This window comes from Fictibacillus nanhaiensis, from assembly GCF_019801215.1.
Classification (GTDB): domain Bacteria; phylum Bacillota; class Bacilli; order Bacillales; family Fictibacillaceae; genus Fictibacillus; species Fictibacillus nanhaiensis_C.
Genome location: NZ_JAHVJO010000001.1, coordinates 1551663 through 1609333, shown reverse-complemented (window position 1 = coordinate 1609333; position 57671 = coordinate 1551663). Strand labels below are relative to the sequence as shown.

At 36.9% G+C, this 57671-nt stretch carries 50 protein-coding genes and 1 pseudogene (2 of these 51 cut by a window edge); 37 read left to right on the top strand and 14 right to left on the bottom strand.

Annotated elements, in window-relative coordinates; translation table 11 throughout:
• The 3 genes from pelG to KUV80_RS08315 all read left to right on the top strand — a co-directional run.
• Window positions 1-845: the 3' portion of an exopolysaccharide Pel transporter PelG gene (gene pelG / locus KUV80_RS08325; protein WP_222462175.1), read on the top strand. Its footprint begins 607 nt before the window's first position; only the last 845 of its 1452 coding nucleotides appear in the window; its start codon lies beyond the left edge, outside the window; its stop codon occupies window positions 843-845.
• A 109-nt stretch (window positions 846-954) separates the two neighbouring features.
• A complete protein-coding gene (locus tag KUV80_RS08320) occupies window positions 955-1458 on the top strand; it encodes a hypothetical protein (RefSeq protein WP_222462298.1) in 504 nt (167 codons plus the stop codon).
• 402 nt (window positions 1459-1860) lie between these two features.
• Window positions 1861-2199 (top strand): hypothetical protein, encoded by a 339-nt coding sequence (locus KUV80_RS08315; protein ID WP_222462174.1) that lies wholly within the window; start codon window positions 1861-1863, stop codon window positions 2197-2199.
• Between the two features lie 10 nt (window positions 2200-2209).
• Here KUV80_RS08315 and KUV80_RS08310 read toward each other — a convergent pair whose 3' ends face one another.
• Window positions 2210-3196 (bottom strand): Gfo/Idh/MocA family protein, encoded by a 987-nt coding sequence (locus tag KUV80_RS08310; protein ID WP_222462173.1) that lies wholly within the window; start codon window positions 3194-3196, stop codon window positions 2210-2212.
• Between the two features lie 185 nt (window positions 3197-3381).
• Between KUV80_RS08310 and KUV80_RS08305 the strand changes: the two genes are divergently transcribed.
• Window positions 3382-3525 carry a hypothetical protein gene (locus KUV80_RS08305; protein ID WP_222462172.1) on the top strand — a complete coding sequence of 48 codons (144 nt, stop codon included), beginning with the start codon at window positions 3382-3384 and terminating at the stop codon, window positions 3523-3525.
• Between the two features lie 56 nt (window positions 3526-3581).
• Here the strand turns inward: KUV80_RS08305 and KUV80_RS08300 are convergent, their stop codons facing one another.
• Window positions 3582-3791, bottom strand: a complete 210-nt coding sequence (locus tag KUV80_RS08300) for a hypothetical protein (RefSeq protein WP_222462171.1) — start codon at window positions 3789-3791, stop codon at window positions 3582-3584.
• Between the two features lie 105 nt (window positions 3792-3896).
• Here KUV80_RS08300 and KUV80_RS18605 point away from each other — a divergent pair.
• From KUV80_RS18605 to dptH, 4 genes and pseudogenes are all read left to right on the top strand, one after another.
• Window positions 3897-3998: pseudogene (locus tag KUV80_RS18605) on the top strand (alpha/beta fold hydrolase); the annotation flags it as partial.
• A 159-nt stretch (window positions 3999-4157) separates the two neighbouring features.
• Window positions 4158-6422: a DNA phosphorothioation-dependent restriction protein DptF gene (gene dptF, locus KUV80_RS08295; protein WP_222462170.1), complete on the top strand. Its 2265-nt coding sequence runs from the start codon at window positions 4158-4160 to the stop codon at window positions 6420-6422.
• Between the two features lie 3 nt (window positions 6423-6425).
• Window positions 6426-7826 carry a DNA phosphorothioation-dependent restriction protein DptG gene (dptG, locus tag KUV80_RS08290; RefSeq protein WP_222462169.1) on the top strand — a complete coding sequence of 467 codons (1401 nt, stop codon included), beginning with the start codon at window positions 6426-6428 and terminating at the stop codon, window positions 7824-7826.
• A complete protein-coding gene (gene dptH, locus KUV80_RS18600) occupies window positions 7807-13224 on the top strand; it encodes a DNA phosphorothioation-dependent restriction protein DptH (RefSeq protein WP_246625052.1) in 5418 nt (1805 codons plus the stop codon). Before dptG ends, dptH begins: the two co-directional genes overlap by 20 nt.
• 21 nt (window positions 13225-13245) lie before the next feature.
• Here the strand turns inward: dptH and KUV80_RS08280 are convergent, their stop codons facing one another.
• Genes KUV80_RS08280 through KUV80_RS08270 form a run of 3 tightly spaced genes read right to left on the bottom strand, consistent with a single transcriptional unit; the run spans window position 13246 to window position 15855 of the window.
• Window positions 13246-13641 carry a hypothetical protein gene (locus tag KUV80_RS08280; RefSeq protein ID WP_222462168.1) on the bottom strand — a complete coding sequence of 132 codons (396 nt, stop codon included), beginning with the start codon at window positions 13639-13641 and terminating at the stop codon, window positions 13246-13248.
• A gap of 4 nt (window positions 13642-13645) precedes the next feature.
• Complete coding sequence (gene dndD / locus KUV80_RS08275) at window positions 13646-15658, bottom strand: DNA sulfur modification protein DndD (RefSeq protein WP_222462167.1); 2013 nt, start codon at window positions 15656-15658, stop codon at window positions 13646-13648.
• Between the two features lie 2 nt (window positions 15659-15660).
• Window positions 15661-15855 (bottom strand): DNA modification system-associated small protein, encoded by a 195-nt coding sequence (locus tag KUV80_RS08270; protein ID WP_222462166.1) that lies wholly within the window; start codon window positions 15853-15855, stop codon window positions 15661-15663.
• A 273-nt stretch (window positions 15856-16128) separates the two neighbouring features.
• Between KUV80_RS08270 and KUV80_RS08265 the strand changes: the two genes are divergently transcribed.
• Complete coding sequence (locus KUV80_RS08265; RefSeq protein WP_222462165.1) at window positions 16129-17982, top strand: AIPR family protein; 1854 nt, start codon at window positions 16129-16131, stop codon at window positions 17980-17982.
• Between the two features lie 38 nt (window positions 17983-18020).
• On the opposite strand, the gene KUV80_RS08260 is transcribed toward KUV80_RS08265, so the two are convergent.
• From KUV80_RS08260 to dndB, 5 genes are read right to left on the bottom strand one after another with little or no spacing between them, the layout of a single operon-like run.
• Window positions 18021-19142, bottom strand: a complete 1122-nt coding sequence (locus KUV80_RS08260) for a cysteine desulfurase family protein (RefSeq protein ID WP_222462164.1) — start codon at window positions 19140-19142, stop codon at window positions 18021-18023.
• Window positions 19143-19158: 16 nt separating this feature from the next.
• Window positions 19159-19527 carry a DNA sulfur modification protein DndE gene (gene dndE / locus KUV80_RS08255; protein WP_222462163.1) on the bottom strand — a complete coding sequence of 123 codons (369 nt, stop codon included), beginning with the start codon at window positions 19525-19527 and terminating at the stop codon, window positions 19159-19161.
• Complete coding sequence (gene dndD / locus KUV80_RS08250; RefSeq protein ID WP_222462162.1) at window positions 19524-21521, bottom strand: DNA sulfur modification protein DndD; 1998 nt, start codon at window positions 21519-21521, stop codon at window positions 19524-19526. The genes dndE and dndD (KUV80_RS08250) overlap by 4 nt, the downstream gene beginning before the upstream one ends.
• 14 nt (window positions 21522-21535) lie before the next feature.
• Window positions 21536-23095 carry a DNA phosphorothioation system sulfurtransferase DndC gene (gene dndC, locus KUV80_RS08245; RefSeq protein WP_222462161.1) on the bottom strand — a complete coding sequence of 520 codons (1560 nt, stop codon included), beginning with the start codon at window positions 23093-23095 and terminating at the stop codon, window positions 21536-21538.
• Window positions 23092-24192 carry a DNA sulfur modification protein DndB gene (dndB, locus tag KUV80_RS08240; RefSeq protein ID WP_222462160.1) on the bottom strand — a complete coding sequence of 367 codons (1101 nt, stop codon included), beginning with the start codon at window positions 24190-24192 and terminating at the stop codon, window positions 23092-23094. The genes dndC and dndB overlap by 4 nt, the downstream gene beginning before the upstream one ends.
• Window positions 24193-24386: 194 nt before the next feature.
• Here dndB and KUV80_RS08235 point away from each other — a divergent pair, with 194 nt between their 5' ends.
• From KUV80_RS08235 to KUV80_RS08180, 12 genes are all read left to right on the top strand, one after another.
• Window positions 24387-25220, top strand: coding sequence for an aminoglycoside adenylyltransferase domain-containing protein (locus KUV80_RS08235; protein WP_222462159.1), 834 nt, complete (start codon window positions 24387-24389; stop codon window positions 25218-25220).
• A 128-nt stretch (window positions 25221-25348) separates the two neighbouring features.
• Window positions 25349-26857 carry a glycine betaine uptake BCCT transporter gene (locus tag KUV80_RS08230; protein ID WP_425308491.1) on the top strand — a complete coding sequence of 503 codons (1509 nt, stop codon included), beginning with the start codon at window positions 25349-25351 and terminating at the stop codon, window positions 26855-26857.
• 170 nt (window positions 26858-27027) lie between these two features.
• A complete protein-coding gene (locus KUV80_RS08225; RefSeq protein WP_222462157.1) occupies window positions 27028-28224 on the top strand; it encodes a metallophosphoesterase in 1197 nt (398 codons plus the stop codon).
• Window positions 28225-28408: 184 nt separating this feature from the next.
• On the top strand, window positions 28409-38941 hold the full coding sequence (locus KUV80_RS08220) for a carboxypeptidase regulatory-like domain-containing protein (protein ID WP_222462156.1): 10533 nt from the start codon (window positions 28409-28411) through the stop codon (window positions 38939-38941).
• A gap of 236 nt (window positions 38942-39177) precedes the next feature.
• Window positions 39178-39702, top strand: a complete 525-nt coding sequence (locus KUV80_RS08215) for a competence protein ComK (protein WP_222462155.1) — start codon at window positions 39178-39180, stop codon at window positions 39700-39702.
• A 122-nt stretch (window positions 39703-39824) separates the two neighbouring features.
• On the top strand, window positions 39825-40610 hold the full coding sequence (locus KUV80_RS08210) for a class I SAM-dependent methyltransferase (RefSeq protein WP_222462154.1): 786 nt from the start codon (window positions 39825-39827) through the stop codon (window positions 40608-40610).
• 5 nt (window positions 40611-40615) lie between these two features.
• A complete protein-coding gene (locus KUV80_RS08205) occupies window positions 40616-41548 on the top strand; it encodes an alpha/beta fold hydrolase (RefSeq protein WP_222462153.1) in 933 nt (310 codons plus the stop codon).
• 304 nt (window positions 41549-41852) lie between these two features.
• Complete coding sequence (locus KUV80_RS08200) at window positions 41853-42266, top strand: MarR family winged helix-turn-helix transcriptional regulator (protein WP_222462152.1); 414 nt, start codon at window positions 41853-41855, stop codon at window positions 42264-42266.
• Window positions 42257-42610: a DUF3147 family protein gene (locus KUV80_RS08195; protein ID WP_222462151.1), complete on the top strand. Its 354-nt coding sequence runs from the start codon at window positions 42257-42259 to the stop codon at window positions 42608-42610. Before KUV80_RS08200 ends, KUV80_RS08195 begins: the two co-directional genes overlap by 10 nt.
• A 19-nt stretch (window positions 42611-42629) precedes the next feature.
• A complete protein-coding gene (locus tag KUV80_RS08190) occupies window positions 42630-43193 on the top strand; it encodes a DUF402 domain-containing protein (RefSeq protein ID WP_246625051.1) in 564 nt (187 codons plus the stop codon).
• A 16-nt stretch (window positions 43194-43209) separates the two neighbouring features.
• The gene (locus KUV80_RS08185; RefSeq protein ID WP_222462150.1) at window positions 43210-44139 is read left to right on the top strand and encodes a GNAT family N-acetyltransferase; all 930 of its coding nucleotides are present in this window, start codon (window positions 43210-43212) and stop codon (window positions 44137-44139) included.
• A 26-nt stretch (window positions 44140-44165) separates the two neighbouring features.
• The gene (locus tag KUV80_RS08180) at window positions 44166-44726 is read left to right on the top strand and encodes an AAA family ATPase (RefSeq protein WP_222462149.1); all 561 of its coding nucleotides are present in this window, start codon (window positions 44166-44168) and stop codon (window positions 44724-44726) included.
• Window positions 44727-44767: 41 nt separating this feature from the next.
• Here KUV80_RS08180 and KUV80_RS08175 read toward each other — a convergent pair whose 3' ends face one another.
• Entirely contained in the window at window positions 44768-45694 is a 927-nt protein-coding gene (locus KUV80_RS08175) for an RNA polymerase sigma factor (RefSeq protein WP_246625050.1), read from the bottom strand.
• A 137-nt stretch (window positions 45695-45831) separates the two neighbouring features.
• Between KUV80_RS08175 and KUV80_RS08170 the strand changes: the two genes are divergently transcribed.
• Both KUV80_RS08170 and KUV80_RS08165 read left to right on the top strand, forming a co-directional pair.
• Window positions 45832-46164, top strand: a complete 333-nt coding sequence (locus KUV80_RS08170; protein WP_222462147.1) for an ArsR/SmtB family transcription factor — start codon at window positions 45832-45834, stop codon at window positions 46162-46164.
• Window positions 46165-46252: 88 nt separating this feature from the next.
• Window positions 46253-46759: an SRPBCC domain-containing protein gene (locus KUV80_RS08165; protein WP_222462146.1), complete on the top strand. Its 507-nt coding sequence runs from the start codon at window positions 46253-46255 to the stop codon at window positions 46757-46759.
• Between the two features lie 54 nt (window positions 46760-46813).
• On the opposite strand, the gene KUV80_RS08160 is transcribed toward KUV80_RS08165, so the two are convergent.
• Window positions 46814-47488, bottom strand: a complete 675-nt coding sequence (locus KUV80_RS08160; RefSeq protein ID WP_222462145.1) for a DUF421 domain-containing protein — start codon at window positions 47486-47488, stop codon at window positions 46814-46816.
• A gap of 188 nt (window positions 47489-47676) precedes the next feature.
• Between KUV80_RS08160 and KUV80_RS08155 the strand changes: the two genes are divergently transcribed.
• Window positions 47677-48954, top strand: coding sequence for a beta-propeller fold lactonase family protein (locus KUV80_RS08155; protein WP_222462144.1), 1278 nt, complete (start codon window positions 47677-47679; stop codon window positions 48952-48954).
• Window positions 48955-49004: 50 nt separating this feature from the next.
• On the opposite strand, the gene KUV80_RS08150 is transcribed toward KUV80_RS08155, so the two are convergent.
• Window positions 49005-49322 carry a hypothetical protein gene (locus KUV80_RS08150; RefSeq protein ID WP_222462143.1) on the bottom strand — a complete coding sequence of 106 codons (318 nt, stop codon included), beginning with the start codon at window positions 49320-49322 and terminating at the stop codon, window positions 49005-49007.
• A 333-nt stretch (window positions 49323-49655) separates the two neighbouring features.
• Here KUV80_RS08150 and KUV80_RS18735 point away from each other — a divergent pair, with 333 nt between their 5' ends.
• The 3 genes from KUV80_RS18735 to KUV80_RS08140 are packed head-to-tail and all read left to right on the top strand — an operon-like array spanning window position 49656 to window position 51096.
• Window positions 49656-49781 carry a hypothetical protein gene (locus tag KUV80_RS18735; protein ID WP_276516608.1) on the top strand — a complete coding sequence of 42 codons (126 nt, stop codon included), beginning with the start codon at window positions 49656-49658 and terminating at the stop codon, window positions 49779-49781.
• Between the two features lie 15 nt (window positions 49782-49796).
• Window positions 49797-50432, top strand: a complete 636-nt coding sequence (locus KUV80_RS08145) for a pyridoxamine 5'-phosphate oxidase family protein (protein ID WP_222462142.1) — start codon at window positions 49797-49799, stop codon at window positions 50430-50432.
• 46 nt (window positions 50433-50478) lie between these two features.
• Complete coding sequence (locus KUV80_RS08140; RefSeq protein WP_222462141.1) at window positions 50479-51096, top strand: zinc dependent phospholipase C family protein; 618 nt, start codon at window positions 50479-50481, stop codon at window positions 51094-51096.
• Window positions 51097-51525: 429 nt separating this feature from the next.
• Here the strand turns inward: KUV80_RS08140 and KUV80_RS08135 are convergent, their stop codons facing one another.
• The gene (locus KUV80_RS08135) at window positions 51526-52149 is read right to left on the bottom strand and encodes a DUF421 domain-containing protein (protein ID WP_246625049.1); all 624 of its coding nucleotides are present in this window, start codon (window positions 52147-52149) and stop codon (window positions 51526-51528) included.
• A gap of 162 nt (window positions 52150-52311) precedes the next feature.
• On the opposite strand from KUV80_RS08135, the gene KUV80_RS08130 reads away from it, so the two are divergent.
• The 10 genes from KUV80_RS08130 to KUV80_RS08085 form a co-directional block, all read left to right on the top strand.
• Entirely contained in the window at window positions 52312-52662 is a 351-nt protein-coding gene (locus KUV80_RS08130; protein ID WP_222462140.1) for a hypothetical protein, read from the top strand.
• 121 nt (window positions 52663-52783) lie between these two features.
• Window positions 52784-53149 (top strand): ArsR/SmtB family transcription factor, encoded by a 366-nt coding sequence (locus KUV80_RS08125; protein WP_222462139.1) that lies wholly within the window; start codon window positions 52784-52786, stop codon window positions 53147-53149.
• Window positions 53133-53585: an SRPBCC family protein gene (locus KUV80_RS08120; protein ID WP_222462138.1), complete on the top strand. Its 453-nt coding sequence runs from the start codon at window positions 53133-53135 to the stop codon at window positions 53583-53585. Before KUV80_RS08125 ends, KUV80_RS08120 begins: the two co-directional genes overlap by 17 nt.
• Before the next feature lie 37 nt (window positions 53586-53622).
• A complete protein-coding gene (locus KUV80_RS08115; protein ID WP_222462137.1) occupies window positions 53623-54111 on the top strand; it encodes a DinB family protein in 489 nt (162 codons plus the stop codon).
• A 20-nt stretch (window positions 54112-54131) separates the two neighbouring features.
• The gene (locus KUV80_RS08110) at window positions 54132-54434 is read left to right on the top strand and encodes a TfoX/Sxy family protein (protein ID WP_222462136.1); all 303 of its coding nucleotides are present in this window, start codon (window positions 54132-54134) and stop codon (window positions 54432-54434) included.
• A gap of 39 nt (window positions 54435-54473) precedes the next feature.
• Window positions 54474-54965, top strand: coding sequence for a DinB family protein (locus KUV80_RS08105; RefSeq protein WP_222462135.1), 492 nt, complete (start codon window positions 54474-54476; stop codon window positions 54963-54965).
• Window positions 54966-55020: 55 nt separating this feature from the next.
• Window positions 55021-55518: an SRPBCC family protein gene (locus tag KUV80_RS08100; protein ID WP_222462134.1), complete on the top strand. Its 498-nt coding sequence runs from the start codon at window positions 55021-55023 to the stop codon at window positions 55516-55518.
• A gap of 463 nt (window positions 55519-55981) precedes the next feature.
• Window positions 55982-56575 (top strand): GNAT family N-acetyltransferase, encoded by a 594-nt coding sequence (locus tag KUV80_RS08095; RefSeq protein ID WP_222462133.1) that lies wholly within the window; start codon window positions 55982-55984, stop codon window positions 56573-56575.
• 81 nt (window positions 56576-56656) lie between these two features.
• The gene (locus KUV80_RS08090) at window positions 56657-57319 is read left to right on the top strand and encodes an HAD family hydrolase (protein WP_222462132.1); all 663 of its coding nucleotides are present in this window, start codon (window positions 56657-56659) and stop codon (window positions 57317-57319) included.
• 66 nt (window positions 57320-57385) lie between these two features.
• A protein-coding gene (locus KUV80_RS08085) for a flavoprotein (protein WP_222462131.1) crosses the window boundary here: on the top strand, window positions 57386-57671 show its 5' portion. The gene runs 152 nt beyond the window's last position; only the first 286 of its 438 coding nucleotides appear in the window; the start codon lies at window positions 57386-57388; the stop codon falls past the right edge of the window.

Sequence of the window (57671 nt, the reverse complement as noted above, 5' to 3'; positions counted from 1 at the left end):
TCGGATTTGCAGTTACTTTGTTATGGTTGTCTCATGCGGTATTCGCCACATATCCAGCATCGGATGAAGGCGGGGAGTTCGAATACCTTCGTTACTTTGATTATTATCCGTCCTTGTTTATTACGGGAACTCTATACAATATTGGATTATGGACAGGAAATGGCGTTATCTGGCTGTTAGGAGAAAGCGAGCAGCGATTCGGTTTCTTTTTATTCATGCCGCAGTATGACTCAGCGCTCTTCTATGCGTATTTATCGATCCTGCCGACGTATGTGCTCTTCGTCGTCTCAGTCGAAACGAGATTTTACGAGAGATACCGTACGTATTATGAGTTCGTGAACAAAGGCGGAAACTTAAAGCAGATCCATAAAGCGAAAGACAAGATGATTCTCGTCTTGAAACAAGAGATTGAACGATTGTTTCGAACACAAGGATTGTTCTCTGCCGGACTGATTGGACTAACGTTCTTGCTTGTTCCGATCGTGCTTGCTAACGATCTGTTCGTTCACATTCTGCGCTATGCGATTATTGGTGCCTTTTGTAACGGTCTAACCTTGGTTATGATTCTCCTTCTTCTGTATTTTGATGATCGAAAAGGTGCCGCTTGGTCTGCTTACAGCTTCTTTATGGGCGTCTTGCTGTTTTCACTCGTCCTTCTGCCATTCGGGCCAACATATTATGGAATGGGATTCGTTATCGGCAGCCTGATCAGTATGATTATCTCTTTTGTCAGACTGTTCTCCTATGTTGAAAAAATAGACTATTATACGTTTTGCCACACAGAATATAAAAGGGAAGATGGCGCCATGACGAAGCTGTCCATTCTCTTAAACCGAATAGCTTAGGAAAACAGACGAAACGTTAGGAACATGAGGATTCCTGGCGTTTTTTTTATCCATGTTACAGGTATTTAATGCCATTTTATTGAATATAGGGAAGACAGGGGGGATAAAGATGAAAAAGATCATAGCAGCAGCGTTCCTGGTTTTCTTAACGGCGTGCAGTGGAAACGGTGTCGTTGAACAATTGAAAGAAGACTATCCAGAAGTGAAAAAGGTGGCCGAACAATTGCCGGAAACGGTGCAGGAACGTTTAGCGGCACCTGAGGAACTTCCATTTGAACCGAAGAATGTTGAGTTGATGTATGCGGGAGATCTACCTGGAGATCCAAAAGGGGATATTGTTCATACGGAGTTTGTTTATGGAGATGGAGAAGCAACCGTGCTTCATGTGACGACGTTTCAGAATAAGAACTCTAGCTTTTCTGGGGATGGGGCGTTTAAGACAACAAAGCTAAAAGACGGCACAGAGGTTGTGATTGAAACGGATACTCCCAATGCGAAGAGCATCCGCTGGAAGAAAGACGATTTGTACTATGGCATAAGCGTCGTTACAGATAGTGAAAAAGAAATTACGATTAAGGATCTTGTAAAGGCAGCAAATTCGATGGAGTATTAGACAAAAAATAAGAACGCTTAGATAGGAATCATCTGATGTTTTGAGAGTTGATTTCCGTTTCAGGATGCTCGCTTTCCGCGGGGCGTACGGTGAGCCTCCTTGGTGCAAGCACCATTAGGAGTCTCACCTGTCCCGCTGATCCCGCAGGAGTCTCGCACCTTGCACTCTAATCAACTGGTCAATGAAGAGAATAACGAACGTTTGCAACTATCTATAGAAAAGAGTCTTTGAGAGTAGTTGATTTCCGCCGCTTTCGCTTTTCCGACTGTCCCACTAATCCTAGCCGTAGTCTCGCACCTTGCACTCCAAACAACTGGTCAATGAAGAAAAAGAAAAGACCATTAGCAAATATCTTTTAGAGCATAGCCTCTAAAAGATCGATAAGTATCAAAGGGGTCTCAAATGAAACGAATACAAATTATGATTACCTTGTGGGCTACTGTTTTATTAGTATCATGCAGTTCTGATTCACCATATTCTAATGATATAAAACGAGCTTATAATTATTTGGATGCTTCTTCTCAACAAAGCATCAAGGACTGGGAAGATGCCCAAGTGGAAGAGTTTATCTCGACGGAAACCGTTGAAGTGGAAAACCATGAAAACAAATGGGTTAACATTGAAAATCTCCCAACATTAAAAGTTACATTTAAAACAACAAACGACGGAGATCTTGGACCCCTTATTGTTTATTTGGATAAAGAAACGAAAAAAGCGTTAGGTGTTGGTCTTCGAAAATAAAACGCTAATTCTATGAACGATTGTCCGCTGGGTAGACTAACCCCATCTGCTTTCTCGCTTCATCCATGATCTTCATAACAGCAAGGGAGTTGGCGTGTGAGTTCACGTTAGACTCCAGTTCACCACGCTCAATCAATTCAATAAATTCCTTCGCTTCATAATACATCTTCGGCTTGTCTTGCTTCACCGTAATATCTTCAGTCGTTCCATCTTTATACCGGATTTCCACCTTCGTCATGTCTTGAATATGGTCGATTAAGATGCTTCCGTTCTCGCCTTGAATTTCAGACGGGACGTACGAGTTTGAGATCTTCGAATACATCACGACCGCATCTTTGTCTCCATAGTTTAAGAGGATGCTGCCTTCACCATCTACTCCGGAATCTAATAGAAGTCCGTTTGCCTTTACCGAATCAGGACTTCCAAAAAGAACGACCATCGGGTACAGACAATAGATGCCGATGTCCATGAGAGAACCATTGGAGAATGTGGGATTAAACGCGTTGAGCACCGTTCCTTCTTTATATGTGTCGTAGCGGGAAGAGTACTGACACGAGCTCGCAAAGTACCGGCGAACGGGTCCGATCTTATGTAAGTTGTCCATTACGCTCTTAAAATTTGGTGTCACAGTTGAGCGCATCGCTTCCATTAAAAGAACGTTGTTTTCTTTTGCCGTTTGGATCATTTGCTCGAGTTCGTGTGCATTCGACGCAACCGGCTTCTCACAGATCACGTGCTTGCCATGATTCATGAACGTTATTGCTTGCTCCGCATGAAACGAGTTTGGGCTTGCGATATAGACCGCATCAATTGCGGAGCTCGCAGCCATTTCCTCAAGATCCGTAAACGTATATTCAGCACCGTTTTTTTCTGCAAATTCCTTCGCCTTTTCCTCTGTACGTGAATAAACTGCTGATAATGTAAAACTCTCGACAGCACTAGCCGCTGCAATAAAGCTTTCTGTTATCCAGTTCGTTCCGATTACACCAAATCTCATATGTATGCATTCCCTTCATAAATGGGGTAGACAAAAGCCTTACCGTTTTCCTAGTATGTATTCTACTCCTATAGTCACGTTGCTGACAAATCATGAGGACTGTTGCACTATTTTTGTCGGAAAAAGTTTCTTGCGATAACATTTTGGGTAAATAGAGATTAAAACCTGGTAAGGAGGGATGAGTTATGCTTACAATCACAAACCACGAACAGCTAACTGCAAAGCCTTTGGATCTGCCAGTACCACGATACGTACTCATTGAAAAGCCAATAACCGAACAAGACAAGCAACAGCCAGAATTCGAACTGACGTCGTTGAATCCGAAATGATAGAAGTTATTTAAAAGAAGCGAAGATCTTAGGGGATCTTCGCTTCTTTTTGTTTATCAAGTTTTTGCGTTCCTCTTTTCCTTTTTTCTCTTTGTTACCATAATTGTTTTATAAAAATACCACGCACCCCAGCTGCCAGCTACACTTATCGGGAATAAAAACATAATGGCATTTGAATGTTTGTGCCACCCTACCATAAAGAGGGCACCATAACCAATGACCATCGTCATAATACCAAACAATAATCGAATTAAATAAGCTTTCAAAAGATACACTCCTATCTTTTTCTATGTTTTTCATTCTAACATAAGCTCCAAATAAAGGATTCATCATGTTTATTGCCGAACGAGTAACCGAAGCTAAAATGCAAAGTGGACAAAGCGAATATCTATTATGAAGAAATCGGATATGGTACACCAATCCTCATGATCCATGGATTCTCACCAATTCATCGTTTGATGAAAGGGAGCATGTAACCAATCTTTCAAGATAGGTATGGATACAGGGGTGCATAGGTATAAGTTTTACCAATTAAATTTAATAATGGATAGGATTTACCATTTCAATGTTGCGATATGCTAAAATAATGATGTAATGTAAATATTTTATATAACCTGGGGTTGATTCAATTTATGGAGAAAGATTATCTTCTTAAATTTTTAGAAACGAGTAATAAGATAGGTGCGCTTAACGCTGAAAAAATGGAGCATTTAATATATGAAGATCCTAGCAGTGCATTAGTAAAAGCGAGATTATTTGCTGAAGAGATATTATCATCTGTATTAAAAACGGATGGGATTTCAGATGTATACCTTTCAACCATGCACGATAAAGTATCTTACTTATCTAAAGAAGGTTACATCAAAAAGGATATTCATCAAGCTTTTGATACAATTCGACATGCGGGTAATAAAGCAGCACATGATGGATCATTTTATGACATCGCAGAAGCACTAAAAGTACATAAGGTCATGTATACAATAGGAGTATGGTTTTGTGAGGTGTACTCCAACGAGTTAGTAACGATTCCGCCATATAAACAACCAAAACCAAATTCTAAATCAAACATAAATATCGATCAGTTAAAGAAAGAAATTATGGATGCTTTAACTAAAGAAGACAAGGAAAACAATAAACTTGTTAATTCTAATGTAGAGAAAAATACTAATGCAAATGAGATATTTAAAAAAGATCTAGGAGATAATCAAAGTTATTTAAATAGAGAATTAAAAAGGCTACAAGAATCTGCTCAAGAAGCCGTAGAAAATGTGAACTCATTTAGTACATTTAAGAACTATATGCATGTAGAAAGAAAACTTCAAAAAGATTTTGAAGGGATATTAGAAAAAGCAGCTCATAAATCAGGGCGTCAATTAGTGCTCCTTTGTGGAAGTGTTGGGGATGGAAAGTCACACTTACTTGCTTATTTAAAGAGTAACCGTAATGATCTGTTATCACAATTTACTATATATAATGATGCTACTGAGAGTTTCTCTCCAAATAAAAATGCAATGGAAACTCTAGAAGAAATACTTCAGCCTTTTGCAGATCAAAATCATGAACATTCAAATGAAAAAATCATTCTAGCGATTAACTTAGGTGTTTTACACAATTTTATTTATTATAAGCACTTAGCTTCAACATTTGAAACACTAATATCTTTCGTAAATGAAAGTGGCCTTTTCTCACAGGATACAACAACTGTTTATTCAAATGAAGATTTTAATTTACTCAGCTTTAATGACTATCATCCATACGAGTTAACAGAGCATGGCGCTCAATCATCTTTTTATAGTGCTATCCTTAACAAGATATTCAATCAGAATGAAGAGAACCCATTCTATTTAGCGTATTTAGAAGATAAAAAAAGTGGAATAAGGTCGGAAGTCCATCAGAATTTTGAATTTTTGATGGACGAGTTTGTTCAACATCAAATTGTTCAAGTTATTATTCAAGCAATTATTCAATATAAAATAGTAATTTCTGCAAGATCTTTTATGAACTTTATTGCTGATATCATTGTGCCAGAAGATGGACTTTTAAATGGAACGCCTACAGAATTTGAGAAATTAAATTTTTCGGTGCCTAATTTACTTTTTAATAGGAGAGATCGTTCAGAGATACTAAGATACATAAGCTTATTAGATCCAATCCATTATAGATCCCACTCCATAGATATTGTAATTCTACAGTTAAATACATTAACTGATTGGGCAACATTAATTGAGGAATATATACTAACTAAATCTGGTAGAAATTATTTAGATTCATTTAAAGAAATGACTGATTTAGAAGGGGATTCATTCCAACAATTTTGTGAGATGTTTATTCGATTATCTTATTTAACAAATAAATCTTTTGTGAAGTCTATTGAGAATAGTAGTTTTAAAGATTATTTGAAAAATTTATATTATTTTAATAGTGGAATAAATAACGAGATAGAAAAGTTCTATTACCAAATAAAAAGTGCCATATTTAAATGGAAAAGTAGCCCTAAAAAGGATTACTTATATATAAATAAGCCCAACGAAAAAATAAGATTAGCACAGTATTTAACTCTTAGACCTGTTATAGATCATTTAAAGCCAAATCGGGAACAGGTGTTATATTCCTTTAAACCAATTATTACTATTGGATATAGAAATAACAATAATTCAAATGAACGTGCATATTTAGATATAGATTTTGTACTTTATAGCTTACTCTTAAAAGTTATTGAAGGATATTGTCCAAATAAGAAAGATGAAGAGGACGCTATTAAATTCGGAGAGTTCTTAGAAAGATTGATGAAATTTGGGAATAAAAAGGAAGAATTATTAGTTCATTTTCCTAATGATCAAAAATTGTATGCTTTAAAGAAAAATGACTTTGGTTCGTTTGTTTTTGAAAAGGAGTAAACCATGGATCAGATATTATTAAAAAATGAACTTGAAAACAATATTAAGAAAAAAACAAAAGGTACAGGGGTAATTCATGAAAGAGGGAATGTAAAAGATATTTTACCTTTTAATTCTTCAAAAAAAACAAAATTAATGAAAGATAATTATTTATCTATGATGGGAGCCTTCGTAAGAGAGATTTGTGATGTTAAACTAGAAAATAATAAAAAACCACATGATATTTTTGAAGAAGATAATGTTCTAATAGCAAACTTACTTTCACAAGTCCGGTGTAATGACGATGATATTACTTTTGATTTAAAACGTTTTTTAAATCAATACCTATTTAACGAAGAACAAATTAAACCGATTCATCCTTATTTATATAACCATATACCTCACCAGTCAAAAGCTGAAGAAGAAAAATTTGCTATGTTCATGTATGATATTTTAATTAAAGATGATAATGCTCTCAAAAAAATCTTTAATAAAGAAAACGCAGAAGATATTTTAACTGATTTAATCCTCGGGAATTTATCGGGAATTCAACCCGTAGACCATCAGAAAAAGAACAAATATCAAGTCCTATCTAAGAGAGTTTCTAATTTATTTAATGAAGATGTATTGTATTTATCTAAACATAAAGATTACTTTTTAGAGCACTTCCCTTTACTTGTACATTTTTATTTCTTTATGTATGTATGTCAAATTACTATTAAACTTGATCAATTTGAAACTGCGGACATGGAAGAAATTGAGTCATTATATTTTGCTTTGGAATGGGAATCCATTAATAAGAGAAGAAAATCAGCAGATGAATTAGAGGGATATAAAAGGGTGAAGAATCGTGCTCATCACTTGTTTGTTCACATTCATACTTTATCTCAGCTGAGCCACCTAAACTTTAATAACGGAGATGAAAAAGAGTTTTTGACATATCAACAAATAATTGAAAAAGTAGAACTTCAAGGAGCTGACCAAAAGGAAACTTTTTTAGTTGAATTAACAGATTGGATTAACTATTACACAACACAAGCAAATATAAAGTTTGATAAACGACCAGATTCTATTGAAGAAGCCTTTAGAATATTATTTGATGTCTTAAAACAAGGCATGAGTACACAAGTTTGTATTAAATATGGAAGTAATATTGAGGACATTGGTGGCAATCAATTTTTGAAACACAGAGGTAGTCTGGGGAAAGTATTTAATATTTCACATGATCTATTTTTATTACTAGCTTCAATTTGTATTAAAGAGGAAAGAATTCCATTAAATCAATTATTTAGTGAGTTGGAAACCAGAGGAGTTTCTTTAGACCGTCATTCAAAAAAAGCAGCTATTGAACTCCTAGATAGCCTTAACATAATAGACAAAAAGAGTGATAGTGGTGATGCCCAATATGTCAAACCAATTTTATAATTACTTAGCTGATCATATATTTAAGTTCTTTGAACAAACAAAAATTAAAAGTGGAGATCGGTTTTATTTACAGCTGGATTCCGTAAATGAATTGAACTCTCTATTAACTGCTATTAGAGAAGTAATGGATACTAACCCATTTGTTTATCAACATGATTTAGGTGATGAATACCGTACAGTATCTGTACCAGTTAACAATATTAATTTAGTTATATCTAATACAGAAGAAGCAGTAAAGCCCGACTTTTTGGTAACTTTACGAAACCAAGTAGGGGAACAAAATGGGATTTGGAAAAATACTGCATTATTAAGTATTGTTACTGAACAGTTAGACTCTATTCAAGGTGGTAGTAGTGATCTTCAAAAAGAAGGAATGCCTCTTCATCCTAATTTTCTTTACAAAAAATTAAAAGCTGATATTGAAAATAGAGTGGATAATAAAATTGAACAGGTTATCTTGTTGGATAATTTAACTTCTCTAATAAATGACCAAATGTTTCAACAAATATCCTTTTTCGATTTTGAAAATATTTTTGCAGTTATCACAAAGGGAAAACTAGAAGAACAGGATTATATTAATTTTGGTCTTTTCAGAGATTTAAATTTAGGAACTATATCTGGAAACAAACTTAAGGAACGATTATCAATAAACCGTGAACTTTTTGATTATGTTAAAAAGGTGCATGATTTTGGATTAGGAGAAAATGAACTAGATAAAAGATTTACTCCAGATGGTGTAGGTAAACTAAAAGGTGAAAACTGGAATGAACAACCATTTAATGAAATCCATAAATCTTATGAAGATAAAAAGAAATTGGATAAATCCACAAAATTTGAATTATTAGAGTGGAAGCTAAAAGATGGTTTAAAAGCATGGGACAAAAACACAAGCGACACAGCAGCTGGAAAACGAAAACGTAATTTTGTAATATTTAATCCAAACCATTTAGATCAAGTAGAATTAAATTTATCATTTGGAATTTCAGGTAGTCTCCAAAAATCTTTATCACCAGCATTTATCAAAGTACCTAGTAAACAAAATATAGAATATGAATTAGGTAGAACAAACTTAAAATTAAAAATCTCTTGTAATAAAAATAAGTCAACATTTACAAAAATATCTTATAAGCATGAAAATAGAGCATCCCTTGGAGTAGAGCTTAATATAGCTGTATTACCTGTTGAACCGCTATTGTTTGATAACTATAAAACTGCCTTTTTAGTAGATATAAGAAACCATGCATTAGAGCTCCAGTATGAAGGAGATACCTTAGTTTTTGGTGATGGGATTAATTTAATAGAACAAGAAATAACTACAAATGAACAAAGTATTATATTTACAGAAGATGATAAGTTAAAACTAACTCCACAACTTGAAGCATTAAGCGAAGAAGAACAGGTTACGATTAATCTGTATCATAACAATAATCATATACCTATTGTCTTGAAGAATGAGTTACCTGAATCAACTCCAATAACAGGCATAAGAATATGGAAATTGAAACGAGAAAAGAGTCTAGATTTTGAGTGGAACAACAACAAGTTAATCCAAGGAAATCAAGAATATTATCTTCATGCTGAATATAAACAATTCTTTGAATGGGAAAGAGAATGGGTGAAAAATGGCTTCTCCAGTGCAACTGTTGATTCGGGAGAATTACTTTCTGTATCATTAACTCTTCCTGAAGATCTAAGGGAGTCTTACAGCAGATTTGTAAATTCTTTTAGAACAAAGAACAGTATTCCAAGCCTCTGTCATTATAATCCTGAATTAACTCAGCGTGCTAAAGAATATGTAAGTGAGTATATTCGACAAATACAATTATTTGATGAAGGAACAGAAGCAGGAGAAAAAGGTCGAGATATTTTTAAATTAGGGACAATTACCACTTTAGGAGAGGTGTTTTTCACACCGTTCCATCCTATTATGGTTGCATTTCAATTAAAAGTTAATGAACTAATTGCATCAGAAGAATTAGAGTCAAGTATCCTAAATAGATTAAAACCCGAGGCATTAGTTCCATATATTTATCAAGGTAAAGAAAATTTATTTAAACCGGATAGTCAGAATGCAGCTCCAGAATGGATGATTTTTAAACCAGTTAATCAAGTATCAATTGCAGATGCGAATCAATACTTAGCCAAAGTAATTGAAGATAAAACATCACAATTTATGGAACATTTTAGCTATCTTTTTATTGAGAATTCCAAAGCTCCGTTGAAATTAAATATTATCAATATTTCAAACGACCGTGAAGTTTTAAGAGGAATTTTGCAATGGATGATTAGTAAAATTAAAAAACAAGGTCCAGAACATCTGGTTCCTGTTGAGATAAATATCTATCAACAACAAAAAGTGAATTCAAGTACATTTGATCAGTTTTCTAGGATGGAATCAATTGTTGATATTCAACAAACATATGATATTAAATTAAAGACTAATGAATATGACGAGCAAGATGTAATCCGCTTTATTAGAGATAAACTTTTTTATTATAAACATTCATTAGACAATGAAATAAAATATGCTCATATCTCATTTTATAAGATGGAAGCACAAGAAAATTATGCATTGCAACCAATGGAAGAGATGGTATCAGGGCTTGCAGTACAGGGCTTATATTCTTCTGTACCTTCTATGAAAGGAAAAGAGAATTACAGAAGTGGTTTTGGCATTAAAGCATACGGTAATAATCATGATAATCTACTAATAGATACTGCTTATTATGTTAATGAATTAGCAGCTAATTTAAGAAATGATGGAAGCGATTCTTATCATAAAGGCGAAGCAATATTTTCTAGAACAACAACTGCAGACGAGGATACGTTAGATAAAATCTTTAAATCCTCTTTTTGGGTAACCTTCGTTGATCCAACTGCAGATTTAGAGTTTTTTAATAATTATGGTAAGAATTTAGTTGTAATTCATTATAGTGATCAGTATTCTTCATCCAGTCGTTATGATGCAATAACTGTTACGGATAAATCAAATCAATACCATGCTGTAATTAAAGAGTTTATACAATCAAAAGAAGTGAAAATCGATGAGGACAGTGTCAATGAAATTATTCTTGCATTTAATACTTTTAATGGTGAGTGGCTCTTAAGAATTATTGGGAGTAAAGGCCATTACTCGCGAGAAAAATTAAGTATTATTTCTGCGATAAAGTATTCTTTATCCTATTTTGATCATCCAAATATTACTTGGGTCCCAATTTCTTTAGAAGAAATACTAAGAGTTGCAGGGGCTGTAAGTTTAAATAAAACTGATGGGTTATTTACAGCGAAAAATCTAGGTGTTAAAGGCAAGCATAGTGATGACTTATTACTAATAGGATTAGAACAAAATGCAGGGTTATTAAAACTTCACTTTTTACCGATTGAAGTTAAAATTGGTATTAATTCAAATTCAACGATTGAAAAAGCAAAAGAGCAATTAAGGAATACGAAACGCTTGATCCATAATGCATTGACTAGCGATAACAAAAACTTTTCTAGTATGTTTTATCGTAACTTCTTTGTACAGTTGTTCATTTCAAATGCTAAAAAAATTGCGCAGAGTAAATTGTGGAATGATAAAAATTATCATTTAACTGAGGAAGTACTAAAAAAGCTTTTAAAAGATCAATATGTTATTTCAAACGAATTAGAAAAACATATTGGATCAGGTGCTATTCTTTCATTCCAAAAAGATATATATGTAAGAGGGGCGAGTTTAGAAGAGGAAGCTATTCTTATCAGTTTAACGGAGCATGATGGATATTCGGCTCTAATTAAGCCCATAAATGAATTATGTGAATGGGTGCAAAAAGGGAAATCAGATTTTATTAAAGAGGGATTACTCTCATATAACTATATTTCTACCGTAATAGAAAATGAACCGTCAATAGATCAAAATTCTGAGTTAGATCAAAATGTATTAACTTCTAAAGAACAATATCACCAAACACATGACAATATTGATAATTCTCAAGAAGAAAATCAAAGTAATTCATTTAATGAACAATCGAAGTTACCAGATCAACTAGAGAAAGAAGAACATCAAGAGCAGGAAGAACAACAAGAGCAAGAAGAACATCAAGAGCTGGAAGAGCAACAAGAGGAAGAAGAACATCAAGAGCAAGAAGAGCAACAAGAGCAACAAGAGCAAGAAGAACATCAAGAGCAGGAAGAACAACAAGAGCAAGAAGAACACCAAGAGCAGGAAGAGCAACAAGAACGAGAAGAACCAGAAGAACCAGAAGAACCAGAAGGGCTTGTTATCCCAACTTTCAAGGTTGAAGATTCGAGAATTCTCATCGGTAAAGCTTCAAATTCAAACAAAGAAATTTACTGGGAATATGGGAATAAAGGTTTAGCAAATCGTCACTTGCTTATCTCTGGGAAATCTGGACAGGGTAAAACTTATTTTATGCAATGCTTACTGTTAGAGAAATCTAAACAAGGCATTCCAAGTATTGTTATTGATTACACTGAAGGGTTTCTTCCTAATCAACTGGAGCAAGAGTTTGTTGAACATCTCGGTGAAAAGTTTAAACAAACAGTAGTATATATTGAAAAGTTCCCAATTAATCCATTTAAGAAAAATGTGAGAGAAATCAGTGGATTGATTTTGCCAGAATCAGAAACAGATGTTGCAGAAAGAATAAAAAGTGTATTTGCTGCTGTTTATAAAAGTTTAGGAATTCAGCAATTAAATGCCATTTATGAAGCTACTTTAAGAGGATTAAGTAAGCATGGTGATTCCATGGACTTAACGAAGCTTAAAGAAGTGTTAGAAGAAGATGGCTCTAATTACGCAAGAACTGCTTTGTCTCAAATTCGTCCGTTAATTGATAGAAACCCATTTAGTAACGATGCTGCAATTAATTGGAATGAAGTAGTGGACAGCAATGGGGAAGTTTATATTATTCAACTAACAGGATATCCGAGAGACGTTCAGTTAATGATTACTGAGTTTATATTATGGGATCTGTGGAATTACTCAGTTAGACATGGTAATAAAAATAAACCTATGCCAGTAGTTATGGATGAAGCACAGAACTTGGATCATACTGAAAAGTCACCTTCTGCAAGAATTTTAACAGAAGGAAGAAAGTTTGGCTGGTCAGGGTGGTATGCAACCCAGTTTTTAAAGTCACAGTTGGATGCTGGGGAGCTTGCTCGTTTACAAAATGCTTCCCAACAGATTTACTTTGCCCCACCTGAACAAGAGATCTCAACAATTGCTTCTACACTTGCACAAGATGCCAGTGAGAAAAAACAATGGGAAGCTAAATTATCAGGGTTAAAAAAGGGTCAATGTATTGTATATGGTCCTATTGTGTTAGAGAATGGTGAACTATCTAAACCAACTGCATTAATAGTGGATATTACATCCTTAGATAAACGCATATAGAAAAGAAGCCCAAGGATAACATTAAATCCTTTGGGCTTCTTTTTGTGCAGTATCTAAAATTGTGATTCTATAATCTTGTAGAGAAGATATTTCGCTTAGTTCCTGTTTAATCACTAATAAACCTTTCTCAATAAATAACCCAAGAAATTTATTAGTTTCATCTTCATCCAACATTTTATTCAACTCATTTATCATTAAGTGTTTATAAAGGATAAATTCATTCCCTCTAATTATTCCATCAGGAACAGCCCACTTACCTGAACCATTATGCGAAAGAATTTGCATTTTATCATAACTAGCAATTCCTTTTGCTAAGGCTATTTTAATAGCTAATGGTCTTTCAACTTCTAACATGCCGCATAGGTTTTCTAAGATCTCCTTGGAGTCCATGGAGATAGATACTTTTCTATTTGCCATTAAATCACACCTTCACAAAATTAAAGTAACCATCTCGAATGATTGTATACTTCTTTTTCTCATCATAGTCGAGCATGTATTGCTTATAAGAGTTATTCTTCATTAACTTAACATATTCATCAGTAATTTCAGTATCTGTAGATAGTATAATTACTTGTTCACTTAATTCTTTATAATAATGATTAATTAAATGATTTCTGTGGTGACTGTCCAGTCTCCCTAATGGAGTATCAATGACCATTGGTAACGATAAGTCAGATGCTTTAGTTAACGCCCATATTAATGCAGAAGAAATCATTTGCATCTCACCAGCAGAACGATCCTGAATACTTACTTGTTGACCTCTATCATTAAATAATTTTATCGTGTACGAGTTTATATCGAAGTCTATATTACTAAATTCCTCTTGTTTTCTAAATAGTTTTGATAACATATTAGAAAACTCTTCTCGAATATAATTTGCTTTTAATAGTGTAGATTGTTTTACAAATTGTTCTACAACAATAACTAGTCGTTTAGTATATTCAAGTTTGCTTGCCACTTGATCGGTGTCATCTTCAGCTGATGTATGCCTTGTTACCTGATTAAGTAAATTAGCTTTCTGTTCATTCAAAGTATTAAATTTTTGCATAACTGATTTTAATTTGAGTTCAAGTTTACCAAATTCTCTAGTATATATTTCAATCATATTACTTTCAGAACTATAATCAGCTGCCTCAGGAGCATTTCTAATTTCTGTTTCTAAATGATTTATATCATTTTTCTTTTTTTCAATACTGTTAATGAGTTGAGTAACAACATGTTTATCTCTAATTGGTGTATTAACTATTAAACTATAATCATTTGGTGCTATATCATGAATGACTTCAATTATAATATCTTTTTTATTTACTTTGTTTTCTTTTACCCAAATTTCTTCACCTAGTTTTTTTATCTGTTCTAATTGATTAGATGTAAGTGGGGGATTAACACTTTTATTTAAGAGTTGATTGATAAAACTATGGTAAGGCTTAAGAGATGCTTCATTAATAATCTGTTGTTGTTTTGTATCATTTTCTACTTTCAAACGTTTTTTTAAATTAGAAATTTTATCTTTAAGTATGATATTGGTTACATGTTCGTTAAAATGATTTGCAAATTCTTTTTCCTGAATTTCAAGTTCAGTATTAATTTTGGTTTGTTTTTTTACAACTTCTTCCCGAGACTTTGAATTAGCTGAGATTTTTTTATTTCGAAGTACCTTTAAATCGTCAAGTCTAGTTTTTAATTTGTTTTTTTCAGTTAATAATACTTTTTTACGATTTTCTACTTTTTCAATATCTCCATAAACAGTTTCTAATTCTTTTTTGATATTAAGTAATTTAGCACTACTAACTGACTTAGTAAGCTTATTCTCTAAATCTTTCTGAACAGAATAGAGATCAATTAAAAGCTGCTTATAGGCATCCATACCGCTGATTTTTTGAATTGCATTTTTCATTTCTTCACTGTTTTGACGAAGAATAATATCTTTTATTTCTTCTCCATCAAAGATAAAGAATGGAGCAGCATGATAGGGAATAATACGATCAATTATCCTATTAAATGCCTCAATGTTTCCAACTTGCGCATGTTTTCCATGTCTAGCACCAGGTTTACGAACGACAATATCTCGATTTTCATTTATTAATATCTTGTTTTGATTAAAACTCCAGGTAACTTTTAATTCCCATTCTTCAAGATTATCATTTTCAAGAATAAGAGTAGCAGAGCAATCTCGGCCACCTTCTTCATAAAATGTATTATTAATAACATTAGAAAATAAACGTTTATGTTCTGTTTCCGTAATTCCACGTTTTCCAAATAAAATATAATGAATGGCTTTTAAAATTGTAGTTTTTCCAGCACCATTTAGTCCACCAAGGAGGATAATATTCTTCTTTTCCTCTTGTCGAACTTCTTGAGGGATATAAAACTCTACTTCTTGATGCCCATAATAGGTTTTGTAATTATCAAATAATAATTTTTTAAATAACAAAATTAATCACCTTTATCTTGCTTACTATAGTAAGTTATTAAATCTAAGTATTCCTTTTTCCTTGCACCTGCTGTTGCATTTTCATACGAGTACTTTTCAGCTTCTTTAAATAAAGATTTAATTAGTTCTAAATTTAATTTGTTCTCCTTGCATAATGAATTCATCAATTCAAATTCTCTTTTTTTAATTTCTTTCATATAAACCCCTTAATAACTTTACTTTTACATATAACATTTTATAGTAAAACCCATTATTTTACCAGATTGATCAAAAACTATTCTAATTTAATGAAAACTGTGAAATTCCGCATACCTGTTTAGGAAAATCTTTCTTTCATTCTGCAAATAAATAAGACAATAAAATATTCGTATAGCCCCACATATATTAATAATTGATATGAACTAATTATAGACAAAAGTTACCATTAATGGATAAAATAATATGTAATTGTCATTATTAGGAGGAACTATATGAGTTTAGTACAATTAATTAACAAAAGAGTTAATGAGAAAATTAAAGATCTGAGTGAGGAATACAATTATCCAATATCTATAAAAGAAGGTATAGCATTTAGTTTTTATTCACTTGAGAAAATATTTAATAATTACAATGGTGATATTGAAGCTGGGATTGTAGATAGTAGTTTTAGACAAGAAAGAAATGATTATGGAATTGATGCTTTGTATTTAACTGGTAACAAGGAAATAATAGAAGATATAAATCAGCTAGAGGATTATAATAGTGACAGTAGATTTGATTTTCATATTTTTCAATTTAAAAAGGGTAATTCTATTGACGTAGAAACATTGTTAAAGCTAAAAGAAGGTATTGAGAAGGTTTTTATAAACTATGAATTTCCCGAAGAAGAAAACGAGTATTTATTTGAATTAATGGGTAATATGAAATCAATAAAAGAATATCTTTATGAAAACTTCTCTTCAAAAAAGATAATGATAAATATTTATTTATGTTTCTCTGGCAATAAAGAGTTGATTTTTAGAGATAACAATTTAATGTCTAGAATCACTGATATTAGGAATTTATTACTGGGTAATGGCTATAATAATGTTGATATAGTACTAGTAGATGCCCAGGATTTAATTGATTTTGAGCAGGGAAAAAGTAATATATCAGAAATATTGAAAATTGAGAATTCTTTTAAATATATTTCTTCAGGGGAAGAAAATAAAAAACTTAATGGATATATTGCTATGGTTAAAGCAAGTGAAATAGCAAAATTAGTTGAACAGTGGCAAACTTCTTTATTTGAAGCAAATATAAGAGATTACTATACAAATAACGTTAATAATGAAAAAATAATTCAAACCTCTTCAAGTGAAGAAGAAGCAAAATATTTTTGGAGTTTTAACAATGGTCTTACCATTACATGTAGAGAAGTAATTGAACTTCCAGGTGCTAAGTTACAACTACAAGGTATGCAAATAGTTAATGGGTGTCAAACATCTAATTCTATCTATAAAGCATATAAAAATTCTCAAAGACTAATTGAATTAGAAGAGAAATCGGCCGCAAATACGCTGAATGACACTGAAAAAAAAGAAATATGTGAACTTAAGAAAATTTCATTAGTTGATGATACTCATCTTTTGTTAAAAATTATTGAAACCCAAGATGAAGATCTAGTCTATAGGATTACAGAAACTACAAACTCTCAAACTGCTATTTCAGCATTTAGTATTAGGGCAAATGATGATATTCATAAGAACATAGAAATGTTTTTAAAGGATTATGGTTATTTTTATGAAAGAAGAATTAACTTCTATCGTAATAAAGGAGTCGTATCAAAAAAAATTATTGATATAAAAAAATTAACCCAAGCTTATATATCTATGATTAATTTTAAGCCATCCCAAGCAATGTCCAATCCCAAAAAGGTGTTCATTAATTCTTATAATGATATTTTTCCTAATTCTAGAAGTGTCGATTATGAATTATATACTATACCTGCCTTGATTCAACTTAAAATTGAGCAAACTATAAAAACAATTCAAAGAAACAAATCAGAAGCTGATGGTTTTAACAAAAAATTAATGAGTTATGGTAAATTTCATCTAGGGTGTTTTATACTTAAGTCTATGTTAGGAGATAAATATACAAAAAGAGGAATAAAAGAAAAGTTTAGTATTTTAGTAGGGATAATAAATAATGATGTTGAATTTGAAATTCATTTTAAAAATGCAATGGTAGATTTAGCAAAAACAGTACGTAGTTATACAAGTAGTAAAGAAAAGATTAGTTCAGTATTAAAAAACAAAGATATTGACAATAAAATTAGTAGAATTATTAATGGGAAATCAAAATAAATTTTTAAAACCGTAACCATGATAAGGTTACGGTTTTCTTAAAGTTTATTTAATACATCAAGATCATGTGATTTAGTTGTAGATGAACATGAAAATCTAATGGTATTTCTTACATCATTAATTGATAGTCCTATCTCTAGCAGCACATGACTAGGTTTTGCTGAGCTACATGCTGAACCCGTAGAAACTGCAATGATTGGTGCTAGTTGTTTTACAAGTATTTCGTTATTTATACCTAAAAATTGAACACTTAATATTCCAGGTAATTTATCGTTAAAATCATTGTTGAATTTAATATTTTCATGGAATTTGTTCGATAATATATTAATTAAGCTGCTTTCGATTGCTAAAATATGATCTATGTTCTTATCGATTTTTTTATTAGCTAGTTCGGCAGCTTTTCCCATTCCCACAATGTTATGAACAGCTAAGGTACCACTTCTATAACCATTTTCTTGGCTACCACCATGTAGCAATGGAGTTATTTTTGCCTTTAGTCCAAGATGATCTTTTTTTAATACTACTACCCCTACTCCTTTTGGACCATGAAATTTATGAGCGGAACATGTAAGGAAATTTAGTCCATCAAATTTATTAAACTTAAACTTAACTTTACCAACTACTTGAGTTGCATCTGTATGAAATCGGATATTGTATTTCTGACAAAGTTCACCAATTTTTCTAATAGGATTTAATGATCCAATTTCATTATTACCCCATAAGATACTAACCAATATTGGTGGCTTTTCATTAATAATAATTTCAAAGTTATCTAAATCAATTCTTCCAAAACGGTCTACATCAAGATAAGTAATATCAAAGCCTTTTGTTTCAAGGTACCTACAAGTTTCTAGCACAGAGGGATGCTCTACTTTTGTTGTAATAATGTGTTTGTTCTCTGTTCCATAATAATCAGCAATACCTTTTAAGATCATGTTGTTTCCTTCAGTAGAACCACTTGTAAAAACAATTTCATCTGTTTTACAACCTAATAAGTTTGCAACTTGATCTCTAGCCGTTTCTACTGCTTTTTTAGCATTTTCAGCTAAAGAGTAATATTTACTAGAGGGATTTCCATACTCTTCAAGTAAATAGGGGAGCATTGCATCTTTGACTTCAGGATGTATTTGAGTAGTAGCACTATTATCTAAATAAAGCATAAATAATCACCTCGAATTATAACTGCAATAAATTAATCATCAATTTTTCAGAGTTCCCAGCGTGTTGGTACTCATTAGCTAATAAACGTACTCCTCTTTCTAAATGAGCATTAAATAGTTCTGGAAAGTACTCTTCCTCGTTTATTTCTCGTTTGGTATGTTGTGTGATTAATGCTTTATAAATGTAGTCATCTTCTCCAGTTAAAGTATTACGGTTAAATTCTAAACCATTGTTGTCACTTAAAGTAACTTCTGGAGTACCTTTTTGTCGTAATGAAAGACCAATAGCAATTCTAACCAAAATGTTAGGTGTAAGATTGGTTGTTGATTGTAATTGCTTTAATTTTTCCCCGGTAAATTTCGATGTTTTAAGTCTAAAGTTCATTGGGAAACCCCCATTTGGCTAAACATAAAGTATTCGTTATGAATCTTTACTTTTTCTTCATTTGTAAGAAATTCTAGAGTGTATTCCTTAGCTATTCTTGGTTTGAGAAGTTCATAATTTGCTCGATCAATTTCCGAATCAGTTGATAAAATGATTACTTGTTCTCCGCATGCTGGTATTAACTGAGTAAGAACTGTTAGTTTATGAGTTTTATCTAGGCGGCCAAGTAATGTATCAAAAATAAATGGAAGACGGCGACCAGAACTTTTAAACATTGCCCAAACAACTGAAAGTAATAAAATTTCCTTTTCACCAGAGGAAAGAGAGTCCTTATAAAGTTCTTCATTACTCGAATTAAAAAGTCTAACTTCAAATGTCTCTTCATTTATTATTACTCTAGAAACGTAGTCTCTTTTTCTCATTAAAGAATTCAACATTTTTGTAGCTTCAATTTGGACTTGTTGCAACTTTTTTTGCTGCTGTGTTTTTCTAAAGTGTTTACTTAATTCAATTACTTGAGATGAAATTAAGAACGTATTTTGGACTTTATTACTATCAACAAGTTTATTTTGTTTTGTAATTTTTTCTGTTTCCAATCTATCAAGTTCTATTTCCATTTCATTATGAATTAACTTTTTTTGTTCTAGTTCACCAGTCAATATTGTAATTTCTTTAGTCATCTGTTGAATGTTTTCTAATATTTCTTTAAAGTCAGTTGTTTGATCGTTTAGTTCGATTTTCTTTCTTAATTCATGAGATTTTTTTAACAAATCTTGATTCTCTTTAATTTTTTCTAAGTAGTAGCCCGATGAGATTTTACTAACATTTGTATGTGTATTTTCAATTTCGATTCGTTGGCTAAAGGATGCTTTATGAATTGATATTACAGGGTTGTCATCGTCTGTAATAACTTCCAAAAGTCCATTTAAAAGTTTATCTTGCAAATCATCATTAATTGGCAAATTTGATTCAATTAATTTCTTCAGTAAATAATCTAATTTTTTTGGTGTAAGAAGGTTGCTTAAGTGTTCTACAGCCTCTAATGATTTTTCTTGTTCCATTTGCTTTTTCACATCTGCTAAAAGGGATCGGTTCATATAAAAGGGAAGAAGTGTAGAAATAAAATTACGAACTTCGTCCATATTTTTTGTTCTAATGCTTTCGATACTGTTTACTTCTTTTAAAAATTGCTCTCGTTTATCCTTAACGAGACCGCCATGTGTATTAAAATCTCTTTTTAATTCTGATAACTTTTCTTGAATATTTGTGATTTGCTCAAATAAATACTCTTGTGTTTGAGTGGATTCTTTAAGGTTATTCTCAAGAGCTTCAATTGCTTCGTTTAATTCTAGTATTTCGTTTTCTTCTTTTGAAAGATCATGTGCTTTATTTTGTTTAATTAATTGATGTAAATCTCCTTCAAGATTTTCGAATAAGTTTAAGTTAAACATAACCTTCGCTGAAGCTCTCAAATACTCAGATAAACGATTGTCATTAACAATACGTGATATTTCTTCTCCGTCAAAAAGGCACAGATCAAACAATTGTGGTGGGACAGTCTCTTTTAATTTTGAATGATATAATTCTTTTTCTGAGTCATTTAAATAGTGATCATTTTTTAAGATAAGAAAATCTTCTTTAAGTTTCTCTTTTTGTAATTTCCAACGACGAATAAATTTATATTCATTACGCTTGTAATTTTCAACTTCGCTGTACTCAATAATAATCTGATAGAGTGATTCATTTTGACTTACAGCATTTTTATTAAGTAAGGATTTAACTCTTCTATAATAAGCATCATTTTCAGTTCTAAAACCAAAGGCGTATGAACCAAATAATGCAAGACGAATTGAGTTAAGAAAAGTTGTCTTTCCAGCGCCATTTTCACCACCAAATAAAATTACATTTTGAAGTGGGGAATCAACAGAAAGGTCTATTTCATGTACTCCTTTGTAAGCACCAATATTATTAAGCATTACTTTATTAAATTTCATATTTAAACCCTTCCTTACAAATGCAAGTAATCTTGTTTTAGAACTTTTTCTATATCTTGAAAAAGTCCTCTTCTTACATTAAATCCGTTGTATTCACGTTCAATAGAAATTAGTTGCTTTAACAACTTAAAATCAACTTTGTATTTTTCGCACAATAATTCAAGATCAGTTAATTGTTCCTGATCGAATAGGGGAGCATCATTCATTTCCCAATCTAAATCAACGCCTGTTACTTCCTTATAAATCTTTGGAACCCGATCTTCCCAATCACCGTTTTCCAGCCAGTATCTTCTTATAACTCTTAGTTCATCTTCTCGAATTAGCTCAAAATTAGGATCTTGAGGATGTATAAGATCTCGTTGAGTTTCAAGTAGCTTTCTTAATATTTCAGATCGAGCTTCTAATGTAAATGGTCCTAAACCAAACTGCATTAATTTGGCTTCATCTCTTACTAATAATTTAAATTCTTGTCCTGTAGAAAGGTCAATCTTATTTTCAAATAAATAAGCTTTTACATCTGATTTATCTATAATCGTGTATTCAGCTAGAGGTGTTTTAACCGCTGCAACTCGACCCTTTTTAGGAATAATTACATAATCAATTCCATCAATAACTTCAATACGAGCTTCTTTAAAATAGATTTGTCCGTTCATTCTATATTTTTGACGGTAAGTTCTAACATCTCTAATCTCAGCAAGCCAGTTTCGGAATTCCAATAGGGGACGCATCCAGTCTTCGCCGCTTTCAATAAAACCATTAAGTGCTTTGTCTTCTGTTACTACTGTACAAACCCAACATCCAAAGCGACTATTTCCACACGATCCAGCACTTTCTTTTACCGTTTTATCCACAACAAGTGGGCATTCTCCAGAGCTAGAATCTTGATAAAGCTTATGTAGTGCAAAGTTGTCATCGCCCCATGGAGACTCATTGTTGAGAAGATAGTTCCATACATCATCAAGTTCAAAATTGCGGATAGGCGCATAAACAAATGCATTTGAAAGTGTTGAATGACGCATTAATATTTTCCCTTCAACAGTATGAGATTTCATTACATTTGCACGAGTAGCGCTCTCATCATCTCTTACACCAAGGACCATGATAACTTCACCAAATTTAGAAACTTTGTCCGTAATAAACTGGTTAGCTGGATCTATTTTTAATCTGTCAGTACACCATCTAAACTTTTGATTAGGTGATGGATAGCCTTTTCCAATTATATTTGCCCAAAATGATTTTTCAGGAGCAGGTTTTACTTTGTGTGTTTCAATAGGTAATCCAGCTTCAAGAGCTTTCTCTTGTATACGATGTAGAGTACTATTAATAGAAGAAATTATTAAAGGTGTCTCTACAAGGGTATCTGATGAAATTACATATATTTTTTTGTGTAACTTTTCGTGTGGTAGTTCTGATAGTGCATCAAATACTAGTTGTGCAACAACAGTGGAATCTTTTCCACCGCTATAACCAACTACCCAGGGACGATCGTCGCTTAAATAAACTTCTTGGATTTGTTTTTTTGCTTCTTCAATTTTTGGAAACTGCTTCGTTAGTAAACTATTAAATAAACTCATATAGAAACACCACTCTTTAATTTTTCTTCAATCTTTTCCTCTTGTTCTGTAAGAGGTAGATTTAATTTTTTCTTAATTAAGTTAGAGGTTAGAACAACGGTTTGATTATTTTTATTAATTCTCCCAGTTTGTCCGAAAGCACGACCTAACCAATCTTTTGTATTGGATCTATTCCAATCAACAGTATTTAATTGTGTTAAATAATCTTTCCATTTTACTGGTTCGTTTTCGTAAAGGTAATTACCTATAATGCCAATAGCCTCAAGGAATACTCCGTGACCAACAACAAAGGTAGCTCTTAAATCTCTTGGTGATAATTCCTTGTTCATTACAGCATTCCATTCAGCTAGAGAATTAGAAAGAAGCTCCCAGAAGGATTTTAGAAATTCTTTTTCAGTATCAGAAATTAAATCGCCCTTGGTTTTACCTAATAATCTCAGATTAGTATTAAAAATGTGATTTAGAGCAAATAGTTTTGGTGAATTTTTTGATAGTGAAACACGCTCTTTATCAGTGTATCGTTTAAGTAGAGGTATTTCATCGATAATTTGCTTGGTTAATAGTGCCAACTGATCTCTATGATCGTATAAAATTCCAATGGATGAAGTTGTATTTACAGCATGACGATTCAGATCAGCAAATATCTGTTGAGAGCGAGTAAGACCTTTGTCTAAGAAAAATACTACAGATATAGTCTCATCACCTAACTCTGGGAAAACTTTCAAGGCTTCTTCAATTGCAGCTCGACGATGTTGACCATCATTAATTAAGAACTTTGAATCTAATGATATAGAAAGAGTCCCAAGGTTTTTAAATTGAGATTCTTTTGAATATGAAGTAAATCTCATTTCACCATCAACAGAAGCAGTTAATGAGGAAAATACATAGTCTTTTGGATTTTCTAAAATATAGTTAGAAATATCTGGGACTCGAGATTTATTCAAAATACGTTGAGCTCTATGTTCAGGTGGGATTTCCTCTTCATCAAATAAAAAGATTCTAGGTATTAACTTTAAAGGGCACATAATTACATAATATTCTTTTCCGGCTTGCATACCTCTTAAAGCTTGAAAGTTATAGCTGAAACTAGCATTCATATACATTCACCTCTATTACGTACGTAATATTATATATTGTAAATATACTAGAATTTAGATAAATCTTCAATAATAAACTGCAGTTTGTGAAAAAATGAAAAATTTCGAAATTGAGGTCTAGGTGCCAGCAATCTCTAACAGAATTAATGAAGTGTATTCTTCTATAAAAGATAGATGAAACGAGGTCAAATTACATGAATCAAATGGTACGTAAGGATGAAACGAATTGTATCCCAAAAACAGTGAATCAAGTAATAAACGAGTATTTGAATGTAATGGAAGGTAGACTCCCAAATCTGCTGGAATCCTTCTATATCTTCGGCTCTGTTTCGATAGGTGCTTTTCAGGAGGGAATGAGTGACATCGATTTTGTTGCGGTGGTGAAACGAAAATTATCTGAAACCGATGTAGCCCAGCTTAAAGACGTTCACGAGAGTATGAAACGAACGTTTCCAAAGACGGGTTTAGATGGGATGTATGTTTTGCGGGAGGATTTAGAGGGTATTAATGAGGGTGGTCCATCTTGTCCTTATTTCAATGAAGGGACGTTACAGGGGTATCGAACGTTTGACCGAAACTGGATTGATAGCTTTCAACTGAAAACGTACGGCATTGTGATCAAAGGTCTACCTATTGAAACGTATAACCTTTCTATTGATTGGGAGACGCTGAAATCGAACTTGATCCACAACGTGAATACGTATTGGTTGAACTGGAAGAACGGTTGTGAAAAGGTCACATCTCTTTCCTTTATCGGTTCGTTTGTCAGTGGAAGCATGATCGAGTGGGGCGTTTTGGGTGTTACGCGTCTGTATTATTCGCTCCGAGAAGAAGATATCACTTCAAAAATGGGTGCAGGGGAATATGCACTGCACCATGTTCCTGAAAAGTATCACCGGATTCTTCACGAGGCCATGAGATTGCGGCAAGGAAATAAACCTTCGTATTATCGTTCCGTTTTCAAGAGAAGAAGAGATATGCTGGATTATATGGCATATATGATGAGGGAATGTAACGCCTTTCAATAGGAAAAAGACACTGGACTAGAGGTTTTGTACTCATTCTATTTATGGTAAGGTAACCCTTTGTGTTTCTTCTCTTATTTTTTGTACATAATGAGTAAGAGGTAAATTTTAGTCAGAAAGTGTGATGAATGTTGAAGCAAGTGACGAAGGTCTTTTGGATTTCTCTCGTGATTTCAATTATTTTTGTATTGTGGGGTGTCATTTCCCCGAAGATGTTAGAAAGCGTTATGTCGGTTTCAAAAAGCTTTTTCTTAGTGAATTTTGGTTGGTATTATCAATTGATTGCATCGTTTTTTCTTATTTTTGCTATATTTCTGATCTTCAGCCGTTACGGTAAAATTAAATTAGGCAAGGATGAGGACAAGCCGGAGTTCAGCCGACCGACGTGGTTTGCCATGTTGTTCAGTGCCGGGATGGGGATTGGACTTCTTTTCTTTGGTGTTTCTGAACCGATTTCTCATTTCAGCTCTCCTCCTGTAGGAGAAGGTGGAACAGTACAGGCTGCAAGTACGGCATTACGTTATACATACTTACATTGGGGATTCCATGCTTGGGCGATCTACGCGACGATTGCGTTAGTTCTCGCGTATTACAAGTTTAGAAAAGGTCTTCCTGGATTGATGAGTGCAACGCTTTATCCTGTTCTCGGTGAACGTGTGAAAGGCCCGATCGGTCAAGTGATCGATACTATCGCGGTATTCGCGACTATTTTTGGTGTTGCAGCCTCTCTTGGTCTCGGAGCAGCCCAGATCAATGCGGGTGTGAGCTATGTGTTTGGGATTCCGAATAATTTCACGGTTCAGCTGATTATCATTGGAATTGTCACACTGTTGTATCTCATTTCAGCAGGAACCGGTATTCGTAAAGGGATTAAATATTTGAGTAACGCGAACCTCGTGTTGGCTCTCCTCGTTTTCTTTTTGTTTCTCTTTATGGGTCCAACTGTATTTTTGCTTAATCTTATGGTCACGACGTTCGGAGGGTACATTCAGAACCTGCCGAGCTTAGGACTCAGACTCGCTCCTTTTAATAAGACGGATGCGGCATGGGTGCAGGACTGGACGATCTTTTATTGGGCATGGTGGATCGCGTGGGCGCCTTTCGTAGGAACCTTTATAGCCCGTGTTTCAAAAGGTAGAACGGTACGGGAATTCGTGATTGCTGTATTGGTGATTCCGACGATTGTCTGTGTGATTTGGTTTGCTGTATTCGGTGGAACGGGCATCTATATGGAAATCTTCCAGAACGTGAAGGTGTCTGAGCAATCGTTGGAAACGGCATTATTCTTCGTCTATCAACAGCTTCCGCTCGCGATGGTGCTAATCGTTCTGACGTTGTTCTTAATCTCGACGTTCTTTATCACTTCTGCGGACTCAGCGACGTTCGTGTTGGGCATGCAGACGACAAACGGCAGCTTGAATCCGCCGAACTCTGTTAAAATCATTTGGGGACTCGTCCTTTCAGCGTCAGCGATTGTGCTGATGCTGTCAGGTGGATTGAACGCGATGCAGACGGCGATTATCGTCAGTGCGTTCCCGCTATCGTTCGTTCTTCTGCTCATGGTGTATTCGCTTCTGAAGTCGTTTAGAGAAGAAGTGAAAAGTAAAAAGAAGAAACACGTTCAGCAGCAAAAAGTATAGAGCTGTAAACCATGGCTAGTTTCTAAAAAGAAACTAGCTTTTTTTGTTCTTCTTTTGTAAACAAAAATGATCGCTATATCCAAACAGTCTTTACATGAATGAAACATCTCCTCCAAACTCGGTTGTTACCCTATCATGGAAACACATGATTACATATGGAGGGGTTTGGCATGAATTCAAAACAAGTAAACCGACGCGATTTTATTAAAATTGGTGGAGCGAGTACCCTTGCGTTAACGTTAGGTTCTTTAGGTAATCCGGCAACACTTCTGCCTACAACCGTTCATGCGGACGACGAGGAAGAAAAGGTTCTTCGTTTCCATCCAGACGGAACATTTAAAGTCGTACAGTTTAATGATACACAAGATGATGAACGGATTGACCGACGCACGATTGAGCTTATGGAAAACGTATTGGACGCTGAGAAACCGGACTTTGTTGTATTGAACGGAGATAACATTACGGGTGGATGTGATACCGCCCTTGAGATGAAGCAAGCGATGAACAATATTGCGCAGCCGATGGAAAAGCGCGGCATCAAGTGGGCCGTTACGTTTGGAAACCATGACGAGGATTCAACTGTAAAGAGCGGTATCGATGAGGAGTCGATGCTGAAGTTCTACCGGTCATACAAACATAACGTAAATGGAAAAGGTGCTAAAGACATTACCGGAACGGGCAACATGAACCTCCTGATCTGGGATGATAAGGCGAAAAAAGCGGCATTCAACCTGTGGTTGCTCGACAGTGGACGTTATGCACCGAAAACGATTGCTGGACAAGACTTTGAAGGATATCCGACGTGGGACTGGCTTCGGTTCGACCAAGTGAGCTGGTATAACGAAACGTCAAAGAAAATGGAAAAACGCTTTGGATATAAAGTGCCTTCTCTTATGTTCATTCATATTCCGTTATGGGAGCACCGTTATATGTGGTTTGCGAGTGCAGAGAGGCAAACCGAAGCCGATCATGCCCGTGCTGTAGAAAAGCACCAGATTACAGGAGAAAGAAACGAAGAAGAGTGTCCGGGTCCAATCAACAGCGGGCTGTTTTCCGCCATGCTGCAGCGTGGTGATGTGAAAGGGGTATTTTGTGGTCATGATCATATCAACACCTATGCGGGGAACTATTATGGCATCATGCTTGGATATGGAGGAAGTGCAGGATTTGGAACGTATGGTCTTCCAGGCGCGGATAAGAACAAACTTCGAGGAGCAAGAGTTTTTAACTTGGATCTGCATGCTGAGAATGTCTTGGCTGAAACGCATATGGTGTTTGCGAAGGATTATGGCATCGATCTGACGGCGAACGATCAGAGCATGGAACCGTCACCGTTTGAGGATAAGAAGAAAAAGGTAGAAGCGTAAATGAAAGAAAGAGCTTAAGGATGAAAGGAAATCCTTAAGCTTTTTTGTTATAGGTTTGCTTATGTAGACGAGGGTGAAAATGTTCAACATCGATGTATTTTCTTTCCGTGTTACTTTGTAGGCAAGTTTCATAGCCATACTGCGTATAGTTTAAGGGATGTGAATATTTTTGGGAGGTGATGGTATGACTTTTCCGAGTAATGATCAATTTAAGGCCATCACAGTCGACCGTGTCCCTTATGCAGATGTAGTAAATGATATGGATCCAGCAAGCATCGATATTGTTGGAAATGCTAACTTTCCTTCTTTTTATTTTGCGTATGATGAGATCAACGTCTATTTCAGAATGAGAGTACGATCGGATCCCCGTAACTTTACGAATACGTCATTTCTTACCTTTAACTGGGGTGCTTTATTCAATACGACAGGAGTGGCAGGTACGTATGACTGGCTGCTTGCAGTTAATGGGTTGAACAACCGAGTGAACTTGATTAAGAACGTTATTAAAGAGGTTAACTCCTGGAACGACCCGGCTGAGGGGACAGATGGGAGAGGAGAGCCTAGCTATTCACGTCAAATCATCAATTTCGATGTGGCAAGAGTGGTTCAAGCAGATTCCAGCCTTGGAAGGACTCAGAACTTCTTCATTGATTTCCTTGTTCCAGCTTCGATTTTTTTCTCTACACTCGGCATTACGCCGTTAAGTCGTGTTCGTTTGATTGCATTTACATCTGCAGACGAAAACACGTATAACAGAGATTCTCTTCGTATTTCTGAGGATTATCAGTTTCAAAATGCGTTCTCAAATTCAGTAACGATCGATTCTGGGAATGTGAAAGCTAAGCTTCAGGTAACGAAAGCGTTAACTTCTGGACCAACATCCCCAATTGTTGGTCAAAACTATGAATGGACAGGGAAGATCAATGTTCGGAATATCGGCAAAAGCAAAGCAACGATTGTAAATGTGACGGATGCTGTATTGATTGATGTGGTATCAATGGTCGAGGCTGTGAGGGTATCACAAGGAACAACTGCCTATAATCCAGCAACGAAAACCTTAAGCTGGACAATCGGAAACATTGAAGCAGGTGGCGAGGCTTCATTGAATTTTCTTCAGAATGGTGTTTTTTTAACACCTGGATCACGTGTGTTAAATATAGCTACTGCTATTGGATTTGATAATTTTACAGGAGCAGAATTGCCGGCAGTGAGCAAGGAGCTTTCTGTTAATGTTCAGGCTACAGGCGGAGCTGCCGGAAATGTACTGGATAGCATAAACGGTCAGCCTGTTAATAGAGCAACTGTACGTCTTCTTTCCGGTGCTACGGAAATCGCTGTAACGCAGACAGACGAGTTCGGTGATTATAATTTTTCAAACATACCATCCGGTTCGTATAACTTAGAAATTTCTAAGGACAACTATAACACCTCGAATAGCCCCATAGTGGTTACTCCAGAAACCATTACTATCGTAAACGCATTCCTTGTACCGATACCAGGAAATGTTGAAGGAACTGTTGTATCGAGTACAGGTCCTGTGCTCGACGGTGCAACTGTCTTTTTATCTGATAATCTGGGTAACGTGGTAGCACAGACAACAACTTCCTTAACAGGACAGTATTCTTTTAGTTCTGTTAACCCTGGTCATTATATTTTTACGGCAACAGCAGACGGTTTTCAATCCGAGGTTATTGGAGAGAATGTGTTATCGAATCAGACATCTATCGTGAATTTTATTCTCTTACCAAATCCGGGCATGGTGGAAGGGACCATTACAGGCAGCGGAGGTCCAATAGAGGGCGCTCTTGTCGAGGCTCTAAGTCCTACGGGGATCGTCATTACTTCAGAGATAACGAATGGAGCAGGACAGTATTTCATCGGCCGGCTTGCACCGGGTGCATATCGAATTCGGGTTAGCGCTCCAGCTTTTCAGACGACCATATTAGGTGTTACCGTCGTTGCAGGCGAGACAGAGGTCGTGAATGTAGATCTTCTTCCAAATCCGGGTGCCCTAACTGGGACTGTTACAGATGAGGAAACCGGTGCTCCATTACCTGATACAAGTATTAAGATTGTGAACAGCTTCGGTTTAACAAGTGCAACGGTGACAACGAACATGAACGGAAAATATCTCGTGAATTCTCTCGCTCCCGGAAACTACGTTGTCACGTTTTCAGCAGAAGGACATGGGACTAAGACGGTAAGTGCTTTTGTTCAAACAGACTTAGTTACTACCCTTGATCTGGCACTTAGAAGATTAGTAGGTGTGCTTACTGGAATAGTAACTTCAGAAGGAGTACCTATTGCAGGAGCTTCAGTTGATGTTGTATTAAACAACTCTGTCATCGCAAAAACCGTTACAGATGAAAACGGTACTTACACGATAAATGGTCTTTCACCTGACCGCTACACCGTAATTTTCTCTGCAGAAGGTTTTTCTCCTACAACACTCGGTGCCATTATACAAGATAATCAGACATTTACACTTCTTGCAGAGCTGCAGTCCATTTTTGGATCATTAACAGGAAACGTTTCGAACGAAGACGGAGATAACCTTCCAGGAGCGGTTATTCTTGTAAAGAATTCAGACTCAGATGTTCTAATCTCTAGAACCGTTACAGATACAAATGGCAATTATTCCATCAACAAGCTTCAGCCAGGCAGTTATGTTGTAACTGCTGCTGCCGCAACCTATCAAACTGTTTTAAAAGGAGCGATCATTACAGCAAGTGTTCCATTTTTATTAGATTTTGTTCTGGCCGCTAATCCATCTACGCTCACTGGAACGGTCATTAATGAGGAGACAGGAGAACCGATATCAGGAGCTTCCATCCAAGTGCAGCTGATGGATACGAACGGGGTGATCATTACCACAACGTTTTCTGACCAGAACGGAGAATTTATTATTGAAGATCTGGTTGCGAGCTCCTATTCCGTTATTGTAAATGCTGAAGGTTTCACAACGGCATCTTCTACGGTTAGGTTACTACCTGGCAGCGTGTCTTCCATCAATATTGCGATGGCACCTTTGCCAGGGTATATCACGGGTACATTACGGGATGGGATTTCTGAATTGCCAATTGCAGGGGCTACAATAAAAGTCAGTAATACTTCAGGAGCAGTTGTTGATACGATGCTGACGAGTACAAATGGAGAATTTCTTTCTGTTGGTCTGTCAGACGGAATCTACACGCTTACTGCGATTGCGGAAGGGTATCAGACAAAGCTTATCGGTGCAATTGTTTCATCTGGAATCACCATGAATGTAGATATTGAACTTTCCCCTAACCCTGGGTCGATAATCGGTACCGTTTTCCCGGTGGCAGATGAGGTCACTGTTCAAATCTATACGATAGACAATCAGTTTGTGAATTCGACAGCGGCAACTCCGTCTGGCGAGTATCAATTTCAAAATCTTGCACCCGGTAATTATATTATAAAAGCTGTTGCGTTAAACTATTCGATCGGCTGTACGGGTGCCATTGTTATTTCCGGGCAAACAACGACCATTCCATTAACGCTTGTTCCTAATCCTGGTTCTGTAAGCGGTACGGTATTTTCTGATCTTGGAACACCGTTACCAAATGTAACGCTCTCCATTTTAGATTTAAACGAGACGCCTATCTCTTTTGGAAATACTGATAGAAATGGTGTCTATATGGTTAGTAATATTCCAGTAGGATCTTATGTAATCATCATTAAAGCCCCAGAATATACGACAACAACGGGTTCGTTTTCCATTGGACCAGGTCAGGAAATAACAAATTTAGATTTTGTATTAGAGAGAATTAAAGGGTCTATTTCAGGCAGTATTACGGACTTTAATACGGGGGATTCAATTACAGGAGCTACGATTCTTCTCCGTAACAGTACAGACATTTTATTGAAGAATACGACGACGGACCAGTTTGGGAATTTCTTATTGAAGAATTTAGCCCCTGGCTCGTATTCGGTCACTGCATCTGCACCTACTTATTCAACTGAGATTTCTGGAGTCATTGTTAAGAGTGGTGAGACAGCAGGGCTGGATATTAAATTGCGTAGTTTGGTAGGCAGTCTATCTGGTCAGGTTACGGATGAAAATGGAATTCCCCTTAATGGTGACAATATTCAAATAAAACTGCTCGGAGCAAATGGTGAACTTCTGCAGGCATTACTTGCACAGCCAGACGGGTCATTTCAAATTCCTAATCTATCTGTTGGTACGTATTTTGTGAGTGCTTCATTTAAAGGGTATTCTCCTAATCTCGTATCAACCATCATATTGGGAGGTGAAGTAAGTACCGTTTCAATCCCTTTATCACAAATCCTAGCCACATTGACGGGCAGGGTCTTTGATTCCGAGAGTGGGGAACCGATTACGGGTACAGCGGTTTCAATTACACTGTTGAAACAGTCGGGGTTGTTTGTAGCTAAACAATTCCCAAATACAGCTGGAATCTTCTCTTTCACCTCGATTTCACCGGGAATCTATCTGTTGAACACGAATGCGGAGGGATATGGAAACAAGTCTATGACCGTTACATTGCCTGAAGCAGGGCTTGATCTGGAGATTCCGTTAACAAAGAATCCAGGGGCGCTTACAGGATACGTAACGAATGAGTTGTCTGGTGAGCCATTGTCAAATGCGATTGTCTCTATCACTACAAGAGGCAAAATATTAGATATTAAAGCTGTAACAGATAGAAGCGGGCAGTTTACGGTTTCAAATCTGTCACCTGCTTCGTACAGAGCGGTAGTCAGTGCGGATGGATTTTCGAGTCAAAGTGCTACTTTTGTAATCTTATCTGATCAAACCACGTCATTGAGTTTTATCTTAACGCCTGAACCTGGATTCCTTATCGGTACGGTAACGGATTCTATAACGGGAAACCCTATACCGCAAGTAAACATTCAAGTTCGTTATTTAACACCCGCTGGTCCGGTCTATGCGAGTACATTAACAGATGATCAAGGAAACTACTTGACACAAGGTCTTTTTTCAGGCACATACACAGTCATTGCATTTGCTGAAAAAGGCTACGGGTCATCAAGTGCATCCGTACTCGTACCTGCAAACGATACGAAGCGTGTAGACTTTATGCTTGAACCTTTACCTTCAGTCATTGAAGGGACGATAAGAGAAAAAGCTACCAGTAACCCTGTTCCAAACGTATTTGTCAGACTGCTTGATATTTTTGGAAGTTCCATCCAAATAGTGAACTCAGATATGAACGGATTTTATCGGTTTGAAGGCTTTACTGCCGGACAGTATCTCGTATCGGCCATTTTTCCGGATTTCCAGCGGGTTCAAGTTTCTGTCAATCCATTACCAGGGGAAACGGTAATTGCCGATATCTTCTTTCTCCCTGAGCCGGGTAGAATTAGTGGCGTAATCTTAGATGCACAAACCGGTTCACCTCTGGTAGGTGCACAGGTGGAAGTGTTTGCACCCGAATCAACGGTCCCTGTAGCACGAAGAACAGCAGGGGCGAGCGGGAACTTTTTAATCGAAGGGGTTGTACCAGGATCGTTTACCATTAACGCATATACGCTGAACTATTCAATTGTATCGCAAGGAATCATCGTCCGGTCGAACCTTACCACCGATCTTGTATTCCGTCTAATTCCAAATCCATCGTCTGTATCTGGAACCGTTGTTAATCAGATCGGAATACCCCTATCAAATGTTAGTGTTAGGGTCATCGGTCAAAATGATATCGAGCTTGGGAATGGGATTACAGACATCGACGGAAATTTTGCAATCGGTAACTTAACAAGTGGCAATTTTACGATTATTGCAGGTAAGGATGGATATGCAGATTTCACAACGGGAATATCAGTTTTGCCAGGTCAAACTTATACAGATCTGAATATCGTGCTACGTCCAGTCGGAGGCACTTTTACTGGAAGAGTTGTCAGCGAGGATACAGGTGAAGGGCTGGCTGGAGTTCTTATTTCAATCCTTACACCTGAAAGAATACCTATTATCTCGACAAATACAGATCCAAACGGTAATTTTACTTCCATCCTGCTCTCTCCTGGAACGTATAATGTGATTGCCAGTTCACCAGATTATGTACAGAAGCAAACAGGGGTGACCATTTTACCAGGTGAAACAACCGCTATTACTTTTATTCTTAAAAGTCTTGGTGGAACAATCTTTGGTAAAGTCGTAGACAATAATGGAGATCCAATAACGGATACGACGATTTCCATTCGATTATTGAATAATAACGGGGTGTTGCTTCAATCATTGCTTGCTTTACAGGATGGTACGTTTGAATTTCCGCAGCTCTCTGCAGCATCTTATCAAGTGAATGTTGCAGCTGAAGGATATCAGACTTCGACTGTTGGGGCTATTGTTACGAACGGGGAGATAACAGAATTAACCGTTCCTCTTACCGTAAACGCGGGTACGATTGTAGGGGTTATACAGGATAAAGCTACAGGACTGCCGATCAGCGGGAGTTTTATTGAAATAACAGATGTTAGTGGAAACCTAGTTGCCACGGTAACAAGTGATCAGAATGGAGCATTCACGTTACAAGACATTCAGGTGGGTTCGTTGAATGTGCGGGCTACAGCTTCCAGATTCGGAGCTCTAACAATCGGTGTCATCGTGAAAGCAGGTGAAACATCAAATGTTCAGCTCTTTTTAACACGGTTAACCGGGGGAGTGAAAGGATTCGTTATTGATTCTGAAGGAAATCCAATTCCTAGTAGTTCTATTAAGATAAAAGATGAGACAAATACAGTTGTTTTTAATTTCCTTAGTGATGATGATGGCTCTTTTCAAATAGGAAATTTAATTCCAGGCAATTATATGGTTCTTGCAAATGCAGAAGGATTCAGCAGTGAGGCGTTATCTGTTGGTATCTTAGCCAATCAAGTAACAGAACTGATCATTGTCCTTTTACTTGAAACGGGTTTTGTTCAAGGAAACGTGACAAATCTGCAAACGGGTGAACCACTAATAGGAGCTTCAGTTCAATTACGTGGAATAAGTCCTTTTGGCCCCGTGATCTCTTCTGAATTAACCGATAGTAAAGGAAACTATTCATTTGGTTTCGTTTCAGCAGGATCCTTTACGATAACGGTGACAAAAGAGAATTTTGGAAATGAGAGCGGGTCTTTCCTCGTAGAAAAAGGTGTAACCAATATACAAAATTATGCGCTTAAACCAAATCCATCAAGTGTTAAAGGGGTGGTGACCTCAGGGGGAACCCCGCTTGTGAATACCCTTGTTCGATTAGTAGATGAGAAATGTACATTTGTATTGGAAGTACAAACAGATAAAGATGGACGATATCAGCTTCAGAATTTTACGAACGGTACCTACACATTGGTTACCGTCAATCCAGACTATCAATCGGAAAAAATAGGCTTTTCTGTAGGACCTGGACAATCAAGCGACATTCTTATCGAGGTAACAGCTTTGCCTGGTGTGCTAATAGGCACGATTACTGATCAGCAAACAACCACTGCGATTCAAGGAGCTGTTGTTCAAGTCTTTTTTAGTGATAGTGTTCAGCCACTTACCAATGCTGTAACCGATGATGAAGGGAATTATATTATCCGTGGTTTAGCACCAGGAGCTTACAACGTCACTATGGCGGCAACGAATTATCGTTCGTTTAAAACGGGTATCAACATTGTAGCGAATGAAACAACGAGTTCAAACGGGAGTTTATTACCAAATCCTGGTGTTATTACGGGTGCTATTAAAGGTGTGGCTGGTTCTATTGCTGGGGCAAGTATTCGGGTAGTTGATGTGAATGGAGCAATAGAAGGATTTGGGGTAACGGATGCTGGCGGAACATTTGCGATCGGTAACCTTTCAGAGGGAACTTTCCCTATTATCGTAACAGCACCTGGGCATGCAAGTAAAACTCAGGGTATAACAGTCAAAGGAGGGGAACAGGAGAATATTGAGTTCAGTTTATTGCCGCAACCAGGTAAAATTACAGGATCGATCATCAATGAGGAGAAAGATAAGCTTTCAGGAACTGTAGTGAATGCATTTTCGAAAGGCATCCTTATCACTTCAGCAGTTGCAGATAAAGATGGCGTCTATACTATTAATAATCTAGAACCAGAGACCTATCAAGTCAATGTCAACCAGCCTGGATATGCGGTTTCATCGATTGGTGCTGTTGTGAGAAATGACATTGCAAAAGCTGATTTGGTTCTTGCTCCCCTTTTTGGGAGTATAAAAGGGACAGTGGTAGATCAAAACGGAAATCCAGTTACAGACCGGACAATTCACATTAACTTGTACGATCAGAGCGTTATCTTAGTAGGGTCTGTACTTGCTCAATCCGATGGATCTTATGTTATGCCTCAAGTGAAACAAGGGAACTATTTTATTAATGTAAACACAAAAGGATACACGCCAAACACACTTGCGGTTTTTGTAGATCCTGAAGTTGAATCCGTCCTTAATCTCCCAATAGAAACTGGAGGAGGAGAGCTAACAGGAACAGTGATTAATAGTGATTCAGGTGAGCCCTTGTCAGGTGTGTTAATAAATATTATGAACGAAACAGGAATGCCAATCGTCTCGGTTATTTCCGATCAGAATGGACTGTTTACCGCTCAGAGTCTACCAGCTGGAATGATTGTTTATTCAGGATTGGCAACAGGATTCAGCAACGAATCCCGTGGTGCCATCATAGAGAGTAACGGTATCACTGAAACGGTGTTAAGTCTTTCGCAAATTACAGGAGATGTCTCAGGTTCCATTATAGATAGCAATGGTGTCCCATTAGGTGGAGCTTCTATTCAGTTGCTCGACTATAAACGTTCGGTAGTAACATCTGTGCTATCCCAATCCGATGGAACGTACGCAATATCAGATCTTTTACCAGGAATCTATACAGTCCTGATAAATTATCAAGATCTTGAACAAAAAACGGTGAGTGCTTTTGTTGAAGCTAATGAGCTGACAATCTCCAATGTTCAACTTGGATTCCTACCCGGTAGTATAGAGGGGATAGTGACGAATTCAAGTACAGGTGCTGTTCTATCCAGTACGAACGTTGAACTAAGGCTGATTAGTTCGTCTGGGCCTGTAGTAGCTTCTACGCTGACAGATTCACAAGGAAGATACTTTATTCAAGACATTCCTAGTGGAGACTATTCAATCGTTGCCACTAACAGAAGATACGGAAATGATGTAGTTGAGCTGATCTTGGAACCGGATGCAGTCTCGATTGCGAATCTTCAACTGTCACCAACCTTTGCAATTGTGGAAGGAAATGTTGCTGCCAATACATCTGATCCCATTTCGTCTGGGGACCTTCCGCTATTATCAGCATCAGCAAATGAGGAAGTAAATGTCCTTAACGATGCGCCGAATACCATTTCGTCAGGAGACCTTTTTCTATCGTCAGCATCTGTAAATGCAAGAGGAGATGTTCCGAGCGATGAACCGAATGCCATTTCGTCAGAGGATTCCCAACTATTACCAGCATCTCAAAATGCGAGAGAAATAAGTATTAACGAAGCTGGTTCTCCGCCACTTCCAAATACTTTATTACGGTTAGCGAATCAAAACGGCAGCGTCATTTCAGAGGTGCAGACAGACAATAAAGGGAACTTTTTAATCGAAGGAATATCAGTGGGTAATTACAGCATCGTTGCGTTAAACCCTGAATTTAGAAACGGTATTCTTAATTTTACAGCGGTACCGAACATGGTGCCTTTCTTAAACTTCAACTTAACAGCTGTATCTAGCCAGTTCGCTGGTGAAGTAATAGACGCTGAAACAGGACTCCCAATTCCAGGTGCAATCGTAGAAGTGTTTGATCTTTTATACCGTCCAATTACGGTAGGCTTAACGAACACTGAAGGATTTTACGATAATACAGGACTGAATGAAGGAACGTATGTGTTACGTGCGTCGGCCCAAGGATATGGAACAGCTGCCAGAATCTCTACATTACGAGTGAACGATAGGAATATAGAAATTTTCACTCTAGTGCTTAATCCATCCAGCATTGCTGGAACAGTGATTATTGCTGGAAATGGGCCATTAAACAATGCTTCTGTTTCCGTATACGATGAAGATGGGATCATTGTTGGCAGCAGCAGTACAAATCCAGACGGAAGCTACATCATCGGAAATTTAAGTGATGGACGTGTAACGGTTTCTGCAGATGCTGATGGATACAAAGAGGAGTCTACTGAACTCGTTTTAACAAGAGGCGAGAATCGAACAGGTGTAGATTTTGCACTACGTCCAGGTGAAGATGGTGATATCACAGGGCAAGTTACGGACAGTCAAACAAAGAATCCGCTTGCTGATGTACTTATTCAGCTATTTGAACTTGATGGAAATCTGGTCACTGAAGTTAGAACGAATGAAGCAGGTGTGTTCCTGTTATTGGGTGAACGTGCAGGTTCGTATAACTTGCGCGCATCTAAGAAAGGATATGTTGCTGAGACCGTTCCTATTATACTTCGGGAAGGAGATGAATTGCTCGTTCCGATATCGCTTAAGCCGGTTGGACCTCCACCGCCTATTCCAGGTGTGGCGCAGTATTACATCATCGTTGGCAGAAATCCTTTATCGTTAGACAGTGTGTATTCACCAACACCATTCGTGTTAGAGAAAATTGATTCCTTTAAGAACTGTGCCGTCTTTTCTTATGAAGCTATTGTTACAGGAGGAACAACGAGGAGATTCGTCACCTTTGATCTCACGTGTATCGATATGATCAAAATTACAAATTAAATAAGGAAAGTCTAAAAAAGCCTGAAAATGTATCAGGCTTTTTTTCTTTGTAATATCTAAATATTTTGAAAATTTATGCAGAAAAATGTAGATTACCATAAAATTACATGGTAATATATTACTATATAGTACAAGTTAGGGGTTAATTTGTGCTATAAAATTTAAATAGGAGGATATATGGGGTAATTATTAGTTAAATGATTTATCAATAAGTCAGTTTAATTAGGAGGAAATGGATGAAACTACAAATGAAGCACGAGAAAATGAAGGATTATGAGATTAATAGTGATACGATGGCCATTGTACCGTTTATTAATGACAAAGGCATGGTATGTTCAGAAATCTATGAACGAGATGCCGTAATTCTCGTTGAAAAGAAGCCGTTCCGCATTATTAAGGATAACTGCTTATATTATGGCGGTTCCTATGACGGCAAAAAAGAAGCAGCCCGCATCAATATGGGCCATATGTGTTTTGCCCCAATCATGATAGATTCCAAGCTTGACCTCTATTTCTTTCCTATTGAATCACCACGTAATGACACTTGCATCTGGCTTTCACAACCACACATCCGAAGAATAGAAAGAATAGGACCGAAGCGTTCAAGTGTTATTTTTTCTAGCGGCATGGACTTACCCATCGAAAGTACCCGCGCAGCATTAATCGGCAAACTCCATCGTGCAGCACAATACCGAAGCGTTTTAAGCAATCGAACAAAAGAAAGAGACCGAGACAAAGACCGAGATCCCGTACTTACATAGGATGTCGTTTCGTTATACGCCTGATGCGATGTGTATCAGGCGTTTTTGTATGCCGTTAGGTTACTAAAAAAAGGAAAAGTGTTACAATAGGAAATATTCTAACAACGAGTGGGGGAACGGGTATGGATGTGATTAAACAAAATAATAAGGCATGGGATCAGAAAGTAGAAGATGGAGCTTTATATACAAAGTGCGTAAGTGAAGACGTTATTGAAAAGAGTAAAACCGGGGACTGGAACATTACGGTCACAACAGAAAAACTTGTTCCAAGGAATTGGTTTCCATCGTCATTAAAAGGGCTTAAAATCCTCTGTTTAGCCTCTGGTGGCGGGCAACAAGGTCCTGTGCTGGCTGCAGCAGGAGCAGAAGTGACTGTTGTTGATTTATCTGTTAGACAGTTGGAACAAGATGAATTTGTGGCAAAGCGTGATGGTCTACATCTTACGTGTATAAAAGGGGATATGTCTGACTTGCATTTCCTTGAAGATGAACAGTTTGATCTGATCGTTCACCCGGTATCCAATTTATTTGTTGATGATATTAAGCCTGTTTGGAAAGAGGCAGCTAGAGTATTAAAAAATAACGGAGTTCTGCTAGCGGGTTTCACGAACCCTCTTCTGTTTATTTTTGACGATGAAGAAGAGATGAAAGGTAATTTGGAAGTGAAGCATTCAATTCCTTCTTCTTCTATTTCACATTTATCAAATGCGGAAGTTGCAGAATTTCATAAGTCTGATCAAACGATTGAGTTTGCGCATACGCTTGAAGACCAAATTCAAGGTCAAATTGATGCTGGTTTTGTGATCACTGGTTTCTACGAAGATGACTTTGGCGGAAATAGAATGCTAGATAAATACATTAAGACTTTTATTGCGACAAGAGCGACAAAAGTAGCGACGATGAGGTGAAAAAAATGAACAATTCTACCATAATGATTTCCAATAAAAGATTGCATGTCGAGATGTTTGGGACAAAAGATAATCCAGCTGTGCTGTATTTACACGGTGGACCTGGAGAAAGCTGCTATGACTTTACGTATCATCAAGCTGAGCGACTCTCAGAAGATTTTTTTGTCATAGCTATTGATCAAAGAGGGGTGTGCCGGTCTGAGATGATTCGGGAAGCTGAAGACTTTGGATTGATGGACTTAGTTGAGGATTGTGAAGCGTTACGAATCGAACTTGGCATTGAAAGGTGGTCGTTAATCGGGCATTCTTTTGGAGGTTTTTTATCTCTTTTGTATGCGAGTACATATCCCACTTCCATTGAAAAAATGATAGTTGAATGTCCAACTTTTGATTTTGAGTTAACGTCAAGAAATCTGTTGAGAAAGACGGCTCAATTGCTGAAAAAATATGGAAAAGAAGATGCCAGTGCCCTCTGTTTAGAGGCAGCAGCAAGCGGTAGATCGAGTAAAGAAATTACGGAAATGTACGGAAAGTTAAGTGATGAGCTGGGAGAACATCGAATGGAGATTTATCGTTTCAATCACGATCATCCAACCGATTATTATGCTGCATATACGGAAGAACAATGGGAAGAGTTTTATGATCGGTCAGAGGTCCATTACAAACGCTTGATGGATGAAGGAGAAATCTTCACGTCGCTGTTACCGAAGCTGAAAGAAGTTAACCAACCTATGCTGCTTATGCTCGGAAAGCATGATGCTGTTACGTGTGACGTACAGATCGAGGCGTTTCATACCGATGTGCAAAACGGGGAAACCATTCTATTCGAGAACTCTGGACATACTCCGCATTACGAGGAGCCGGAGAAATTTAAAGAAGTGGTCTGTGCTTTTTTGAGTAAGAGAGAAGAGAGTATTAACAAGACGTTTGCGCTCTAGGGTACTCGCTTTCCGCGGGGCGGGCGGTGAGCCCACTTACCTTTTGCTTGTCGGGTCTGAACCAGCCGCTTCCGTTTTTCAGACTGTCCCACTCGTTGCGCAGGACTGCATCCCACGAAGATATTTATTTTCGAGGATTCTCTCACCCTGCCGCTCCAAATACAACTTGTTTTGATTGTAAATTCATCAAACAAACTACAACAAGAAGTAACTCCTTTTGTTTCAGTGCCCTCAAAAATATCCTTTCATTGTATCGTATAGTAAGATATAATCTTAACATACGATATAAAAAGGGTGAGGCACATTGAGCGAGGCTACATTACTAAATCAGTATTGGACTGATATTTATTTCCATCTACATTATCCACATAAAGAAAAAATTTCCCATCAGGTTATTCGTATTTTACAGTTAATCGAAAAAAAAGAGAACGTTGGCGTTAACGATGTGGCAATCTGCATTCAAGTTTCTCATAATACAGCATCTGAACATGTCAAACGAATGCTCGATAAGCAATACTTGAATAAAAGAAGAGACAGTCAGGATGAAAGAAAAGTAGTGCTTGGTTTAACGGATCTTGGAAGAGAGGTATTGCATCAGCATACTAGCTTAGATGAAGAAAAGTTAAAGCACATTCTAAAAAAAATGAACGATGAAGAACTACACTTAATTATAAAGGCATTGAAATTGTTAAGTGAGCGTGCACAAGCATGTACGTAATCATTAAAATTTTTGTGTCTGCTCTAATCATTGCCTTGGTTACTGAAATATCCAGACGGTTTCCTACATATGGAGGGATAGTTGCTGCATTGCCATTAGTTAGTTTATTAAGTATGATCTGGCTTCATATTCAAGGTGAACATACTTCAACCATAAATAAATTTGCTTTAGGTGTTCTATGGGGTTTTCCAGCAACTGCTATTTTATTATTAATCGTTTATACATGTTTGAAAAATTCACTTCATCTTGTAGTATCTATTGGTTTTGGTATAGGAGGATGGTTCATGTTTGTATTTCTTCAAGAATTGACGATAAAGTATGTAAAAAACTCTTTTTTAAATTGATTACTCTGGGGTGAAGGATTTGGAAAGGATTCCAATCTTAAAAAGAAAATATGGTGACCGTTCGGATTGGAAAAGAGTTATAGAAAAGAGTTATGCCCAAACGTTTTTGGATACGAAAGAATTCAAAGGGTATGTCTCATTACTAAACGTGCACCAGGTAACAGAACCGTTGTTTACTCAATACGAGGATAAACGGATCTGTCTTGTAGATGACGGGTATACGTGGCTGCAGCATTTTCCGATGAACCAAAGATTTTCACTGACTTCCATGTTTAATGAAAAGGGTCATGTTGTTCAGTGGTATATTGACATTTGCTATAGAAATGGCGTTGCCAACAACATACCTTGGATGGAAGATTTATTTCTATATATTATCGTTCTCCCAACAGGTGAAGTCATCCAGAAAGATCGTGAAGAACTTGAAGAAGCGCTTGTCACGGGAGTCATTAATCAATCGATATATGAATGTGCGCTGGATGAAGCAGCGAGAATCAATCATCTCATCCAAACAGACAGATTTGATCTGTTTAAGTTATCCAACAAACATAAAGAATGGCTTGTGCTTCATGGCACTTATACATAAAAAGGAGAACGCTTACATGTCCCATATTACATTAGAAAAAGCAACCATGATGGATGCTGATCTTTTAACAGATATAATGAAAAAAACCTTTGATGAGGAGGCTGAAAAGTGGCTGGCAGGCCGAAACGACGTTATTGATTACAACATTCAGCCACCAGGGTATTCATCAGTTGAAGTAACGAAGTATATGATCAACGTATTGAACTATTTTAAAATTTTGTTCGATCAAGAAGTGGTTGGCGGTATTATCGTGACCTTATCAGGGAAATCTTTTGCAAGAATTGACCGTATCTTTGTAGATCCTTCTTATCAAGGAAAAGGAATTGGTTCAACCGTTATTACCTTGGTAGAAAAAGAGTTTCCTCATGTAAGGACATGGGACCTTGAAACATCCAGCAGACAGCTAAACAATCATCATTTTTATGAGAAGATGGGTTATCGAACAACTTTTGAAACAGATGAGGAGTTTTGTTATGTAAAGCGGATCGAAGTTGCATCTGAAGCCGAAAACATCGTACAAAACAAAGACATCTCAGGTGTTCAATACGAGGAATGCAATATGGCAGGTACCGAGTGCTACGGAGTGAATTTGGAAGGCAGTGCTATCAGCAATAGCAATCTAAGCAACAGCCACATTAGCAATTGCAACTTGAGTCATTCCACCTATCAAAATGTGAATCTCCGCCATACCCTTTTTGCGGACCTGAATCTCTCAAACAGCGAAATGGTATTTGTAACATTAGGTGGCGTTCATTTTACAGACACGAATCTTGGAGATGAAAGGCATCCTATTACATTCGAAAGATGTGACTTAAGAGGAAGCCAGTTAAGCCAGTGTGACTTAAGAAACGTGGAAATAAGTGAAAGTGATGTGACAGGCATGAAAATTAACAACATCCCTGTAGAGAAACTTCTTGAAGCGTATGGTCAAGTGAATAAGAAATAATCTTAATTCTGCATCGAGGTGATCACATGAAGTTTGTTTTATTATTTGGACCGCAGGCTGTTGGAAAAATGACCGTTGGACATGAACTTGAAAAGATAACGAATTTAAAGCTTTTTCATAACCATATGACGATTGATCTCGTGAGTCCCTTTTTTGATTATGGAACAAAAGAAGGCAAACGATTGGTCAATCTGTTTCGTTCGGAAATCTTTAAGGAATTTGCGAAAAGTGATTCTTATGGGATGATTTTCACATATGTTTGGGCGTTTAACTATGAAGATGATTGGAATTTTGTCAAAAAAGTCTGTAACGTTTTTGAAGCAGAAGGAGCGGACCTTTATTTTGTTGAACTAGAATCTGATCTAGAGGTGAGGTTAAAACGCAACACCACACCTCACCGATTAGCGCATAAACCAACGAAAAGGGACATCATTTGGTCAGAGCAAGATTTGAAAACTTCGATGGACAAATACCGGTTAAATTCCTATGAAGGTGAGATAAAGAGAGAGAACTACCTTCGAATTAACAACACAGATCTAAGTCCGAATGAAGTCGCCAATGCCATAAAAGAAAAATTCAGATTATAAACGAGAAGAAACAGTGGATCTTGAAAGACCCACTGTTTCTTTTACTCCCAGTTCAAAGGGGGCTTGTTCAATTGAGGTGCATACCCTAGTTCCTTTGCTGCAGCTAATATAAACTCCTTTCTAAAGAAATAGCTCCGATGAAAGACGATTCTTTGATTTTCTACTTCTTGATATTGAATGTCATGAATAAGTGGTCCTTTATCCGATTCAGCTATAATCACAATCACTCTTTTTCCCCATAATAAGCATTCTAGTGCGTGGTGGCCAGGCAAACCAAAGGCAAGAGAACCGTTGCGCATTTCGTCTTTTGTTACTTCCAAAAATCCTAACGATGCTTCATAGTGTGTATGTTCACTGAATAACGATAGCATGCCTTCCAAGTCACCTTGATTGAAAGCTTTTAAATAGGCTGAAATAATCGCTTCTTTTTCTAGCGTTGTTTCTTTAATTTCAGGTAGTGGTGAAGAATGGCTTTTTAGTTTTTCTTTCATCCGGCGCGTTGTGCTGTAAACCGCTCCTGGAGTAGATTTGATGATACTCGCGACTTCATCCGCTTTAAAATGAAAAACTTCCATGAGTAGAAATACAGCCGTCTGTCTCGGGGTGAAAAGATGATAGAGCTTTTCGAGTGCGTCCTCTAAATCATGATGGTCAGTAAAATCTTCATAGGGTTCATCCAATCCTTCTAAAGTACCGAGATTCCGTTTTTCTCTTCGGCAATGGTCAACCCACGTGTTTGTCGCCATCCGGTACAAGTAGGATTTGAGATTAGTAGGGTGCCACCGTGTATACAATCCACCCATTGCTTTAAGCATCGTTTCTTGAAAAAGATCTTCACCATCCCAAGGGGACCCTGTCAGATACCGGCAATACTTCCATAGGTCATCTCCCACATCTTTAATAAGTTCCTCGAATTGATTACGAAGCTCACGTGATTGTTCATAAAGTTCATTTGTTTTAGGCAGCAAAATAAAACCTCCCATATATTTTTCGATCTACTTGTAAGACGAATACGACACTGTTAATTATACGCAGTTTGAAATTTTTTAAAAAAAGATTTAAATATTCCTTTACACGTATATTCCTTATGATGTATATTATAAGCATGAAGACAATATTAAATGCTCTCGCCGAGCCAAACCGGCTACACATTGTTGAACTTTTGCGTGATGGGCCTCTAACAGTGGGGGAGATCACCGACAAACTTGGGTTGAATCAGCCTCAAGTTTCCAAACATCTCCGTGTACTTAGTGAAAACGGGCTCGTCGAAGTGCAGCCGATTGCCAATCGTCGTTATTACAAACTAAGATCCGAACCACTTCAAGAGATGGATCGATGGATTAGTTCCTTCCGTCAAATTTGGGAAGACCGATACGACAGATTGGACGATTATCTGCAGAAACTTCAAAGGAAAGAAAAAAATCCAGATCGTGAGTGATGGCTGTATGCTTCCCCAACGATTAAACGAAGGGAGGACCGTTGAAAGCAGTTCTTATGTTAAACACTAATTTTTAGGAGGAAACAAAATGGCTGAAAGTTATGTAAAGAATTCTGTGACAACAACGGTTGATGGTAACGTAATTATCTTTGAACGCGTCTTTGATGCACCGCGAGAACTCGTTTTCCAGGCACTTTCAAAACCTGAACACTTATCAAACTGGTGGGGACCGAAAAACTGGTCACTCCCCGTATGTAAGATGGATTTCCGTGAAGGGGGTTCTTGGCACTATTGTATGGAATCGGCAGATGGTGAAATGAAGTCTTGGGGAAAAACATTTTACAAAGAAATTGTTGAGCCCGAACACATTATGTTGGAAGACTACTTTTCAGATGAAGAAGGAAATATTAACGAAAACATGCCAGGAACGAAAGTGACCTTAACCCTTACGGAATTGGAAGGTAAGACGAAACTTGTCAACCATGCTACCTTCTCTTCAGAAGAAGCTTTAAAGGCAGTCCTGGATATGGGAATGGTTCAAGGTTTCACAGAAATGTGGGATAAGTTTGATGCATATTTGAATGATATTCATTAAGTGATAAGAAAGGGCGTACAAATCTATTTTTTTAGATTGTACGCCTTTTCTTTTTTAAAACGTTTGTACAAATAATCCATCATTCTCAAGCCACTCTGCTAAAAAAATATGGCTATGCCCTGTTATACCTTGAGAAGCCAATTGGGTGTCTAGCCACTCCTCATCAAGCCCTAAATCGTTTAACTCATCCCATAATACTTTGCCATCACGGATTAAAGTGACGGGTACAAAAACCGAGGAAGCAGGCATGTTGAAGTCTTCTTGGGTCGTTTTTTGATATTTTGTCTTTTTTAGAAGACTGATGGAGCCGTTTGACTCTAAATAACAATAAGCAACCTCTCTGATCGAAAAAGTTTCACTTTGTCGGAGCAAGCTCTGAAGCTGATTCAGGTTCATTCGGTTTTTCTTTAATTCATCACGATCGACCACACCGTTTTTTATAAGAGCAGACGGTTTGCCTTCAAATAACCCGCGAAAAGCAAGAAACTTTTGTCCAAGATATTCAACTAAAAAAAGTAGAATACCCCATAGAACCATAGAGTAGATTACATAGATTACTCCGATTTCATGGTCATATAAGGCGTTCCCTAGTAATTCTCCGAGTACGATAGCGGCGATAAAGGTAAAGGGTGTAATCTGATTAATCATTTTCTTTCCTACAAATTTAATAATGAAAAAAAGAACAAAAAACCCGACAATCAGCTCAAGGGATAGAAATATGAATCTCATATACGAAAACTCCAATCTGATGATCCGAAGAGGAATAGTTTTATTTATTTCCAATTACCGTTCTTTGTAAAACAAGGAAATAAACCCTCAACCACATAAAACCAACAAAATATAGGACAAACATACAAACACATGAAATCAACGAAGCATAAGATAACTAAAATGCTTTATTTTTAGGAGGCTTTCTTATGCCCGTTTTTGATTCTGGATTGATTGAAAACCGGACAACCCCACGGACAACAAATGTAACGATTCGTGTTTCTAACAGTGGCCGAACACCCGCCGTTGTTAGTATACAACTATATAGACTAGATACTGCGACGACTGGATTTAATAACCGAATCTACTATTCGGTTAATCTGTTTAGCTTAAATCCACAAAACCTTTCAAATGATACGTATACGCTTGAAAATGTGTATGCTGATTTTGATGTCTTTGGTGTAAGAGTGGTTACTTCTGGAATTGGAGAAAATAATGTGGCCATTACTTTAACAGGGAAAAATGCTCAAAATGAAGTGATCTTTACTCGGACAGAAGGAGAATTCACAAGAATTGAAGAATTGCTTTTCGCGTATGCTTCTAGTTTTATTGATAATACAGTAAACGTTTATGATATTGGGACGAACACGCTCGTATCCACTCTTTCAGTGGGGGACGCACCTGCTTCCATTGCCATTGGAAAAAGTGGAAGACGGGCATATGTTGCAAATTCAGGAAGTGATTCTGTTTCTGTTATTGACACTTCTACGAATACCTTAATCGGATCTCCCATTCCAGTTGGTGATACCCCAATTAGTATTGCCATTACCCCTGATACAACAAGGGTGTATGTTACGAACCAGTCGGCAGACACCGTTTCTGTCATTAATACCTCAACCAATACTGTTATTGGCCCTCCCATTCCTGTAGGTACCACTCCGTTTGGGATAGCTATTACACCAGACGGATCAAAAGCGTATGTTGCTCTGCAAAGAGATAATGCCGTAGCCGTAATCAGCACGGCAACGAACACGGTTACGGCCACTATACCCGTCGGCGCAAACCCGAATATCGTTGCGATTACTCCGAACGGCAACAAGGCATACGTGACAAATGCAACAGATGAGACTGTATCGGTGATTGATACAACAACTGATTCGGTTATAGGACTACCTATTCCAGTTGGGATAAAACCAACAGGAATTGTCATTATCCCTGATGGAACAAAAGCATATGTAGCTAACCAAGATTCCAATAATCTTACCGTTATTAATGTCTTAAATGATACTGTAATGGTACGTTCCATACCTGTAGGCGAAGTGCCTTTTTTAATTGCTGCGACTCCAGATTCTTCAAAAATATACGTATCTATTGCGAATCAGGCTGTTATTCGAATTATTGATACCGTAAGTAATTCTGTAGTCGGAACGCTAGGATCTGGAACCTTTCCAAGCGGAATTCAAATAACACCTATTCTCTTATTTTAAAGACACAACAATAAAAGACGTAGCCCTGGCTTACGTCTTTATCTATTAATCTATTTCACTTTTATCTCGCTAGCATTCTCAATTTTTTCAACAAACATGTTAAAGACACTGCGTTTTTCTTCCAGCTTTTTAAGCTGCAGCTTGAGCTCATTGTATTTTTCTTCAAATGGTTTTTGGTAAGTGGTCTTGATGTTGTTGATCATCTCTTCATTGATGGTGGATTGAATGACTTGTTTCGTGATCCCGAATTTATATGAATAGAGCTGGAGTTCGGTCTTAACCCTTTCGTACTCTTCATCGATCTCTTTTTTCTGTTGCTCTATTTCTTCTTTCCAGTCTAGCAGAGCGTTTTTTACATAGGGCTCCATTTTTTGCCTCCTTACAGCAATTCATTCTAGAACATTCCTTTTTATGTACTCCTTACACTATTTATCACGTCGCCGTCATTTATGGGGGTATTTTCATGGATTGACTAAATTTTTCCATCGACATATGATTGAATGAGATACGCAACGAAATAAAGGAAGAAAGGTGTGAAGGGTCGTGACATTATTTGCATGGGTTATATTTGGGGGCATACTCGGTGTCATTGTTTTGACTTCACTTCTTCAACATTTCGCTAATCGAAAATGGAAACTGGTCCATACCGCCTTTGGTCAGGAAATTATTTTAAGATTCTCTCCAAACTACAGGAAGATGGAGTGAAGTTCAAAGTAAAGATTCCACATCAGATGTTTCGAGACAGATCGTTTAACGACAATACGCAATACGATATTTATGTAAAAAATGAAGAGTTACACAGAGCGGCAGCTGCTATGCGGAAATAAGGAAAGGAGATCTTCATGACGAATACGAGATTCAAAGAAAGTATAAGGAATGAGGATGAATTAAGAGCCATGATGGGCAATCCGAGTGAAAGAGCTCGGAACAAAGTCATTTCTTACTTGGATGAACATTGTAGGGGATTCATCAAGATGTCTCCGTTTTTAGTGATGTCAACGTCAGATAGAGATGGCAACTGTGATAGCTCTCCACGAGGAGATGCACCAGGCTTTGTTCAGGTGATTGATAAACATTATTTAGTTATTCCTGACCGTCCTGGTAATAAGAGAATGGATTCGATGATGAACATGCTTGCAAATCCTAAGATCGGCCTCCTTTTTATGATTCCTGGACTTGAGGAAACGCTGAGAATCAATGGTGAAGCAACCATTATTAGAGATGATGACATTCTTGAACAGATGAAAGTGAACGATAAGACGCCATTGCTTGGAATCGCTGTAAGAGTGGAGCAATGCTTTATCCATTGTGCAAAAGCGTTTAAACGCTCAGGACTTTGGCATCCTGACACGTGGTATGAACCTGAAGAGCGTCCAAAACCGGCAAGAATCTTAGCCGCTCATGTAAACATGCCAGACATGACAGAAGAAAAAATCGCATCTGATCTGCAAGAAGGCTATAAAACAAGGCTTTATTAACAGAGAGCAGAATAGATAAAGAAATAATTGAAGGGTGAGGGGAAATTTGGGTTCAAGAATCATGCACTCCATTATTGGTTTTAAAATGGCAGAGGCACTATCGATAAAAGATAAAACCTCCTTTTTACTTGGAAGTATTGCTCCTGACGCTGTTTTTTCCCATGAAGAAAAAAACGTATCCCATTTCTTTATAGGTGAAGTACAAGATTATTCAAGAAGCATTGATTACCAAGGATTTTTACATAAATATCGTTTGCGAGCAGAAAGGGATTATATATTGGGGTATTTTTCACATTTAATCGCTGATGATATATGGCTAAAAGGTTTCTACCTTTCTTGGTTAAAAAACAGAATGGATGCTGATGAAGAATTATATAAGCTATATCATAATGATTTCCGATTACTGAATGGACAACTATTAGAATTCTATGGTTTTACAGATCAATTAAGAAAAACGTTTGCTCATTTTCCTGCAATTTCAGATTTGGAAGAGGTGAAGTCCAAAGATGTGGAAGAATTCGTTCCTTCTGTATTGGGTGATATGGCGTACGATAAGGAAGTGATGAATGATACACTTCATGTATTTACGTTTGATCAGATCGTTGGATATATAGAGACATCGGTTGATCAGGGGTTATTACATCTAAAACCTGTACTTACTTAAATCAAAACGCTTGGGGCAATTTAATGCAACCACAAAACTAGCCTTGCAAGACATAGGTGCTTTTGAAAGTGGTTGATTTTCGTTACAGGATGCTCGCTTTCCGTGGGGTGGGCGGTGAGCCTCCTTAACCCTTTGGACATTAGGAGTCTCACCTGTCCCACTTATCCCACAGGAGTCTCGCACCTTCAACTTAATGATAGTTGTAGAATGCTGTTCCCTCAGTCTTTGCTGCTCTTGAAAGTGGTTGATTTTCAGTTACTGGATGTTCGCTTTCCGTGTGGTGGGCGGTGAGCCTTAGTGGAAGATGGACATTCAGGAAAGTATTTGTGCTCCCCCGTCTCCAAGTAAGTGAACAATTTGAACAGTTTTGTACTACTTGAGCTTCTCCAGCCTAACGGGTTTGGAATTCTGTCTCTCATTTATTGTTTTTTACTGTAAACGCTTTTGGTGAGGAGGAATGTGTCTTTCTTTTAACTCTGTAAAAAGATTCGTACTTGACTCTTTAGGTGGTGGATCTGTTATTCTCTGATCTGTTGCTAGTTGCAAATGGTTTAGCAGCTGGTTGAGTGTTTGCTGGATGTTTTGTACATCTTCCTTCGTTGCATATTGTTTCTCTTCACGCAGTAAATACCCCAATTCTCCACTCGCTTCTATCGTAGCAAACTTCACATCTTCTATCTTTTTTATTCCCTTTTCTCTTAACCGCATTTCTAATGTATCTACCGTGAGTCTGAGCTTTTTCAAATTGTCCTGGAGTATTTCACCATGTTCAATAACGATTTTGGATTTTCCGGTAAATAGGGACTCGGTAACATTCCATTTTAACTGAACATACTCTATGAGGCGTAAAGTAATGATGAGCACTAACCCTACAAGAAACGTTACATACAGATTCTTTCCGCTTACTGGACGTATTAAGAGCGGGCCTAATGAGATCATGATAACCGTTTCAGCCGTTGTCATCTGTGAGAGCGATCGTTTACCAGAAAGTCGTATGAGAAGAATTCCAGCTAGAACAATAAAGGCTGCTTTCCATAATAAGCTTAAATCCAAAGCTGACCACCACCTAAATCTGTATGGTTTATAGCTTTTGAGAATATGGAAGTTCCTATACAGGATTAAAAAGATTACAAAAAACTTGGGTAACTTTCATAGTAACAAGTTGTCTTTAAAAAGAATAAGGTATATGGAATAAAATTTTTAGGAGGCAATCTTTTGCATTACGGTAAAGACAATGTAAACGCAGGTTACCATATGGCTAATGAAAATTACCATATGGCTGACAACATGCAGCACCACATGAAAATGTGTAAAGAGAATGTAGGGCGCTATTGCGAGGTGGAGATGACTGACGGAAATGTGTATCAAGGAAAGATCCACAGCTATGACAATGACAACATGTACATGATCATGGGTATGTCAGAACGAGACGGTGAATCTGATCGATTCTTTCCAGGCTTCGGATTTGGATTTGGTTTCCCATTCTTCGTACGTCCATTTTTCCCAGGATTCGGACTATTTGGGTTTCCGTTTAGACGCTTTAGACGCTTCAGACGCTTTTACTAATTTTCATAGAAAAATCCTTTGCTACGCATGCAAGGGATTTTTTGTTTAGTTCAAGAAATGGAAGTGAGTTTTTCCGGGGTGTGAGTTGACATTCTTTTTTTTATGAATTACAGTTAACTACATGGTTAACTATAAAAAACATAATCTTGATCAAGTGTTCTCTGTTTTATCGGATCCTACGAGAAGAGCAATCATCCAAGAGCTGTCTAGAGGTGAGAAAACCGTTAAAAAGATGGCGGAACCTTTTGATATGTCTTTACCCGCTTTCACAAAGCATTTGAAGGTTCTGGAAAATGCAGGCCTAGTATCTTATAGAAAGGTGGGAAAATATAAGTACTATTATCTTCACCCGAAAGGGATTGATTATGCTACAAATTGGCTGAATGAATTAAGCTCCTATTGGAAAGGTCAGTTAACAAGCTTGGAAAAGTACTTATTAGATTCAGAAGAGAATAAAGGAGGAAACAAGAATGATCACAATGAATAATACGCAAGATTTTACACTTCAAGTAAACCACTCGTATCCGGTAAGCAGAGAGCGAGTTTTCAATGCATGGACCAATTCAGAAGAACTAGCAAAATGGTGGGGTCCAGAAGGCTACACAACAACAATTGAAGAAATGAATGTCGAAGTGGACGGAAAATATAAGTTCAGCATGCATTCGCCTGATGGACACACTCATGTCCTGACAGGTCAGTATGTAGAGATCGTCCCAAATGAAAAATTAGTATTTACGTGGAAATGGGAAAATGGGGAGATTGAATTTCCAACGACAAAAGTGACCATTGATTTTGTAAAACAAGGTGACGCGACTGAAGTGGTTGTTACGCATTCTGATCTTCCAAGTGAAGAAGCTGCAAAAAATCATAACTTTGGTTGGACAAGTTCATTAGAAGTGAATTTGAAGCAATTCTTCGTTTAAATCTTAAATAAATACGAACGAGAGGAGATATCACAACATGAATAAAGAAAAATTACTAACACAATTTGAAATCATACGTGCCATCTCTACAAAATCCATTGTATCCATCACAGATGAGATGGCTGACGAAATTCCAGATGGCTACAGGAACTCAATCCGCTGGAATCTTGGGCATATATTAGCTGTCGCAGATGCTTTCTTGTTTAACTTTGCAGAAATTCCGATGTACCTATCTGAGGATCACTATGAAATGTTCAAATCAGGATCAAAGCCTGCAGACTGGAACACGGAGCCTCCAACTTTAAATGAGCTTTCCACCATGTTTAAAGAGCAGATGGACCACATGAAGAAGCATCTTGAAGGTCGTTCATTTGATGAAAAAACACCAAACACGTTTAACTTATACGGAAATCCTCAAGAGACACTAGGGGAAGTCGTGAACTTCTGTTTGTATCATGAAGGTTTCCACCTGGGGCTTATCAACGGACGTACAAGTCAACCCATCAAGCGTGCGCTAACGAGCTAAACGTTAAGGGGGAAAAGAATTTGACTGCTCTAGAAAAATACAATCAAATTGCCGAGCATTTAAAAGTTACGAAACATGCTGCGAAAGGTTCCATGTTTGGGGCGAAATGCATCAAAGTAAACCGGAAAGTGTTTGCCATGTTTTTTCAAGACGAAATGGTATTTAAACTTCCACCTGAAAGACATAACCACGTTCTATCTTTGGAAGGTACCCATTTATTTGAGCCCATGCCAGGTCGTCAGATGAAAGAGTGGGTCTCAGTACCAGACCAAGATTTATGGGAGAATCTTGCACTAGAGTCATTGAAGTATTTGGCTAAGTAGATTAAGCAAAACAATAAAAAATATGGGGAGTGTTTTTTTATGAAAGAGAACATGCTTTTTGACCAATTGGAATTCGCGCGTCATATCACTTTAAAAGTAGCTGAAGGGGTTACAGAAGAAAATGCGGACATCGTTCCTGAAGGATTTCCAAACTCTCTTCGCTGGCAGCTCGGTCACATTTTAGCTTCTGTTGAAGGAATAGTTTTTCATTTTGCCAATGAATCGGTTAACATGCCTGAAACATATGGTGCATTATTTGATAGAGGGACTCGACCTTCTGACTGGAATACAACACCACCGACGCTTGAAGAAATCAAGTCGTTGCTTGCTAAACAAATGAGCCGTGTTAAAGAAACATTTGAAGGACGACTGGATGAAAAGCTTGCGAATCCACTTCCTCTTGGACCAACTATGCAGTTAGAAACAATTGGTGAACTGATCGGGTTTGCTGCCTTTCATGAAAGTGAGCATATCGGAGTCATGAAATCGTTAAAAAATGCCGTTAAAGACGCATCAGTCGTAAACGGGTAAAGAGATCAATTCAGATATTCACTTTTAAAAATCGTTACGGAAAGGATGAGCCGTTTTGTCTAATGACGTTCAATATAAGCTAACATTGCCTGTTTCTGCTGAAAAAGTTTATAAAGCTGTCGCAACAGAAGAAGGTGTGCGGGATTGGTGGACGAAATTTGCAGATGTCGGCACAAAAGTCGGTGATCTGGCAGAATTCCGTTTTCCGCATGCAGGCTTTTATGCAGAAGCAAAAATTCAATCCCTAATACCAAACAAGCTTGTGGAATGGAACGTCATTGATTCCATGCATCCAGAACAGACAGGGTTTCTTAACTTAAGAGACTGGGTTGGAACGACGATAAAATTTGAAATCGAAAGCAAGGCAGAAGAAGAATCGGTATTACACTTTACGCATATAGGTTTATCTGAAAAACTGGAATGCTTTGAAGCTTGCGAAAGAGGATGGTCGTCCTATTTATCAAGCTTGGAGCAGCTTCTTGTCCGGGGAGTAGGAAAACCGTATACAGATGATTCGACTAACAACATAAAAAAATTACAGAACAAGAAATAATGTAAAAGACCGGCAGCGAAATTGTTGCCGGTTTTCTGTATGAATAAGAACTGACAAAGTAGTATTCGTCTACCTTTATCATTTCTTTAATTCGTTTTCCTTTGTTAATCATCTATTCTTTTTTTCATTAGTAAATACTGGCCACTGAAAACAATGAAAACTACAAGGAGAGAAAAGTTAAATAGATTTTTAAATGAATAACTAATAAAATCCAAATTATTTATCAACAGAATCATAAGTAGTGGTATAACCCCAATTATCCTACGGTGTTGGTTAATCAACTTCTTCAACCTCTTTCAGTTTTTTTCCCAATCATAGACTGTTTTTCTTGAGAGCCTTTCTTTGTGTGAACCAATAAATGATTAGTACCATAAGTAAAAATTCAAGAAGAGAATCGATAAACGAAACTAGTTCTTCTATGTTACTATTATATATGGAAATGTTTAACTTTTGGAGGAACACAATGAAACAAAATAATACGTTATCGAAAAAATTCACCATCGACTGCGGAGATATCTACTTAAGAGAATTTACGGTTGAAGATGCTATAGATATTTATAACATTGCTTCAGAAAAAGAAATTTCTACATTTTTGCCAGACTGGAAATCAACGAAGGAACAGCGTCTGGATTGGGTCACAAACTATGAGATACCCGCAAATAAGGAATTCTTAAAAGCCGTTTCTGGAACACCTGCTGTTAGAGGTGAATTTTTGAAATTAGGAATCATTCTAAAAGAGACAGGGAAGTTTATAGGCTGGTGCTGTACGGGTATCAAGGATGATTTACCTGAGCCGAATAGAGAGATCATGTATGCCATATCTGAGAATTTTCTAAACAGAGGATTTGCGACAAAAGCATCTAAAGGGCTGATCTCCTTCTTATTTAAAGTAACAAATTTGGAAACACTGAACGCCGTAGCACTCACACACAATCACTCTTCTAACAAAGTTATTGAAAAATGCGGCTTTCGTTTTGTAGGTAATATGGAGATCGGCAAAGATGCTTATTATTATTATCGCCTTCAAAAAAATGAATGGGCTAAGCAGAACCGTTGATCAGGTGGTGGAGGTATGAACATTGAAGAAACTTATGCTTGGTAGCGATAGTCAAAAACATTTAGAAAAGGGGAAGTGGTTATGAAAAAAGCGGTGATTTTTGATTTTGATGGAACACTCGCTGATACGCTGCCGGTTTGTTTTTACGCTTTTCAACAGGTATTTAGGAAATTTGATTCAACCGAACTTTCTTCTGAGGAAATTAAAGCGATGTTCGGACCTTCAGAAACAGGAATTATTAGAAATAATCTGACTCATGAAAGCAAAGACGAAGCAATTGAGTTGTATTATGACATGTATTTGAAACATCACGATGAACTCGTTAAAAATGATCAGGATATTGACGACCTGTTAACACATCTAAAAGAAGAGGGCTACCAACTAGGAATTGTAACGGGAAAAGCTAGACGGAGTTTAGATATTTCATTAGCAGCTCTCCAAATGGAAAACTTCTTTGATGTAATCATGACGGGTGATGATGTTGATAATCCGAAACCACATCCAGAAGGGATATTTATGGCTTTACATCTTTTGGGTATAAAAAACGAAGAGGCGCTTTTTATTGGAGATAGTGAAGCTGACATCCTAGCAGGGCTTGCAGCAAAGGTAACGACAATCGGAGTGCATTGGCTACCTGAATACCAGACAGAAGATTTTACCGTTCAACCTGATAGAATGTTTAAAAGTGTGAAAGAATTCCAGGAAGCATTTTCTAGGAAATGGTCGATTACGAAATCTTTATAAAAGTAACAAAAAGTGCTGATTTCGGATGGTGGAATGCGAGAGACTGAGGGATTTTAAGGAGGAAGCATGAAAGAATCGTTTAGGGAGTTTATAGAAAAATTCAAAGAAACATGGAGAAATTCCTCTATTTCAGAGTTAAGAGAAATGATTTGTAACAATTACGAGGCACAAGAAATTAGAAATCAGGAAAAAGTGAACTTTGGTTACAAAGAATCAATAGATGGCTGGGAACAAGCTTTCAATTATGTTAAAAATCATGATGCAGAGTGGATGTTAACCGAAGTGGGGGTTATTCCATTAAGAAATGATGAGGTAATGGTCATATTATGGGCTACGCTCGTTGTTGATGGGA

What these genes read in the sequence shown, in the direction of transcription:
- KUV80_RS08215 (WP_222462155.1), top strand. Translation starts at nt 39,178, where the DNA reads ATGAAACTACAAATGAAGCACGAGAAAATGAAGGATTATGAGATTAAT.
- KUV80_RS08315 (WP_222462174.1), top strand. Translation starts at nt 1,861, where the DNA reads ATGAAACGAATACAAATTATGATTACCTTGTGGGCTACTGTTTTATTA.
- KUV80_RS08210 (WP_222462154.1), top strand. Translation starts at nt 39,825, where the DNA reads ATGGATGTGATTAAACAAAATAATAAGGCATGGGATCAGAAAGTAGAA.
- KUV80_RS08165 (WP_222462146.1), top strand. Translation starts at nt 46,253, where the DNA reads ATGGCTGAAAGTTATGTAAAGAATTCTGTGACAACAACGGTTGATGGT.
- KUV80_RS08280 (WP_222462168.1), bottom strand. Translation starts at nt 13,641, where the DNA reads ATGGCAAATAGAAAAGTATCTATCTCCATGGACTCCAAGGAGATCTTA.
- KUV80_RS08115 (WP_222462137.1), top strand. Translation starts at nt 53,623, where the DNA reads ATGAATAAAGAAAAATTACTAACACAATTTGAAATCATACGTGCCATC.
- KUV80_RS08095 (WP_222462133.1), top strand. Translation starts at nt 55,982, where the DNA reads ATGAAACAAAATAATACGTTATCGAAAAAATTCACCATCGACTGCGGA.
- KUV80_RS08105 (WP_222462135.1), top strand. Translation starts at nt 54,474, where the DNA reads ATGAAAGAGAACATGCTTTTTGACCAATTGGAATTCGCGCGTCATATC.
- KUV80_RS08205 (WP_222462153.1), top strand. Translation starts at nt 40,616, where the DNA reads ATGAACAATTCTACCATAATGATTTCCAATAAAAGATTGCATGTCGAG.
- KUV80_RS08120 (WP_222462138.1), top strand. Translation starts at nt 53,133, where the DNA reads ATGATCACAATGAATAATACGCAAGATTTTACACTTCAAGTAAACCAC.
- KUV80_RS08260 (WP_222462164.1), bottom strand. Translation starts at nt 19,142, where the DNA reads ATGCTTTATTTAGATAATAGTGCTACTACTCAAATACATCCTGAAGTC.
- dndC (WP_222462161.1), bottom strand. Translation starts at nt 23,095, where the DNA reads ATGAGTTTATTTAATAGTTTACTAACGAAGCAGTTTCCAAAAATTGAA.
- KUV80_RS08310 (WP_222462173.1), bottom strand. Translation starts at nt 3,196, where the DNA reads ATGAGATTTGGTGTAATCGGAACGAACTGGATAACAGAAAGCTTTATT.
- KUV80_RS08320 (WP_222462298.1), top strand. Translation starts at nt 955, where the DNA reads ATGAAAAAGATCATAGCAGCAGCGTTCCTGGTTTTCTTAACGGCGTGC.
- dptG (WP_222462169.1), top strand. Translation starts at nt 6,426, where the DNA reads ATGGATCAGATATTATTAAAAAATGAACTTGAAAACAATATTAAGAAA.
- dndD (WP_222462162.1), bottom strand. Translation starts at nt 21,521, where the DNA reads ATGAAATTTAATAAAGTAATGCTTAATAATATTGGTGCTTACAAAGGA.
- KUV80_RS08150 (WP_222462143.1), bottom strand. Translation starts at nt 49,322, where the DNA reads ATGGAGCCCTATGTAAAAAACGCTCTGCTAGACTGGAAAGAAGAAATA.
- KUV80_RS08305 (WP_222462172.1), top strand. Translation starts at nt 3,382, where the DNA reads ATGCTTACAATCACAAACCACGAACAGCTAACTGCAAAGCCTTTGGAT.
- KUV80_RS08220 (WP_222462156.1), top strand. Translation starts at nt 28,409, where the DNA reads ATGACTTTTCCGAGTAATGATCAATTTAAGGCCATCACAGTCGACCGT.
- KUV80_RS08125 (WP_222462139.1), top strand. Translation starts at nt 52,784, where the DNA reads ATGGTTAACTATAAAAAACATAATCTTGATCAAGTGTTCTCTGTTTTA.
- KUV80_RS08180 (WP_222462149.1), top strand. Translation starts at nt 44,166, where the DNA reads ATGAAGTTTGTTTTATTATTTGGACCGCAGGCTGTTGGAAAAATGACC.
- dptF (WP_222462170.1), top strand. Translation starts at nt 4,158, where the DNA reads ATGGAGAAAGATTATCTTCTTAAATTTTTAGAAACGAGTAATAAGATA.
- KUV80_RS08090 (WP_222462132.1), top strand. Translation starts at nt 56,657, where the DNA reads ATGAAAAAAGCGGTGATTTTTGATTTTGATGGAACACTCGCTGATACG.
- KUV80_RS08185 (WP_222462150.1), top strand. Translation starts at nt 43,210, where the DNA reads ATGTCCCATATTACATTAGAAAAAGCAACCATGATGGATGCTGATCTT.
- KUV80_RS08155 (WP_222462144.1), top strand. Translation starts at nt 47,677, where the DNA reads ATGCCCGTTTTTGATTCTGGATTGATTGAAAACCGGACAACCCCACGG.
- KUV80_RS08270 (WP_222462166.1), bottom strand. Translation starts at nt 15,855, where the DNA reads ATGAAAGAAATTAAAAAAAGAGAATTTGAATTGATGAATTCATTATGC.
- KUV80_RS08225 (WP_222462157.1), top strand. Translation starts at nt 27,028, where the DNA reads ATGAATTCAAAACAAGTAAACCGACGCGATTTTATTAAAATTGGTGGA.
- KUV80_RS08145 (WP_222462142.1), top strand. Translation starts at nt 49,797, where the DNA reads ATGACGAATACGAGATTCAAAGAAAGTATAAGGAATGAGGATGAATTA.
- KUV80_RS08160 (WP_222462145.1), bottom strand. Translation starts at nt 47,488, where the DNA reads ATGAGATTCATATTTCTATCCCTTGAGCTGATTGTCGGGTTTTTTGTT.
- dndB (WP_222462160.1), bottom strand. Translation starts at nt 24,192, where the DNA reads ATGAATGCTAGTTTCAGCTATAACTTTCAAGCTTTAAGAGGTATGCAA.
- KUV80_RS08235 (WP_222462159.1), top strand. Translation starts at nt 24,387, where the DNA reads ATGAATCAAATGGTACGTAAGGATGAAACGAATTGTATCCCAAAAACA.
- dndE (WP_222462163.1), bottom strand. Translation starts at nt 19,527, where the DNA reads ATGAACTTTAGACTTAAAACATCGAAATTTACCGGGGAAAAATTAAAG.
- KUV80_RS08170 (WP_222462147.1), top strand. Translation starts at nt 45,832, where the DNA reads ATGAAGACAATATTAAATGCTCTCGCCGAGCCAAACCGGCTACACATT.
- KUV80_RS08195 (WP_222462151.1), top strand. Translation starts at nt 42,257, where the DNA reads ATGTACGTAATCATTAAAATTTTTGTGTCTGCTCTAATCATTGCCTTG.
- KUV80_RS08265 (WP_222462165.1), top strand. Translation starts at nt 16,129, where the DNA reads ATGAGTTTAGTACAATTAATTAACAAAAGAGTTAATGAGAAAATTAAA.
- dptH (WP_246625052.1), top strand. Translation starts at nt 7,807, where the DNA reads ATGTCAAACCAATTTTATAATTACTTAGCTGATCATATATTTAAGTTC.